Here is a 57,671-nt window from a genome sequence, read left to right on the forward strand (position 1 = left end):
GCAAGAGATGCTGTTGAAGAAGCCAGAGAGAAACTTGCCGGACTTCTGAATGCCGATGCAAAAGAAATGGTGTTTACCAGCGGCGCCACCGAATCGATCAATCTCGCATTAAAAGGTGTGATGGAACAATTCAGTGGAAAAGGAAGTCACCTGGTTATTTGTTCAACTGAACATAAGGCAGTTCTTGATACTGCAAAACACCTTGAAAGTTCAGGCAAAGCGGTTTCCATCGTTCCTGTAAATGAGCAAGGCATTATTGATCTTGTTAAACTGGAATCAGCGTTCCGGCCGGATACGGTGATGGCTGCTGTTATGCTGGCAAATAACGAGACAGGCGTTATACATCCTGTTAATGAAATTGCAAACATCACGAGAAAACATGGTGCATTGTTTTTTTGTGATGCAACACAGGCTGCAGGAAAAATCCCGATTGATGTAAACATTCTGGGAATAGATTTGCTCGCGTGCTCAGCTCATAAGATGTATGGACCAAAAGGAATCGGTGCATTGTATATCAACAAAAAATCTGCAGCCTCAAAACTCATTGCACAAATGGATGGCGGTGGTCATGAGCGCGGGTTCAGAAGTGGTACGCTGAATGTACCTGCAATCGCTGCTTTTGGCGAAGCCGCTGAAATCAGCAGAAAGGAGATGGATGTTGACCGGCAAAGAATATCTCAGTTGAGGGACGCACTCGAACAAAAACTAACGGGTTCCGGCAATGCCTACATCAACGGGCACCCGAAAATCCGTATGTACAATGTGACCAATATCTCGTTTCCCGGACTTGAACCTCAGCGGTTCATGATGGCGCTTTCAAAACATATTGCTGTTTCTTCAGGCTCTGCGTGTACATCGGTTGTACAGGAACCCAGCTACGTACTGAAAGCAATGGGATTGAACGATGAACGCGCGAGAAATGCCTTCCGTTTCAGCCTGGGGCGATTTACCACTGAGGAAGAAGTATATACGGCAGGTGATGTTGTACTGCAAACACTTTCTCGATTCAGAAGCTGATTGAGTTTTCAGGAATTTTTTAATCGTGCCTTGCGCCTCCCGCTACTTTAAACACATGAAGTAATTGCGGAAATAATGAATCCATCGTTTCTTCAACACCGCGAACCGAACCAGGAAGCGTGAGGACCAATGTATCTTTTATAAAGCCCGCAACTCCCCTTGATAACATTGCATAAGGTGTTCTTTGCTGCCCGTAATTACGCGCTGCTTCCATTACGCCGGGAATCTCCCGGTCAATTAAAGGTTGCAGGGATTCAGGTGTTACATCACGTGGTGAAAGACCCGTACCACCAGTGAATATTGCAAGCTGGAAACCTGTTTCACTTAAAAGCAATGCGTTGTTTTGAATGCTTTCTTTATTATCAGCTATGATGAAATATTTAGAAACTTCGATCCCGTGTTTTTTTAGTTTGGAAATAATCGCAAGACCTGACTTATCTTCCTTTTCTCCTGCAGCAATACTGTCTGAACATACGATTACGGCTGCTTTGAAGCCAGGTGGAACTTCTTTATTGAAATCCGACTTACCGCCTTTCTTCTGTTCGAGTTTTATGGTTCCGATCTGAACCTGTTTATCGATCGGTTTCAGCATGTCATACATGGTAAGCGCAGTGATCGATGCTCCATGCATTGCCTCCACTTCAACACCTGTTTTGTAAATGGTACTCACTTCCACGGTAACGATCACCTGCAATCCGGATATTTCATGTTTTATCGCTGCGAATTCAATAGGTAATGGATGGCAATCCGGAATCACCATATGCGTATTCTTGATGGCCAGCAAACCCGCGGCGCGAGAAAATTCAAAAATATTTCCCTTGGGTACACGGTTATTCCTGATGGCATCTATTGTTTCTTCTTTTGATACCTCCACTATCGCTGTGGCAATTGCATGCCTGAAAGTAGATTGTTTATGTGTAATGTCGACCATATCAGATATTCTCTTTCCATTGATGTGTTGCGTCGCCGAATAACTCTTTTCCCCAGATCGGTAATTCGGCTTTTATTCTCTCCACCACCTCCTCACAGGCTTCCATTGCGGCTTTTCGATGAGGTGCAGAAGTGAATACAAAAAGACAGATATCTCCTGCCTCGATCTTTCCCAGGCTATGATGTACATGCATACATGTTAAAGTGTATTTCGAAAAAATCTCTTCTCTTATTTCCTGCATTCTCTCCAGCGCCATCTCTTCATACGCCGTGTATTCAATCGCATGAACAGTTTGTTCATTGATTTTATCCGCTCGGATCTGCCCAAGAAATATACTGTGCCCACCGATGCCGGTTTTGGATTTATGTGAGGCAATACTTTCTGCGATAAATGCAGGGGCTACCGGCCCCTGTACAAAAATATTTTTGATTTTTTTCTCAGACATGAGCTGCTTTGTTTTGCGAATCCATCCATTTTACAACTCCGCCATTCACACTGAAAATACCTTCGCCCGAATGTCTCGCATCTGCAAGCATCTCTGCGGCTCTTCGGCTCCTGATTCCAGACTGACAAATAAAAGCCACTTTGCCCACTGGAATACCGGACATTTTTTCTTTGAAAATACTCATGGGTATGCGGAGTGTTTTCAAATCTTCCATTTCCGGAACTTCATCAACTTCGCGAACATCTACTATCAGAATACTTTCATCAGCAAGCATCTTTTTAAGTTCGTTGACAGAAATTCCGTAGCTGTTTCCATTGCAAAGATCTTCATAACGCATGCGCGCAAACGATTCTGCATCTTTAGGAATTAATGACCTGGTTTTTTCTGATGATACCAATTCCAGTTCAAGCCATTGGTTGGTCAGGATATTCAAGGTAAGCAACTTGCCGGTCAACATTTTTCCTACGCCAGATATGAATTTGATCACTTCTGCTGCCATCATAATGCCAATTATTCCAGGCAACACACCAATTACGCCAGCCTCTGCACAGTTCAGTATTTTTCCTGGTGCAGGTGGTTCAGGAAAAAGATCACGATAATGTATACCCTGCACTTCCTGTCCGCTGGTTACATTAAAAACTGCCAGCTGACCCTCATATTGAGTGACGGCGCCATATACAAATGGTTTGCCGGTGAGTACAGCAGCATCGTTAACAAGATAGCGCGTGGCAAAATTATCAGATCCGTCAACGATGATATCAAACCTTGCAAACAATGACAAAGCATTTGATTCATCGAGCCTGGAAGTAATAGCTTCGATATGTACAGACGGATTTAGATCCAGCAAATGTTCCCTTGCAGTAAGAGCTTTTAACTTGCCAACATCCTTCGTATCATATAAAGGCTGCCTGTGCAGGTTATGAATAGCGATGACGTCGTCATCAACAATACCAATGTTACCTACACCTGCAGCAACGAGATAGGAAAGGACCGGGCACCCTAATCCGCCGGCTCCTATCACCAGCACGCGACTTTCACTCAGCTTTTGCTGTGCAGCCATCCCGAACTTGTCCAGGATCAGTTGCCGCTGATATCGTTCTGGTGAAAAAGATTTTGACATAGTTATCCACCGGAAAAAGGAGGCATCAGTACAATCATCATACCCGGCGAAAGCTGCACATTTTCCCGAACCTGTTTTTTATCCACCGCAATGATAAATCCGGTCTCACCAATTGCCGGATAATCCTGCCTGAGTTTTTTCAGGAGGGAGTCCGTATCATTTACCGGATCAACAGTGATTTTATCCGCCCCAAAAACTTCAGTAAGTCTTCCAAATACCTGGATATCCATTACGAACAGGTAGGTTTTTTTTATAAAATGACTGACAAATGCCGTTAAAATTACGGTTTTTTATCCGGCATGTCCCTGCGCAGAAATATCCGGTCAATCATTTGCTGTTCGCAAAATTATCTCCCCCATTTTTCGTTTAGTATCGGAATAAAAGGTTTAAAATCAAGACTTTTAACGATTGATTTAAGATTGAAGAGCGGAAATACTTTTTTTAAAAATGGATATCATGAAGGTGTTGTACCGGATACTGATTTGTTTTTTGCTGTTTATGTCGGTTGGCGAATCCTATGCACAACAAAATCTCCGGGATTCCAGCCGGTCACGAAGAGACTCTGCCGGCTTCAGGAAAGACTCTACCCGTTTCAGAAGAGACAGTACCGGGTTCAGAAATGATTCCACCCGGAGAGGAAGAGGGGGCATTGCAGCACTTTTCGCCGACACAGCAAAACTGACCAGCGCAGATTACCAGTTGCAGATTGAAAAAACATTTGTAATTCTCGATGAGATTGAAAACGGGAGTGTGGCAACTCCGCGTGTACTCAATATCAAAAAACGATTGGAAGGGAGTGATTCCTTACTTGCTATCCTGAAAGATAATATCAACAACAACAAAACAACCCTTAGCCTCAGAAATCTGCAGGTATTCAGAACGATCCTGGATAATCTTCAGAACACGTTAAAGGATCAGCGTGAGGTACTGGATAGTGCTGAAGTTGCGCTGGAAAAATTACGCGATAAGATGAAACCGCTGGTTGGCGATACGATGCTTCAATCTTTGATGAAGGACTCTGTATTGAGGGAACAATTTGCGACACAGGTAAGGGAGATGCGCAGAGGGTTCCGCGGAGCATCGAGGCAGTTGCGTAAGAGTTTCGCAGATCTCAATCTCTTGCAGACACATAATTCTTCCAGCAGCATTACAACTTCACAATTACTGGAGAAAGTGGAAAATCAGCTTTCCAATTCTGCTTCAAGAATATTTGGAAAAGAGTATGGCTTTCTATGGCAGCCTCATAAAACGGGACCGGACACTATAGCTGAAACATCGATTAAAAAAGTGTATGGCGCAGAGCAAAAAGCTGTACGTTATTATTTCAGGGACAGCAGTAATCGTCGTTTGTTTTTGTTGCTGATCGGGTTACTGTTTTTTGTTTGGGTATTCCGGAATATAAGGGCATTAAAAAAACTGAATGCGATATCGGCATTAAATGATTTTCATTTTTCATATCTGCCCTCCGGCTATATTGTGTCGTCGCTGGTGGTGATGTTTTGTATTGCACCGTTTTTTGATCTGCATGCACCATCGACCTACATCGAGATGATGCAGTTTTTCCTTATCATCATTCTCACCATCGTCTGCTGGAAAAAATGGCCGCGGAACCTGTTTACCACCTGGATGGCCATGGTACTACTTTATATTTTGTTTTCACTTTCCCATCATGTCGTCGATCCGGAATTATGGGAGCGGTGGGCTCTCATTGTACTGAATATTTTATCCGTCATTTTCGGAATCCGTTTTTTGAAGAAAATGAAGGATCACCTGCATCTCCGCGGCTTTCTGCATTTCGTGATCGTGCTGCATAATGTGATGAATATTCTTTCGCTGCTGTTAAATGTTTTCGGAAGATATACCCTTGCACAATTACTGGGGACTACGGCGATTTTCGCGTTCATGCAGGCTATCGGGCTGGCTGTTTTCGGGAAGATCTGTATCGAAGCAATTTTGCTACAGGTAAGTACCAGCAGGATAAAACGCGGGCTCACCGTCAACTTTGATTATTCTGAAATGCTGACCAGTTTCCGTCGTGTGATACTGGTGGTGACAACGGTGTTATGGTTGATTGTATTTATTACCAACCTGAACCTGGCATCAGTTGTGTTTAACGGACTTTCGGATTTCCTGTTAACACCACGCCATATCGGAGATGCTTCGTTCACCCTTGGCGGAGTATTGCTGTTTTTTACCATTATCTGGCTGGCGCATATACTGCAGCGTTACGTAGGATATTTCTTTGGAGATGCACAGGGAGATGAAGTGGTTCAGAACAAAAGACAAAGATCACGGTTGCTCATTGCAAAACTGGTTTTGTTATCGATAGGCTATCTTCTCGCCGTTGCTGCGTCAGGTGTTCCGGTCGACAAAATTACGATTGTACTTGGCGCACTCGGTGTTGGTATCGGTCTGGGGTTACAGAACATCGTTCACAATTTTGTTTCAGGGATTATATTGATTTTTGACAGGCCTTTGCAGATCGGAGATATCGTTCAGGTCGGCGATCATGCAGGAAGGGTGAGGGAAATTGGTTTACGTTCGAGCATGCTCACCACCAAAGATGGAGCTGAAGTAATTATTCCCAATGGTGATATTCTTTCCGGACAGATCGTCAACTGGACTTTGCTGAACAATCAGAGAAGAATAACAACTGAAATAGAGGTCAGGGGAAGCGATGATATGGAACAGGTAGCAACAGTGATAAAAAATTCAATCGCTGATTCCCAATATATAGTGAGGGGTCGCGAGCCTCAGGTATTGTTTACAAAAGTGTACGATGATGGTTTCTCCCTTAATCTGGTTTACTGGTGTACGGATGTGGCAAAATCAGAAGAAGCACGCAATGAAATATTTACGCTTTTGAAAAAAGGCCTGGCATTAAACAATCTGAAACTGGAATAATCAGTTCGATGCAAAAATGAGTTTATACGCAGCGATCAGGAGTACTGCCGAAAGCAGGTACTGGATGATGTTGCTTTTGAATTTGAGTGCGCCAAAATACGCGCCGCATAATCCTCCGGCAAATGCTATCACTACATAAACGAAAATATCGTTGTTGAACTGAATCCCTTTCGTGATTTGTCCTGCCAGTCCTGAGAATGAATTGACAAAAATAAAGAGCGCACTGATGGCGGCCGTTTGTTTCTGATTGGTCCATTTAAGCAGGATCAGAATAGGTGAGAGAAGGATACCACCGCCGATACCAATCAATCCGGAAAGATATCCGATGGCTGCGCCGATGAGTATAGATATCCAAAGCACGGCTTGCTTTCTTTCGGCTTCGGAAATATCGCTCTTCACTACTAAAAATCGCAATGCTGGAATCAACAGCAGCACCCCCAGCATCTTTTTATAGATCGATGCATCAATGGATACCAATCCACCAAGAAATGCCATCGGAATTGATGCGAGAGCCAGCGGCAGAAAAATCTTAAACATAAAATGCCTGCCCCGGTAATATTGAATGAACGATGTTAGTGAAACAAAAAGATTGAGAAGAAGTGCCGCAGGCTTCATTGTTTCCGGCGCAACTCCATACAACGCCATCAGTGCAAGATAACCACTGGCGCCTCCGTGGCCCACTGCCGAATATAGAAATGCAACGATGAAAAGGAGTACATAAAAAACTATGTCCATAATGAATCAGCTCGGAATAATATGAACTTCAACCATTTCACCCGCTTCAAAATTTGTCCGCTCTTCCCCGGCAACCAAAAGGCAATTGGCTTTTGCATAGGAACTCATCCGGTATGACTCCTGGGCATCAAGTAATTTCACAATGCCATCTTTATACCTCGCTTTCAGAAAATGCGTGAGACCGGCTGGTTTGCTGAAAGCTGTTGCAAGCTTTGCTTCAACTGTTTTCAACGAAGGTTCTGCATTTTTCATGAACCCATCTATCGCCAGCGATACATATTCATAAAAACAGGTCAGTACTGAGGCCGGGTTTCCGGGTAGCCCAAAAACCAGGGTATCGTTCTCTCTTCCAAAATACAACGGTTTGCCCGGTCGCTGTTTTATTTTATGGAAAATTTTTTCAACCCCCAAAGTTTTTGTGGCTTCAGGTACAAAGTCGTAGTCACCAACGCTCACACCTCCGGTAAGAAGTATGATATCTGCATCGATCGACGCCTTGTTGATTTCATTGATAACAAAATCAAGCTGATCAGTAACATGAGCGATTCTGACGTCAGTAACACCCATTTGCAGCAATGCCGCTCTCAGGCTGAATGAATTTGATTCATACACATGCCCCGGCTGTAAAAGCTGCCCGGGTGCCTGTAATTCATTGCCGGTGACGATGATATGTATCCTGGGTGGAGGATAAACAACCAGCTGTTCTACGCCGATCCCAGCCAAAAATCCCAGCACTGCCGGTACTATCTTCTGTCCTTTTTCCATTGCCAGCATGCCGGCTTTGATCTCCGAACCTGCATTTCGCATATGCATACCTGCAACGAGGCGTTCGTCTTCAACAAAAAGAATTCCCTGCTCAAGCCTCACTTTTTCCTGCATGACAACGGTATCTGCGCCTTCAGGTAATGGCGCACCTGTAAATATCCTCACGGCTTCTCCTTTTCCGATCGATACTGTTTTTGTATTTCCTGCAGCAGACTCATCGACAATCGTCAATGCATCAAATTCTTGTAGATCATCAAAACGAAATGCATAGCCATCCATGGAAGATTGCGGGAAAGCAGGAATATCATACTGTGCATAAATGTCTTCGGCCAGCGTGAGGCCGATGGTGTCCTGTAAAAATCTTACTTGCTGTTTTCCAGTGATAGCATTACCTGCAATCAGTTTTTTTGCTTCTCGGACAGTTATCATAAATAAGCTGGCTTGATCCGGTTAACCTCCAATAGTGATCATACTCCTGTTGGCAATTTCCTCGGCATGAAGATGAGAGAAATCAGCAGTGAACTGACCACCAAGTTCTTTTTTCTTTGACAAAATATTTTGATGTATCAGCGGTAAGATCTGTTCACCGTTCCTGAAAGGGGTCAGTAAATCTGTTTCATCACTCGAGAAAAGACAGTTCTTGATTTTGCCGTCCGCAGTAAGCCTGATGCGGTTGCAGCCATTGCAAAACGGCGCGCTCATTGTACTGATAACGGCAAAGGTTCCCTTATGCCCGGGAATTTGGTACTTTTTCGCAGTATCATGAAGATCTCCTGTTAATGGTTCCGGAGCATATGACGAACTGATTTTTTCAAGTATCTCATGCCATGTGAAAACTTTATCACTCTTCCAGTGATTTCCACTGAACGGCATGAATTCTATAAAGCGGACATGTACAGGTTCATCTTTGGTCCAGGCAATAAAATCATTTATCTCAGTTTCATTGATGCCCTTCATCACGACCACATTCACTTTTACATTAAATCCACGTGACATCATCAGCCTGATATTGTTCATGATAAGGTCAAACTGGTTGCGGCGTGTAAGAAGGTGAAACTTGTCAGACTGTAATGTATCGAGGCTGATATTCAATGACCGGATATTTGCCGCTTCCAAAGTGTCAGCAAATTCATGCAGTCTTGTCCCGTTTGTGGTCATGGTAAGAGCGACAGGAAGCGTTGATAAACGTTCTATAATAGTACGCGCATCCTTTCGAACCAGCGGCTCACCGCCTGTTAACCGAATCTTTTTTATGCCTTCTGAAACAAAAATCCTGGCGATTGCCTCAATCTCATCCACCTGCATCAGTCTGGATGCGGGCGTGAAATGATAATCTTCTTCGGGCATACAATAAAAACACCGAAGATTGCAATTGTCGGTTAGTGATATACGTAAATAATCGTGAACGCGGTTAAAAGTATCTTTTATCATGAACTCTTTTTCTTACCCGCATTGACTAAGGCGACATAATCTGCGGGTGTATCAATATCTGTTTCTCCAGCCGTGAAAGGTACGATGCCTATTTGATCTTTATGGTTCTGTAATATCTTCCGAGCTCCATGATCGCCTGACAGGTGCTGAATTTCCTCAAATAATGACTGGTGAAATATTGCTGGAGTCCCCACCGTGCCACCATAACCGCTGCCTACTGCAGGCAGCCCGGAAGATGCCTGTGCATCTTTTATTTCTGCGAGCAATTGTCCTGTAACAAAAGGCTGATCTGCGACCATATAAAGCACTCCATCGGTTCCCGGCCATGTTGAAAGGGCATGGTTCAATCCTTTCCTGATAGAACTGCTGATGCCATTTTTCCAGTTTTCGTTTGTTACTGAAACTATTTCCTTTCTGGCCGCAATTTTTTCTATCGATTCATGCCATCGGCCGGACACCAGCAGGATGTTCGCCATACCGGAATCTTTCGCAGCATTGATGGCATTTTCGAGTAAACTGGATCCGCGGAAGGGCAGAAGTAATTTGGGTTCGCCCATCCTGCTGGCTCCGCCTGCTGCCAGGATGATAATACAACAGTTACTGATCACTGCATGATTCACTTTCACTCTAGTTTTCGTTCTTCAATCCTGGTGTCTTCCCGCGGGTGAATTTCGTTGTTGCGTTGCCGTAATGAACCACCTGTTCTTCCTGTCGTACGGGACTGGATCTCTGAAAGGATGGAAAGTGCAATTTCTTCCGGCGTTTCTGCGCCGATATCCAGGCCAACCGGGCTGTGTACGGTTTCCAGAAAACTTTCTGAAATCACTGACCCTTCCTCACTGAATTCTTCCAGCATCTTACCCAGTTTTTTTGAAGGCCCGAGCATCCCGACATATACTGGTGATCTGGTAGAAAGTATTTTCAGGATCGCTTTATCATACTGGTAATTGTGCGTCATTAAAGCGAAAACGGTGCGCTCATCGACATGAATATGTTCAAATGCAGATTCAGGTTTTGAAACCACAACCTGGCAACCGGAAACAAACCGTTCTTCGCGTGCATAGGAAGCCCGACCATCGATCACAGTGGTTGTCCACCCAAGTAATTCAGCCATATTCACCAGCGGAACAACATCGTTTCCTGCACCGAAAATTATCAGGGAAACCGCAGGATTGATCAATTCTACAAATGCGATTTCAGTTCCCTGGCTACTTACATATTTTTTAAATGAGGATTTTCCTTCTTCCAATGCAATCTTCGCAGCAGGTATTATTGACTCTTCCAGTAAGCCGGAGTAACTGGATTCATAATCGCCATTTTCATGCATCAGCAGGCAGGTACCCTTCTGATTTGCATGCCTGCTATCCAATGAAAAGAGTGTCACTAAAACAGACCGTTTTCTATCAGCGGTAATTTTTTTCAGATAGCTGACCTGGTTGAATGGATCGGACGGGTCAATAGGTTCGATCAGTATTCGTACAATGCCGTTACATCCCAGGCCTATTGCCAGGGCAGAATCATCATCAGTGGTATCATATGTAATCACCCGAGCCTGGTTTCTTGCCATCACATGTTGTGCTTTCAGCAAAGCGTCACCTTCCAGGCAGCCGCCACTTATTGCACCGGTCATTTCTCCTTCTTCTGTGATCAGCATTCGCGCGCCGGGCCTGCGGTAGGAAGAGCCTTCCAGGTGTACCACGGTCGCCAGGGCAATCTGTTTTCCCGCAGCTACTGCTTCATCGTATGCACGGATAATATCCCTGATCTCCTTCATTGTTACTCATGTGTTTGATCTTACAATCACTGCTTCCGCCTATGGTAAACAATGTCAATTTAACCCCATTCCATCAGTGACAGCTCCGATCAAATGTTAAAATCAACCGACATTGTTGATATCAAATGGAAGCCGCCTTATCCTCGTGCCTGTAGCTGCAAATACCGCATTACACAAAGCCGGAGCGAATGGTGGCAAACCAGGCTCTCCGGCACCTTTGATTACTTCACCGCCATCAGCAAGGATCGTCACTGATACATCCGGCATTTCGTTTATGCGAACCAGTGGATTATCGTGAAAGTTGGATTGTACAGTCTGCCCGTTTTCAAATGTGATACCCCCTTTGATGGCCGCGGTAAGCGCCATCACTGCTGCTCCTTCTACCTGAGCTTTTACAGTATCGGGGTTCACTACAGTTCCCATATCAATGACTGCAAATATTTTTTCCAGTTGAATGCCTTTGTCTTTTTTTGAAACCTCCACAACATATCCACAGTGGCCCGCGAAAAATTCATATTGCGCAACACCACGCCCATGGCCAGCCGGCAATGGCTCATCCCACGCAGATACTTCTTTCAATTTCGTTAGAATCTTTTCCAGGCTGGTTCCCTTTTTTGCAAGGCCCAGACGGAATTCCATCGGATCTTTTTTAGCAGTATACGCCATCTCGTCCAAGAAACATTCATGCGAGAAAGCGAGTGTTGTGCTTGTCACCGCGCGCCAGTAGAGTAGCGGAATTTCAAGAGGACTGTATACAAAGCTGGTATGCAGATTGGGTATCTCGTATTTTTGTTCGGCTGTGGCTTCCATCATCGTTTTATCCACTTTTTTAGGATCAAAGCCAGGGTATAAACCGGCATCAATAGATGGAGAAATGACCTTATGTTCCAGTGCGACAGGTTCACCTGCGGCATTGAAGCCAGCTTTCATTGCAGAATAGGTCATCGGCCTGAAAGGACCAAGCTTTGTGTCATCTTCACGTGTCCAGATGGCTTTAATTGGCTTGCCGGTTTTCTTCGCCAGTGCGACGACGTCATGTACATAATCTGTAATCAGCCTGCGTCCGAAACCACCACCATTAAACATCGTGTGCAGTTTCACGTTAGCTTCGGGTATATTATTTTCTTTGGCTACTGTTTTAACAAGATCACCTGGAATCTGTGTCGATGTCCAGATCTCCACTTCTTCAGGGGAGTTCCAGCGGGCAACACAATTCATCGGTTCTATCGGCGAATGCGAAACCAGCGGAGTTTCATAAAGAGCTTCCAGTTTTTGATGAGCATTATTGTATTCCTGTTCAAAACTCCCGCTGTTGTGATCCGTAATTCCTTTTTTTGAAGCCAGTTTCCGAAGACCTGCTTCGTAATCTTTCGAGTTGAGTTTCTCGCGACCCTGGTGGTCCCAATCGGCCTTCAGTTTTTTCCGGCCCTGGAGCGCTGCCCAATAGTTGTCAGCAATTACTGCAACTCCATCGTGCCTCCAGATACCAACAAGACGTTCACAGAGCAATACGTCAATAACACCTTTTGTTTTCCTGGCTTCTGCGTCATCAAACTTTTTGAGTTTACTGCCAATCACAGGGGACCGTTCAATCGATGCATACATCATCCCGGGCACCGTTACATCAATTCCGAATAAAGCTTTACCTGAACTTTTCAACGGGACATCGGGTCGGCCGCCGGATTTACCCAGGATTTTAAAGTCTTTCGGATCTTTCAGTTTGGGTTCTTTCGGAGGCGTAAGTTTTGATGCCGCATCTGCAAGTTCACCATAGCTTAGTTTCTTACCACTGGGTTTATGAATGATGAATGCATTTTCCGCATAGCATTCTTCTACGGGGACTTTCCATTGTACGGCGGCCGCTGTCGTCAGCATTTCTCTTGCCGTAGCACCTACTTTTCTTAACGTGAAATATTCACCGCGGACGGATGAACTTCCGCCTACACCCTGGCTTTCACCAAAACGGCTCTCTCCTCCGGTCTGCCGGATGTTTACATGGTCGAGAGATACTTCCAGTTCTTCTGCGATAAGTGCAGGCACCGACTGAAAGGTACCCTGGCCTACTTCCGGCTTGGTATTAAAAATGGTGATGACGCCATTTGATTCGATATTGATGTACGGTGTGATCTCAAATAGTTTCCCGGGGTCAGAAACTGCCGCTACTTCCGGACTTCCCTTACAACCTGTGTTCAGACCCAGAAAAAAACCTGTTCCTGTAAGTCCTGCCAGCTGCAGAAATTTTCTCCTGCCAAGGCCGCTGAGTTGTTGCATATGAATATTTTTCGGTTATAGGTTGGAGTAACTATATTAATTCTGAAGCGCGATGAATGGCCTTGCGGATGCGCTGATAAGTTCCGCAGCGGCAGAGATTTCCCTGCATTGCACCATCGATGTCGGCATCGGTGGGTTTGGGATTCTTTTCCAGCAGCGCTACTGCACTCATGATTTGTCCTGACTGACAATAGCCGCATTGTGGTACCTGTAGCTCAATCCAGGCTTTCTGAACCGCATGATCAACATTTTCTGATACTCCCTCGATAGTCCTGATCTTCCTGTCAGCCACGGCAGATACAGGAATGCTGCATGAACGCGTCGGTGTTCCGTCCAGGTGAATGGTGCATGCACCACATTGTGCAATGCCACAACCGAATTTGGTACCTGTAAGTCCGACAAAATCCCTGATTACCCAGAGCACCGGCATGGTTTCATCAACATCCACGGTGTAATCCTTGTCATTGATGTTCAGTTTGTACGAAGGCATGAAATATATTTTTAATTTGAAAAACAGCGGTATTAAAGTTACAAAAATTGATATAGAATCCTGGTCAAAAGGATACCTTTCAGCATATTCATAGGAGTTGAATGTGCAAGATGGAAAGTTGAAAGTCAATCGATGCTGATTGGAGGGAATTTTAATAACCCATAATTCTGATCGGGATTTCTGGCTGGGCTATTTCTATCACTATTTTTTTTATCAATCTCACCCTTACAGTACCGGCGATATTTTTTATTTCTTTTTACCCCTGGCTAAGTCCAGGGACAATTGAAAACAAATTCAACATTCGAAAGAGCTTACCTTCAACTTTCAACTTAGGCTTTCAACAGCTCCTGGCTAAAGCCTGGGACAATTGGAAACAAATTCAACATTCGCAAGAACTTACTTTCCACCTTCCACCTTAAACTTTACACCCCTGCGATCCTTATTTGTCTATCTACTAAAAGGTAGGTATCTTCGCGGAAATTTTTGAATTGCCGGATACCCGCACAGAAATTATCCGCTTGGGCGATAAGCTGATCCGTGAGCAGGGCTATAACGGCTTCAGCTTCACTGACATCAGCAAAGTGCTGGGCATCAGAAATGCTTCGATACATTATTATTTCCCGACGAAGACTGATCTGGGAATTGCGGTTGTAAAAAGACAACACGAAGAGTTGAACCAAATCGTAAGGAATTCGGCAAAATCTGATCCTGTGAAACAACTGAGCCGTTTCATGGATATGTATAATACACTCCATAACGATGGACAGGTATGTATCGTGGGTTCGCTCGCTACTGATCTTAACACGATTGAAAAGCCGGTTAGAAAAGAATTAAAATTTCTGGCAGATGATATTCTGCTATGGATGAAGACAATTCTCGAAGAAGGTAAAAAGCAAGGTATCTTTCATTATAAAATTTCCTCCCGGGCAAAAGCGCTTTTGATTATCTCCAATATAATGGCAGCTTTGCAGCTTTCGAGAATTACAGATCCGGGGGATTTTGATCTGATAAGGAATTCAATCATTAAAGAACTAAAAACAGGATCATGAAAAGAGTTGTTGTTACAGGCATTGGCGCATTAACACCGATAGGTAATACAGCGGAAACTTTCTGGAATAATCTACTCGCCGGTAAAAGCGGGGCAGCGAATATCACTAAGCTGAATGTTGAAAAATTCAAAACCCGCTTCGCGTGCGAACTGAAAAATTTCAATGCAGCTGATTATTTAGACAAAGCAGAGATCCGTCGTAATGATCTGTATACGCAATATGCTTTGATTGCAACAGCAGAGGCGATTGGCCATGCGGGAATCAATTTTGAAAACCTGAACAGGAACAGGATCGGTGTGATCTGGGGATCCGGAAATGGTGGTATACACACTTTCGAAGAACAGGTAACTGAATTCGCTAACGGCGACGGTACTCCGAGATTCAATCCTTTCTTCATTCCGAAAATGATTGTCGATATAGCATCAGGCGTGATTTCCATCCGTTACGGACTTCGCGGAATCAATTATACTACCGTATCTGCCTGTGCTACTTCCAATACAGCCATCATTGATTCTTTTAACTATATACGCTGGAACAAAGCAGATATGATCATTACCGGCGGTTCTGAAGCAGCGATTACTTACAGCGGTCTCGGCGGATTCAGTGCGGCAAAAGCATTGTCAACGAATAATGAATCACCCGAAACAGCTTCGCGTCCCTTTGATGTCAGCAGGGATGGTTTTGTGATGGGAGAAGGTGCGGGTGCAGTCATCCTGGAATCACTCGATCATGCGCTTGCCAGAAATGCACCCATTCTTGCTGAAGTTGTTGGCGGTGGAATGGCTGCCGATGCTTATCACCTTACGGGAACGCATCCGGAAGGCGAGGGGGCTTATCTCGGAATGATGGCAGCGCTGGAGGATGCCGGTCTTCGTCCGGACGATATTGACTACCTCAATGCGCATGCAACATCAACAAAGCTGGGCGATGAAAGTGAACTGATCGCAGCAGGCCGTGTATTCGGCGCTGCAAAAAACCTTCATGTCGGGGCTACAAAATCCATGACAGGTCATTTGCTTGGAGCGGCTGGAGCTATAGAAAGTATTGCCTGTATAAACGCAGTACAGCAGGATATCATTCCACCTACCATCAATACAAAAGAAATTGAACCTGAATTTAAAGATCGCTTCCAGTTTGTGTTGGGTGAGCCGGTAAAGAAGAAAGTGGATTATGCATTGAACAACACTTTTGGTTTCGGCGGACATATTGCCACATCCATCTTTAAAAAATACAAAGCCTGATATTTATTCACCTGTGTTGCAATCCTGTGTGTTAGTAATTATATTGGGCGATAATTGTTGATTACTTGCAGGAGGAAATCTTGTCCTTTCTCAGGTGTTCGGTGACGGGGTTGCCTCTCAGGCTGCAGGTCATTGAAGAGGTTGAACGCACCTATCAACAGGGCAGGATAACCGAAATAAAAACGGGCATCCTTTCAGTTGGGAATGGTTGGTTCTACCCGGTGATTGATGGTATTCCCCGCATGCTGCCGGAAGCTGTTTATGATTATGCCGGTTTTTTAAGAACACATATTCCTGATTTCGATCAGCAGGTTGAAACCCTGGAAGAAAGGTACAATCAGATTGCTTCAGGAAACCGGCAGAAAAACAGCAGGACCAAGGCAAGTTTTGCGATGGAGTGGAAATTTTTTCATCCTGAAAAAAAAGACAAGCTCTGGCATTTTGACCAGGCGTCGTTAGGATCACTTTTTTTATTGGAAACAGGTTTTGCAGGAAGCAGATATCGAAGGAAAGCTGGTATTTGATGCAGGCAGCGGGCATGGCATACTTACTTCCGCTGTAGCAGGAATGGGAGCCAAGGCAATTGGAATGGAGTTAAGTCTTGCTGTTGATAATGCCTGCCAGCGAAATACTAATGCCCGGGCCTGGTATGTGCAGGGAGATGTACAGTTACCACCTTTTGCACCAGGTATTTTTGATATCCTGTACTCCAATGGAGTTCTTCATCATACCAATAACACTAAATTGTCGCTTTCGTTAGTCGAACCAATGTTGAAAGCGGGAGCCCTGATTTGTTTATGGTTGTATCAGCCCTGTGAGAATAAATTGCACCAGCTGAGTACGAAAGCGAGAAGAGTCTTCTCAAAAATTCCTTTAAAGTTCGCTGTTGCAATTTTGATCATTTTTGTACTTCCCTTTACTTTTATCATCAGGAAGATCAACGGGCAGTTTGACTTGCATTATCGCGAGGAGATAATCGATCTGCTGGACGCCTTTACTCCTGAATTCAGGAATGAAATTCCTCAGGCGCAGGCAATGGCGTGGCTGCAGCAACTGGGATTGTCAACCTGCGGGATAACCAGTTCAGGTGTTTTCGGTTATCCGATCACAGGATGTAAAACGGATTAAATCAAATGGAATTTTTCACAATAACGAATGCTGATGCCGCGGAATATCCGCTGATCACGGAGATATGGGAAGCTTCCGTAAGATCAACGCATCATTTCCTGACAGAAGAGGACATCCGGTATTTCAAACCAATGGTGGGGGAACATCTGGCGCAGGTTGACTTGTATGTGATACGCGAATCTGGAAATATTCGCGGGTTTCTTGGGCTGTCAGGAGATAAAATCGAAATGCTATTTATTGATCCCGTTGCTTTCGGAAAAGGTCTTGGTAAGAAATTGTTGACCTATGCAATTTATGAAAAAGGATTTCGGAAAGTTGATGTGAATGAACAGAATCCATCTGCGGTTGGGTTTTACGAGCATATGGGCTTTGCAGTCACAAGTCGATCTCCTTTGGATCCGCAGGGAAAACCATTTCCAATCCTGCACATGGAATGGAAAGAAGATATTGCCGGATAGTTAAAACAAATTGCCGGCTCTATTGTTTGAATGATAAATTGTCCGGGTTTTTATAGAACAAAAAATGGAAGTTGCTGACATATGTTTAGAATTCTGATTATGCTGACTGGCCTTACGCTGATCAATTTTATTTATGGTTGTGTATATCCTTCGCGTGCGCAAAAAAATGCACTGAAGCGAGCGAAAGAGCGCACTTATGATGTTATCGTTGTACCTGGTGTACCGCTCGAAAACGGCAAATGGAGCCGTACTATGAAGGGCAGGATTTATTGGTCGAAATATCTTTTTGATATTGGTGTGGCAAGAAATGTCATGTTCTCGGGATCGGCCGTGTATACACCTTACCGCGAAGCAGAAGTGATGGCTTTATATGCCGAGGCCATTGGGATTCCCAAAGAAAATATTTATACGGAAACGCGGGCGGAACACAGTACTGAAAACATCTACTACAGTTATTATAAAGCAAAAGAGCTTGGCTTTGAAACGGTAGCGCTGGCATCCGATCCTTTTCAGTCAAAAATGCTGAGGGATTTTGCAAAGAACAAGATCAGCCAGGATATTGGCATCATCCCGATGGTGATGGATACCCTCAATACCATCGAGCCCACCATGATTGATCCTGTCATCAATTTTGAAAGTCTACTGGTGAAAGACTTCGTTCCGATCACTAAAAGAGAAAGTATCTGGAAGCGATTAAGAGGAACCCGCGGAAAGAATATCGACTATTCTGTTGCCGACGCGGCGAAGTAAAAGATTTTTGGTTCCTGTTCCGGATTTCTACAATTCATCCGCAAATTCCGCAATTCGAACCGGATTTGATTGATCAGGTGTTGCATTGATTGTTGTTTTACATCAAGAATTAACAATGATTAAAAGAACAATTATGCAAAAGACGAAAATGCTCAACCGAATCAGCCTGGTATTATTCAGCAGCCTGTTGTTAGTAGCCAGTTCATGTAAAAAAGATGATAAACCGAATCCGCAACCTGAGCCACAAAGCAAACTCACTGAGTACAAGGATGGTGAAGATTTTGTGCGCTTCCAGTACAATACTGACGGAACGATTAAGAAAGCTACCGTTAAAAATGAAATCAATACGGATAATGATATCGTTGATTTCACTCTCACCTATAATGATCAGAAAGTGATCACTGAAATGAACAGCAGCTCTGGTGAAAAAATTGTTCCGGTGTATGCCAATGGTGTTCTCGAGCGTGCCGATATTTTTATGGCAGGTGAGCGTACCGGTTATACAAACTATGTGTTTGAAAACGGGTACATGAAAAAAGCGACCATCTATGTTGGATCGGGCGTTGAATTCGAACCCATCCTTGAATTCGACTACAATTACAATGCAAACGGAAATGTAACACAGGGCGTGATTATGATTGGTACTGATGTTCCTGGTCAGATGTTGAGAGCAGGGCATGTTAACCTTCAGCATGATACCAAAACAAATCCACTGTTTGCCTTCCGCGATTTTTTTGCGTTGCTCTGGCAGGGTCCTTCAAAAAACAACGTGACCGTGGAAGATGTGTTTGATGAAAACCAGGTACAGACTGATAAAAATGTATACACCTATAACTACAATATCAAAGGATTTCCAAATGGTGCAACGGTGAAAAGTGGATTGCCCGGTCAGCCGCAGACGGAGAGTACTGTAGGATTTGTGTACCAGTAAGTAGTAGGAAGGAAGTAGGGGTTGAATGTAAAAAGAGGAAAGTTAGCTTTTGTGAAAGTACTTTTTTCAATAACAGCAAGTCTAAACCTGGGAAATATGAAAGATCGGCGATGTGGGAAGATGCATTTTTCAATTTACACTGGTCTCAGCTAAAAGGAAAAGTGAAAAGTTGACTGGTGAAGGATGAAAGTTAGATGATGTGGATAGTGAGTGTATGCTCAATCAGCCTACGCTTAAACCAGGGGAAAAATGAAAGGTCAGCGATGTGGACCGGTTTTAACCATGATCTTAAGTTGAGAACTGAACTGAATTGTGTGAGAAATGAAATTTGATCAAACACCAGGTCACTCAGGTTGTAAAATGTTAACCCTGATCTCAACACTTTAGACTTTTGGTTTTGAATGTTTGAAAAGCCCGGCCATTTTGGTCGGGTTTTTTTCGAATGAAAACTGAAAAAATCTTTAAAGAAACGAATTGCAATTCTTCAATTCAACAGGCCCTGTTAAGACAATATGCGTGCCGGCAGGCTGTTCCAAACGAACAAGATTTCCCGCAGATCCCGCGGATTAAATACACGCTGATTTACGCAGATATTATCGCAAGGTCTTCCAAACGAACAACGAAGAACGAACAACGAACAACGAACAACGAACAACTACCTCAACGCCTCATAAAGCACCTCCACCGGATGCTTCGCTTTTCTTCCTGTTCCATCTTTGATCTGGTGTCGACAACTGGTACCTGGTGCAGCGATAATGGTGTTTTCAGCTTGTTCACGTACGCGAGGGAAGAGTACAAGTTCGCCAATCTTCATGGAGAGATCGAAATGTTCTTTTTCATATCCAAAGGATCCGGCCATTCCGCAACAGCCTGTAGGCAAAATTTTTACTTTATAATTTTCGGGAAGGGATAACAGTTTCTCAGAGCTGGTGACAGTCGACAAAGATTTTTGCTGACAGTGACCATGAAGTACGATTTCTTTTGCATCATTGCTAAATGCTTCCGGACGAATATTTCCTGCATCGATTTCTCTTGAAATAAACTCATCGATGGTGAATACATTTTCAGCAAGCTTTTTTGTTGCTGCCAATGTCTCTTCGCTGCAAAGATCCGGATACTCATCACGGAACGTAAGTATCGCCGATGGCTCGATGCCAATTAAAGGTTTCTCGGTTGTTATGATCTTGCTGAACAGATCGATATTTTTCTGTGCGATTTTTTTTGCGTCCCGGAGAAGTCCTTTCGAAAGACTTGCGCGTCCACTTTCCGGGTGATCGATCACATGTACAAAATAGCCGAGCTTTTCCAGAAGCAAAATGGATTTTGTACCGATCTCTGTATCCTGGAAATTCGTGAACTCATCAACAAAAAGATATACTTCCCCTGACCTGTATTCTGTATTCTGTTTCTGTTTTTGTTTCCTGTATTTTTTGTACCAGCTGCGTAACGTGAACCTGTGAATCTCCGGCATTGAGCGGTCAACTGCAAAACCCACAAATCTTTTCACCAGTTTACTGACCACGGGGTTGGTCATGAAAAAATTATAAAACGATGGCCATATCGCTCCAAGCTTTGCTGAGTCCGCATATGTGGCGATCATTCTTGACCGGAACGGAACTCCGTTCGCATCATAATAATGTTGCAGGAACTCAGCTTTGAGTTTTGCTACATCAACGTTTGAGGGACATTCGCTTTTGCAGCCTTTGCAGCTCAGGCAAAGATCCATCACCTCATAAATCTCCTTATGATTGAACCGGTTGGGTGTTTCTGATCTTGTTAGAAATTCCCGGAGTATGTTTGCCCTGGCTCTTGTTGTGTCCTTTTCATTTCGGGTAGCCATGAACGACGGACACATCGTACCACCTGAAAGTTGGGTCTTCCTGCAGTCACCACTACCATTGCATTGCTCTGCATGCTGAAGAATATCCTGGTCGTGAAATCTAAAAACCGTTTCGAACTTCGGAGTGATCTGACCCGGTGTATACCTGAGCATGGTATCCATTTTTGGCGTATCGACGATCTTATTCGGATTGAAAATATTCTCCGGATCCCAGGTTCTTTTTATTTCACGAAGCAGCTGGTAATTTTTTTCTCCCACCATCTGGCGGATGAATTCCCCTCTCAGTCGTCCATCACCATGTTCACCACTGAGCGAGCCTTTGTATTTTTTTACAAGGGTTGCAATCTCTTCCGCGATTATGCGGAACATGCGGTTTCCTTCTTCTGTTTTTAAGTTGATGATCGGACGAAGATGTATCTCGCCTGATCCGGCGTGAGCATAATGAACAGAAAAAAGATTGTGTTTTTTCAGGATGATGTTGAAGTCGCGGATAAAATCAGGCAGGTCCTGTACATCAACAGCGGTATCCTCGATAACCGGAACTGCTTTTGCATCGCCGGGCAGGTTACTTAACAAACCGAGTCCGGCTTTTCGCAGTGTCCAGATCTTTTTTGTATCTGTACCGAAAAGTAACGGGAAATGATAGCCGAGCCCGGCAGCTTTCATTTCCTTTTCAACTTCAGCTGCAACTTTTTCAACTTCTTCTTTTGTATTTCTTGCATATTCGATTACCAGAATAGCACCGGGATCTCCCAGAACAAAAAAGCGATTTTTTCGTTGTTCGAGATTGTCTTTCGTGCATTCGAGAATATAATGATCAATCAGTTCACTGGCAGAAACGCCATATTTTAAAGCAATCAGGTTGGCGCGTAATGCTTCGTCTATACTATTGAAGTGCACACAAAGCAGTCCGCTGACGGGCGGGGGCAGGGGAACAACATTGAGCTTTATTTCAGTCAGCAGCGTAAGCGTACCTTCCGATCCGGCGATCAGTTTACAAAAATTAAAATCTCTTTCTCCGGCAGTGAATGGAGCCGTATCAAGCAATACATCAACTGCGTATCCTGTATTTCTTCTTTCAATTGACTTCTTGGGGAACTCATTGCGGATATCCTGCTGATTATTGTAATCACTCAGTAACCGCCTGGTGTTCCGATATATTTTCGATTCTAAAGAATTTCCCTCGCATTTTTCATGAAACTCTTCGATGCTGATCTGTCCGAAGGTTGCTTCTGATCCATCGCTGAGCAATGCCTTTACTTCCAGCAAATGTTCTCTTGTACTTCGATATACAACTGAATTGGAGCCGCAGGAATTGTTTCCCACCATTCCACCGATCATGGCGCGATTAGCTGTCGATGTTTCGGGCCCGAAAAATAAACCATAGGGTTTGAGAAACATATTCAGCTCGTCGCGGATAACGCCGGGTTGTACCCGGACCCATTTCTCTTCTTTATTGAGTTCAATGATTTTTGTGAAGTATTTGGACATATCCACGATAACCCCATCTCCAACCACCTGCCCGGCCAATGAAGTACCGGCTGTCCTGGGAATAAGAGAAGTATTATTTTTCCTGGCGTAGCGGATCAGTTTTTTAAGGTCATTTTCCGTTTTTGGTACCGCAACCGCCATCGGCATTTCCCGGTACGCCGAAGCATCCGTTGCATAAAGGGTCCGCGTTGTAAAATCATCATACCATTCGCCTTCCAGCTGAAGATCATTATCGGGTATCACTGCGTTCATGCACCAAAGGTTTTGCTTTGGGAGGTGCAAAAATACACGTTATACGTTAAACGTTCAACGTAAAACGACTATCTTCCACGCAAATGATATTGCCAATGAGACACATGGTCCGGTTTTTTATGTCCAGCATAATACTGATTTCATTAAACGTCAGTGCTCAAAAAAAGATGTCTGAAAAAGAAATTTTATATATCGGGACCTATACTCCAAAAGGAGAGGGCATTTATGTTTATAAGTTCGATCCTTCAAATTTTGAATTTGAACAGATCCAGGTTGCTGAAAATAAAAAAAGCCCAACATTTCTTGCATTTCATCCTTCAAAAAGAATTCTTTATGCTGCGGATGAAGGCGCTGGACTGATAGAATCATATCACATCGATCCTGTTTCAAAAAAGCTGACTGCTTTCGGCGAAAAGCCAGCGCAGGGTAATGGCCCTTGCCATATTTCTGTTGATCCCAAAGGGCGCTTTGTATATGTCTCCAATTATGGTAGTGGCGACCTGGCAGTATATCATTTACTCAAAGATGGTTCTTTCGGCGAACTCGCCGATTCAATACAAAATGTGGGAACAGGTGATCAGAAACCACATATGCATTCCATTATTCCTTCTTCCGATGGAAAATTCATTTATGCATCGGATCTGGGCGTGGATAAGGTATTTATTTATGAAGTCGATGGTAGTACAGGAAAGTTGAAACCCGCTTCAACTGCATCGGTCTCTTTTGCGCCTGGCGCAGGTCCCCGTCATTTCGATATCCATCCCAACGGCAGGTATGCTTATTCTGCAGCTGAGCTTAACAATACGGTTGTTGCATTTAAAAGAGATCCGAAAAGCGGTTCGCTCGCAGAAATTCAAACGATAAATATGTTGCCCGAAGGATTTTCAGGAAAAAGCTCGGCAGCAGATATTCATATTTCTCCTGACGGGAAATTCGTTTATGCGAGCAATCGCGGTGATGAAAGCATTGTTATGTACGCTATTGATCAATCCACCGGAAAACTTGCGCTTGCGGGTCATGAGAAAACAAATGGTAAGCATCCCCGCAATTTCCTGATGGACAGCAAAGGGAAATTCATTCTGGTAGCAAATAAGGACACAGATAATATTGTTGTATTTACCCGTGATGCTAAAACAGGTAAACTGACAAATACCAGCAAGCAACTTTCAGTTCCTAATCCGGTTTGTATACTGCAGTTGACAACCAATTAGTGTGGCTATCGGTTTGAATTTTCAGAAACATAGTACAGAATAATCTTTTAGTTCAACAGAAAAAAACATTGTCACAGAAGGTTTTTCACTTGTTTTTCCCGAATCCGCTGCTGAACTTCGTGAAAGCTCCCCGGTATCCGATACTTGCAAGTATCGGATACCGGGCGGATTTTTTTCCAGTCTTCTTTTTTTCCGCTTTCAACCCGGGCAACGTCCAATAAATGCGTGAGAAATACAATCAGGTTTTATTTGGATTATTTTCTCTTAAATCCGCAAAAAATAAAATGCTGAATCTTTCCCGCGGGCGTACGATGCTCTTCACTTTTGCATTCGGTGTTATTGAAGGAAGAATTGAAATTTGAAACAAGGCTATTAATGCTATACCTCGTCACCGGAAGCCCACTGCAGTTTTCCGGGCCATCGATAGCGAATGTGCCAATGATCATGAATCCTGAAACTGATTTTGCGGCCAGGCTGGTATATCGCTTGATTTGATCTGATTCGGTAAGAAAATGAAAAGCCGCCCGGTCGTGCCAGAGGTCAAATTTTTCATTTGTGTCGAAGTTGTTGATATCATTTACGATCCAGTTGACCATATCAGCTTTTCTGCCGAGTCTTTGTTTTGCTTTTTCCAGCGCCTTCGAAGAAATATCCAGCACGGTAATATTGCTGAACCCTTCCTCCAGTAAATGATCAACCAGTTTACTGTCACCACCACCGATGTCGATAATTTTTGCTGACAATGGCAGTTCAAACGAATGTATCAGCTCAAGCGAAATCAAGGGTTTCTCCTGTGTCCAGCTTACCTGGTCAGAGGTCTTTGTACGGTACACTTCTTCCCAATGTGCCTGTTTTGATTCCATTCCTTAAATTTCTAATTTTTATATCGATCTGTAAACAAAAAAACAGGCCAGCTTTTTTGAGCTGCCTGTTTTATGCTGAGTTGTCAGTTGTCAGATCAGGTTCGGGCAGTGGTTTAATTCCGTTATCTGCCTACTATTTCTGTTTTTGTATTCCATATCCTGTATTCTGCCTCAGCTCCATGTTCTATCCCATGAATCTACCGCATCCCATTCTGTTGTCGGAGCAAAATACAGCTCACCTTTTTTCAGGTGTTCTTTTACTATTTTTTCATTGATGGTAACGCCGAGCCCTGGAGTTTCGGGAACTTTTACAAAACCATCTTTGAAAATAGGTTTTTCAATGCCTGTAACCATATCTTCCCACCATGGTACATCGAAAGAGTGATGTTCGAGCGCAACGAAATTTTCAGTAGCAGCAGCGCAATGGATGTTTGCCATGAATGAGATTGGAGTACCTGCAAAATGCATCGCCATCGGGATTCCGCGTTCTTCTGCGTAGTCACCGATCTTTTTTGTTTCGAGTAAACCGCCGGAACTGGCCAGGTCCGGCTGAATCATATCAACAGCGCGTGCATCGATCAGTTTTACAAATTCTTCTTTGAGGAAAATATCTTCACCGGTGAGTGTTGGCGTGTTGATCGCGTCCGAGATCTGTTTCCATTTATCGGTGTAATACCAGGGCACCATATCTTCCAGCCAGGCCAGCTGGTATTTTTCAAGTGCGTGACCAAGACGGATAGCAGTGTTGGTATCAAAATGCCCGAAGTGGTCAGCTGCTAACGGTATATCGTAACCGACAGCGTCCCGTGTTGCGGCAACATGATTGCAAATCACTTCAAGTCCTTTATCGGTCAGCTGTAAACCAGTGAAAGGATGCTGTGTCATACTATAACTTCTTGCATTGCCTTTCATCGGCTCGCGTGTTCCCCATTGACGCTGGAAGTCCCAGTTTTGTGAGCCGACAAGTGCACCGGGTGTTTTCGAAAGCAGCTCAACACCAAAATCCATTTTCAGGAAAGTCAATCCAAGATCTTTCCTGGCTTTCATTTTTCTTGCGAACTCCTGTGCATCGGGTACCTCGGGAGTATCGCCATAAATTCGGACGTAGTCGCGGTATTTACCACCGAGCATCTGGTAGGCAGGAACATTATAGGCTTTCCCTGCAATATCCCATAGTGCCATTTCAACACCACAAACACCCCCGGCAGCCCGACCCTGTCCGCCGAATTGTTTTATTGTTTTGAAAATCGATTCAACACTGCATGGGTTTTTTCCGAGCAACCTGCTTTTCAGGAACAAACCATAGTTCTTACTGGCTCCATCCCGAACTTCGCCATAACCGGAAATGCCCTGGTTGGTATCTATGCGTATCAGCGGACAAGTCATCGGGGCGCCTGTAACTACTGCGATGCGCAGGTCAGTAATTTTAAGATCCGAAGGAGCAGAACTGCGCCTGACCTTCTGCGTTATATAATCGATTTCTTTTGCGGGATCAGAATCGAATAACATTCCGAGGCCAAGGCCGCCCAGGGAAGCTTTCTTAATAAAATCCCTGCGGTTGTCGCCATGTTTCTGCTCTTCACCCTCATTCTGCGCCACATTTGCCGGCGCCTCAGGAACAGCACCATTGAATTTAAAACGATCGAAGATTTTTTTCATATGCGTTGAGTTGTTAGTTGGTAGATGTTAGTTGTTAGTTAGTTCATAGTTCATAGTTCATAGTTCATAGTTGGAACAGCCGGTTGTTCGTTGATCGTTGTTTGTATGAGCAGCGGGTTTTCTGTTTTTGACTTTTCTTCCAGTTTTCAGCCTGCCTGTCCGGTAGGCAGGGCAGGCAGTTTTCCGTTTTTAGTTTTCGCGGTCTTTGTTTCTGTCTCTGGTCACTGGTTCTCTTCCGGTATTTTGTATTCTGTATCCTGTCCCCTTTACCAGTTTCTTGATTTCAAATACTCGTCCAGCTCTTTCTTCGACATGGGAACTTTATCGGGATTGTCGTTGATCCACTGTAGAAAATCTTTTTTGATATCTTCTGTCCACTGCATATCGATCTGTCCCGGCGTATATTTTCCTTCGCGTAGCCGTTGGTGACCAAACTGATCACGCAGGGAAATAAATTCCGATTGGATAATTACTTTTTCTGCAAGATGTGCGGGGATAAACACAACACCTTCTTTTTTACCAAGTACGAGATCGCCGGGTAGCACTGTGGCCCGGCCAATGCGAATGGCGCAATTGATGCAGGTCATCATCATATCTTTGATATACGACGGGTCGAAGCCACGAACAAATCCAACAAAGCCTTCGATCTCTTCAAGTCCTTCCAGGTCACGGATCCCCCCATCGAATACAACACCGGTTTTTGATTTTGCATAAATGGAGTTGCCAAGGTTATCGCCGATTAATGTGCCGTCGATTATTTTTCCATAACCATCAGCAACATAAACATCATTGGTTTGCAGCATATCGATCGGCCAGGAGTTGGGTGAACCTTTTCTGTTTTCCGTTTTTCCTTTTGCCTTGATCATGCTGTCAATATCAGGTCTGGAGGGCATGTACTGCGTAGTGAGTACGCGACCAGCCAACGGCTTTGATGGATTGATGATCTGCCATCCTGCTTCAAACTGGTTATTGTACCCCGAGTTCCTCAGTACACCCCATGCTTCTTCCAGTGAAATATTTGCAAGACGTTTTACAAGATCATCCGAAACTTTAGGCCGGCCATCCGGATATCTTTCGCCTTTCCAGAGTGGCGTCAATGCAATTACGGCTTCCTTTGAATTCTGCACCTGTTGCGCGTGAATAACAGAAGGAACCAGTAAAACAATCAAAAAAATAAAGCCGGAAATCAAAACAGTTGGGACTTGAAAATTCCGACGGAATTTTCCAATGGCAGTAGTTTTGGCAATCATCTTGAATACAGTTTTAATGAACAGGAAAATCGTTTTAGTTTACGGGAAACAGTTTTCCTGATATTATTTCAAAGTATTGCCTAAATTAAATGAATCGAAATTAAATCCACAATAAAAATTGAATTAAAATCTATGATTCTTACCATTCCCAATTTCAGTAGTGAGGTTAAAGATGAATTGATGAGAATTATGGATTACTGGATAAAATACACCCCGGATGAAATTAAAGGTGGTTTCTACGGACATGTGGATGCGAACAACAAACCCGATCCGGATTCTCCCAAAGGCATTGTTGTAAACGCACGCATTCTGTGGACATACGCTGCGGTGCAGCAGACATTTCCAGATTCTCAGTACCTGGTCATGGCAGATCGTGCTTATGGTTATATCAGGGATCAATTTATTGATAAAACATATGGTGGTGTTTACTGGCAGCTCAATTCCGACGGAACGCCACAGGTAAAAAAGAAGCAATTATACGGGCACTCATTCGCACTGTACGCGTTGAGTGAATATTGCAAGATCAAAAAAGAAAAAAAGGTGCTGGATCTGACCAATGATCTGGCACATACGATGATCGGTTTTGCCTGGGACAAATGGGAGGGCGGTTATATAGAAGCGTTCGAAGAAGACTGGGACGAGACGGATGATTATATTCTTAGCAAGGGAGAGAATGTAAAATCGATGAATACGCATCTTCATTTGCTGGAATGTTTCACCAATTACTATCATGCTACAGGAAATGACCTTGCGAAATATCATCTGAAGCACAGTATTGAGATGATGCTGGACAGGATAATTAATCCTGCAACCAACCGTATGTGGATGTTTTTCAAGGACGATTGGACACCGACGACAGATACCATTTCTTATGGTCATGATATTGAGGCATCATGGTTGTTGTTCGAAGCGGCGGAAGTGCTGGGAGATGAAAAATTAATCGCAAGGTGTAAGGAGATGTCACTGAAGATGGCAGCCGCTGCTGTTGATGGTCTTGCGAATGATGGAGCGATTAACTATGAATATGAACCATCGACAAAGCATTTGCTGACACGCAAAGACTGGTGGCCGCAGGCGGAAGCGATGGTTGGATTTTATAATGCGTACCAGCTTTCCGGTAAAGTTCATTACAGGGAAAAAGCAGAGAAAGTCTGGATGTTTATAAAGAAACACCTGATCGATTATGAAAAAGGCGAATGGTATGGAAGTGTAAGTGCTGATTATAAAACAAAATCAAAAGATAAAGTGACATTGTGGAAATGTCCTTATCATAATGGAAGGGCGTGTTTGGAAATGTATAAGAGGCTTAAAAGTAAGTAGTGAGTAGTAAGTGGTAAGCAGGGAACAGCCGGTTTAACGTATAAGGTTAAACGTAAAACGCATGAGCCTGCGGATTTGAAGCTTATCTGAAATGGCTGCTAATGGTGGAAGAAAGCACGCAACAGCATACAGACAGGCAGGAAACAACAGGCAATAGAAAAAGTAGATTTCCCTTAAGTCCTGCACAGTTTCAGTTTTCAGTTTCTGATTCAGGCAAAAAGCGCAGCATATTCTGGCGACGCAGGATATTGTAAAATCGTAGAGACGCGATGCATCGCCTCTCTACGATTTTACTGCCGTTGGCTTCCCATATTTTTGAAATACAGCCGAAATGGGTTAGCTTACCCAACAAGTTCTTCCTGATTCTGTTTCTGTTTCTGTTTTCAGTCTTCCATTACCTGTATCCCGTATCCTGTATTCTCCTTACATCTTCACTGCCTGCCTCGCCAGCAACTTCCAGTCTTTTTTATCTTTCTTCCATACAAGAATTACGCTCAGTTTCAAATCACGGGGATTACCATTGTCCATTAATTTGGCGGTCCACAGGTGGCGAACGATGGCCACATCGCCTTCAATCTTTACAGTCTGACCGCTGATATCGATTGCTGCAAAGGAAACCGGTCCGGTGATTAAGGCATTAATAAAAGTTGCTTTGTCTTCAATAAGTCCGCTGGAATGGCCGTAGCTCAAGGATGGATGAGTAATGTGATCAAGGAGAGTTTTATTTTTCTCCATCAATCCTTTTCGTAAAGATTCCGTTGCTGCATTTACCGCTGCAAGATCTGCCTGTGCGCTTACCTGCATAGTAAGCATAACCGAAAATAAAAATATCAGAACCTTTTTCATATTTGTAGAATTTAAAGACGTTTTATGTAGCAGGAACCGGCTCTGCATCTTTTGGTGGCCGTTTGTGCCAGTAAGATGCAAGTATAGATCCGGTGGTGTTCATCAATGGTCCGAAGACGGCCGGTGCAAGGCCCACTGTCGCAGTCTTACCCATCGCGTTCGCAAGTCCTGACGCCATGCCCGCATTCTGCATTCCTACTTCGATAGCTATAGTCCTGCAATCCCTTTCTTTCATCTTGAATAGTCTTGCCGTCCAATACCCCAACGTGTATCCGAACAGGTTATGGATCAGAACAAGCAGTAATAATTTAAAACCGATACTTATTAAATGATCTCTTCCGCCGGCGGTGATAATCGTTATTATAAATGCAATTCCAAACATCGACAATAGTGGCATGGCTTTATCCAGCCAGCCTGCTTTTCCACTCAGGAATTTATTAAACAATAATCCTGCAGCAATGGGAATGATTACCATCTTCACAATCTCCCACATCATTGCTTCAACTTTTATTTCGATCAGCGCTCCGGCGAGAAATTTCATTAATAACGGTGTGATCAGCGGGGCCAGCATAGTGGAGATAGCCGTGATCGTTATCGAAAGAGCAAGATTTGCCTTAGCAAGGTAGGAGATAACATTGGAAGCCATGCCATTGGGTGAGCAACCAATCAGGATAATTCCTGCGGCAATTTCCGTAGGCAATCCGCTGAGATTGGCTATCGTATAACCAAGTAATGGCATAATTATAAAATGACTGACAACGCCAATCATAACCCCTTTAGGCATTTTCACTACTCCTACAAAATCCTTCACACTCATTGATGTCCCCATACCGAACATGATCAGCTGGATCAAAGGGGTGATCAGTTTTTTAAGTTCATAGCCGTTCCATGATACAAATGCAGCGGGATAATACATTGCAGCAGTTGCTGACGCAAGTATGGTAACCGTGTAGCTGTATCCTTTCAGATGTTCGTAGCCACGGAAACCAAAAGCCAGTAATACAAAAAACAATACCAGGAAAGGACCTGAAATATTTGAATAGGGAGTAAACACAAGAATAATCGCTAGTACAAATGATAGGAGAGCGGCAAACAATAACCCTTTATAAATGTTCATAGCCTTTTTAAGATTTTCATATGGAAGCTGGCCTGGCGTTACATCTGCACAAAATAAGGAAAAATAGTAAGTGGTGAGTAGTAAGTCGTAAGCAGGAGTTTAAAGTTAAAAGTCAAAAGTTGAAGGTTTAAAAGTTGAAGGTTGTAGGTATTAAGTTATAAGTTCACACTTGTGAAGGCCAAATTCATCTCTGATTATATCCGCGGGTTCGTTAGACTGCGGAAGGAGTATCCTGTTTGTAGCCGCTCAAAGACGGAAATGATGTAAGAAATTCTATGTGATTGATTTTTCAAATTTAAAATTTATGTACAGATAACGCATGCGTTATCCCGGTGAAAAAAGCCAATTCATCTTTGATTGATAGGAATACAAATGTTCATATTAACCTCTTGTTCGTAGCCGCCCAAAGAGCGGTTATGATGGAAGAAATTAGAATGGGTTGATTTTTCATGTTGTAGAGGCTACGCATGCATTGTCTAAGTAAAAAAGCTAAATATGTTCCGGCAGGAACTTATTGTTTGCGGCGCCTCCAAAATCTTCTTATTATCGGACCTGTATCGGATATACGGGTGTTGCGATACCATTGAGATCATACACAATTCTGCCGGCACGTAAAGTCATTTCACATTCGAGTTTTTTTTCACCCACTGTTTTTACTCCTGTGTAATCATAAAAACCAAATCTCCCGCTGTGCATACTGAATACAGCAATATCAGCTTCGCTGCCGGGCGACAAATTCCCAAGTTCAGGCTTTTGTATAATCTGCGCCGGACTCCAGGTGCTTGCTTTAATCACTTCAGGCAGTGGCATACCCATATTCAGGAATTTCGACATCACACTCAGTATATCCTTCATGGCATTATTCATACTGCCGGTATGAATGTCCGTGCTGATGGAATTAGGATAAAATCCGTCGCGAAGTGCTGGTAACGCCTGGGAATAGGCGAAGCTGATTCCACCATACCCGACATCAAAAATCACTCCCTTTTGACGGGCATCTTTCACATATTGTTTTACTTTTCCGGTAGCTGTATCCACAATCGTTTCCCGGCCGCGCACCTGTCCAAAACAATGAGTGAAAATATCGCCCGGCCTCAGGTGTTTCATCAGCAGTTCTTCCAGTGAAAGGGGTGGATTACTGCTTCCGAAATCAATCATTACAGGAATTTTTGCCAGCGTCCCGGCTTCTACCGCCCGGTCAACAGGTGTCCATTCAGAACCTTCGAAGTGGGCAACTTTTACGCCAACGACATAGGCCGGATTGGCTTTTGCTACCAGTGAAGTCATCTTTCCATCCATACCGCGGGTATCCTGCTCATAAGGCGAGCCCCGCATACCTTCACCGACGATATTCAGCATGGACAACACACGTGTCTGCGAATGATCGATGATATTTTTTTTAAACAATGAAAAACTTTTCCACCCGGCACCACCGGCATCAACCACAGTGGTGACTCCAACCCTGAACGTAAATCCATCGGGTGCCAGTGCAGAAAAACCATTGCTGAGGTAATGGTTTTCTTCTGTACCGGTGAAATTATGCGAATGTATATCGATAAGTCCCGGTGTTACAATCATGCCACGCGCATTCACTACCTGGAGTGCGCCAATAGTGTCGACATTTTTATTTACGATAGCAATTTTACCATCACGGATACCAATGTCCATTACTGCATCAATGGAATTTTTCGGATCAATGACATGCCCGCCTTTTATAACAATGTTGTATGGCTGCGCAATAATGGATTGAGTCAGAAACGCAGCGAGCAGGCAGGTAAAGATATTTTTCATATTATCTGGTTTTGAAACTCCTTTATTCTGAAAAATGAGTTGTTATTTTTTTTGATGATTCTTTATCAGATTATTTTTTTCCCTGGCTTTTTAAGCATTGTTTCATTCCCGGTAAAGTGAATCTTCCATATCGAACCTTTTTGTCCGCCGAATTCCAGTACGTACAGATCATTTCCAACGAGCAGGGCATCGGCAGGTTCGAGAAAACCATCAGCCAGTCTTTCCGTTCGTACTACATAATTTTTTGTCGTTGAATCAAATCGCATGTTCAGTTGTAACAGATCGGCGCCCTGTCGGGTAAAGGGACGCATCATGCCCGATCTGCCCCCATAATTATTCCGGATTACAAATCCATCGCCTTTAAATTCTCCCGGTAACTGTTTTTCTGAATCAAACAGCAATCCCAGCGGTGAACAATGTGGTGTGAATGTACTAACGGCAACGCCTGTATGATCTCCGTCAAGTACCCGCCCGGAATGTCCACGGTATTCGTTAGCATCAGGCCCGATATTTTGTACGCCGGGTGTGAATCGGACACCCTCGGGAGGTTTTGGAAAGCTGCTGTCGTTCCGGAAATATTTCATCTGCCAGGAGTGGGCAGTTTTGCTGATGAATTTGTCCGTGGCCGGATCAGGATTCCAGCCAGGAAACTGCTGCGGATTTTCTATACCGCCCATAATCCACGGAAAGCCATAGTGATGACCTTCTCTTATCCAGAACATGTCTTCAGGATGATCATAGTCTGAGGAATTCACCACAGCAAAAAGCTCATCTTTTCTGAATGCCATGTCATACGCATTGCGGATTCCTTCAGCAAAAATAAATCCCTGCAACCGCAACCATTCAGCGTCATCCGGCAACAACAGATTTTTTGCACCAGCAGGAAAGCGGAATATTTTTGCCGTCAGTGCATTTTCCCTCGCATTCGGGTAGGCTCCATCGTTATCCTGCACTTCGCCATGATCAGTACGGGCGCCGCTGTTTACATACAAATACTTTCCGTCCGGGCTAACTTCAATAGCATTCCAGCCATGATCATAAATAGTTTTATTGGAGCCATACACCACGGTTTTCATGACAAGTTCCAGCCTGGTACTGTCGAAAATAAAATCCCTGAAATTTTCAGGCAGGATATATTTTACCATTCTTCCGCTGGTTCCCTTTTTGTTTTCCAGGTCCACATTTCCGGCCAGGAATAAATTATTTCCTGCAATGGCAGCACCCTGCAGGCGATTGATGTGATGTTTTTCCTTATCCAGAATTTTTAGGGCATTTGGCCGGCCAGCACTATCAGCGATCACAAAAACATCTCCTCCGAAAGTAGTATAGATAACAGATCCTGAATTTTTATGAAATACAAGCCGGTTCGTTTCTGGCCCGGTGGTCAGGAATTGCTCAATATTCAGATTACCACGGAGAATTTTTGGTGTTGATCTTGCATATTCAGCAGAGCGAAGTTGCCGGATAAATGCAATGATCTGCCATCGCTGTTCATCAGAGAGCGACTCCCTGAAACCCGGCATCATTCCACGTCCGGAACTCAGTTTCCAGAATAACGCTCCATCAGATTGTTGTATAACTTTTCCGGAATGCAGGTTGGCTGGCGGGATCTCATCTGTGCCGCCGGCCGGGCCGTCACCAAATCCATTTTCCCCATGGCATGAACTGCAATGAAGCTGGTACAGTTCTTTCCCTTTGAGCGCATGCATCGAAAGGTCTTCGAAAGGGATTTTTTTTTCTGCTTCTGTTGCCGGAGCTATCCAGGTCTGTGATTCTGTTTTACCTGTATCGTGGCAGGCCAGCCACACCAGCACTAACGCTGCCGCAACCACGAAAATAAGTATTCGCCTGCCGGGATGACAAAACATAACAGAAATTGGAATGGTGATAGCAACGGTAAACTCAGGTCCGGAAAACTTCGCCGACTCGTTTTGCTACTATTTTCTCTTCACCGGCCTTCATCACCCAGGCGGTTATATTCACTGCATAATCACCCGTACCCATCACCTCAATGGAAGGATTACCAGCCCTGAGCTTTTCCCGGAATTCTTCCGTAGTCATTTTAATTACCGAGGGGTCCCAGGTGATCCGCAGGGTTGGAGTTACATTTCCCAGAGAAGGGACCCTGACTTCGGTTTTTATTCCAGGTATTGTTTTTACCCCCTGCTCGATCACCGCTATACGTTGTTCCCATTCTTTCCATATCCGGTTATGATCCATCTTCACATAATTGTCCAGCGCGACATACATTCCTATGATTTCTTCCTTGTTAACTTTCATTCCTCTGCCAATGGTAGAACCGCGGGGTGCCATACTTAACCTGGCTGCTGCAATCAGATTCTTTTTCCCCATTAACAATCCTGCACTCTGCGGTCCTTTCATGGCTTTTCCACCTGAGATACAAACGAGATCAAAACCCATGTCGTTAAACTTCCAGAGATTGCTCACCGGCGGCACATCCGCAGCAATATCGATCATGGTAGGTATCTGATGTTTCTGTCCGAGGCTCACCCATTCTTCGTGGTTTATCACTCCCTTATCTGATTGCACATGCAGAAACCAGAGTAATGCTGTTTTTTCATTGATAGCCTTTTCCAGTTCTTCCCGTGTTTCCACCTGTATGATTTTGCAGCCCGTATTAGATAACGCCTGGGCATAACCGACAAAATGCCCTTTCTGCATAATCACTTCTGATTTCATACCCGTGCCTTCCAGGTGGGGCAACATTTCAGCTTTTTTAGGATCCGACCCTGTAAGTACACCAGCGAGGCCGAGAGTCATGGCGGAAAAACATCCGGAAGTAACAACGGCAGATTCCGCATGGGTGATCACGGCAATTCTTTCTCCGACTTTGTCCTGCAATTCATCAAGGAGACAAAATGCTGTGGAACTTTCGCGGATGGCTTCTACTACTTCAGGCTGCATCAGCGATCCGGTCATAAACGTATAGGTCCCTGCTGCATTGATAAACGTGCGAACTCCAAGTTCTTTGAAAATATCTTTGTTCTTTGGTGTTTGATCACTGGAAGGCATGTTTTCCGACATGGCCGATTGACTCAGTCCAAACGGCAGGGGCAGTAACCCCAGCGTCTTTAGTATGGATCTTCTGTTCATAAGCAGGAAGTGAAATCGTGAATGAATCTGATCAGTGAAGATCAGCATGTTTTAGTTCCTATGGCTGTTATTCTCAGGCTATCGTTGGCTGGTGTCGTTCCTGGAATTTATTGGATTGCAATGCAGTCCATTTCTACCAGGGAGTCACCTGGTACACCACCTTTCGCAACAGCCACTGTTGTACGAACAGGTGGATTTTTCCCGAACCGGCCGCGAAACACATCATTCATTTCCTTATAATCTTTAATATCATCGAGGTATACGTTCACTTTCACTACTTTGTCCATAGAGCTGCCGGCTTTGATCAGTTCCTTTTCGAGTTCTTTCAATACGTGGTCGGTGTGTGATTTAATATCACCTTTAAAATGCGCGCCTTTACCGGCTATAAACACCATACCGCCAAATTTTGTATGACCTGAAAACAGCGGTATTTCCTGGTTGTCTGCCTCTCCGTTTTCAAGCAGTTCCGTCGGGGTGTTAATAATACCATGCGCATTTGACTTTGCAGCATGTACCACCGCCGGTGCAGCGGCAATACCGGCAACGGCAGTGATAATTTTCCGAAGTAATGATCTTCTTTTGTTTTGCATGTGCAGTTCCGTTTTGGGGATTTGTTAATGTTGGTTTAATCAGCAGTACAGGAAACCAGCTGTTGGCTTCCTGAATTAAGATAAAACATTTTGGGAAAGTTGAATGTTTTAAGTGGTAGGTTATAAGTAAAGGTTTGCGGAGGTTGATAGTTCTGAATTTGCGACCAGGGTAATCGTTCATACTTTGTCAGGGGTATTCTGATAGTAGCAGTCTGACACGACGTTAAATGGGAAACGGCGATACGAACTATAGGAATTCAGAGTATTAGATTTAATCTTTCATTAGCAGAAATGCTATTTCTGCGTAAATCAAACAACAAAAAAGTCCGAAAGCCTTTTTAAAATTTAACGAGTTAACTTATAGCTTATCACCTAACACATATCACCTGGACCACTCCGGGCATTAATATTCATTATCCAAACAAACTATATGAATTCGGGCTTTTGAATTTTATCTTTCGGCAGCGAAATTCTATTTCTGTGGAATTCTAAAAACAAAAAAAAAGACCCGAAGGTCTTTTCAAAATATCAAGAGCATACGTTTTACGTTCAACGTTTCACGTTCAACCTAACCCAGTTTCTTCTTCAGATTCTCATCGATCGCATCCAGGAACTCCTCTGTGTACAGATAGTGTTCACCGTGGTTTACTTTGTTACCGTGAATACACACGGCGAGATCCTTGGTCATCTTTCCGCTTTCAACAGTTTCGATACAAACTTCTTCAAGTGCGTTTGCGAAATCGATCAAAGGCTGGTTGTTATCCAGTTTACCACGAAACGCAAGGCCTCTCGTCCATGCGAAAATAGAAGCGATCGGATTGGTGCTTGTCGGGCGACCTTTCTGATGCTCGCGGTAGTGCCTCGTCACAGTACCATGTGCAGCCTCAGCCTCCATTGTTTTTCCATCAGGAGTAACGAGTACTGAGGTCATCAATCCGAGTGAGCCATAACCCTGGGCGACAGAATCACTCTGTACATCACCATCATAGTTTTTGCAGGCCCAGATAAATCCACCGTTCCACTTCATCGCGCTGGCAACCATATCATCGATCAAACGATGTTCGTAGGTAATGCCTTTCGCGTCGAACTGTGTTTTGAATTCATTATCAAAAATCTCCTGGAAAATATCTTTGAAACGACCATCATATTTTTTGAGGATGGTATTTTTTGTACTCAGGTACAAAGGCCAGCCTTTTTGCAGAGCCATATTCATACAGCTTCTTGCAAAACCTTTGATACTTTCTTCTGTGTTGTACATGGCGAGTGCAACACCACCACCTTTGAATTTGAACACTTCATGTTCAATCACTTTTCCATCTTCGCCTTCAAATCTGATCGTGAGTTTTCCTTTGCCGGGAATTACAAAATCAGTTGCGCGGTACTGATCGCCAAAGGCATGACGACCAACGATGATTGGCCTGTCCCATGTAGTTACGAGACGAGGAATATTTTTGATTACGATCGGCTCGCGGAAAACGGTACCGTCAAGAATATTGCGGATAGTCCCGTTCGGGCTCTTCCACATTTGTTTCAGGCTGAATTCTTTTACACGATCTTCATCAGGTGTTATAGTAGCGCATTTGATACCAACGCCGTATTGTTTAATTGCGTTAGCTGCATCAACAGTTACCTGGTCATCAGTCTGGTCGCGGTATTCCACTCCAAGATCATAATATTTTATATCAACTTCCACATAGGGCAGGATGAGTTTGTCTTTGATAAATTTCCAGATGATCCTGGTCATCTCATCCCCGTCCAGTTCAACTACGGGATTGGCAACTTTTATTTTTTGGGCCATCGCTGTTGGTTTGGTTTTATTTTAATGATAAGGGTCACAAAAGTAAGGGTCATGCGCTTAAACGCAAAAGGAAAAGCTGCCGGAAAAGGTCTGAAATCAAATATTCACCACCAGTATGGGGATTTTCAATTCGTGACGCACCGAGTTGATCGTTTCTCCATATAGGAAATCCTTCAGGCCCGAGTGGCCGTGAGCTCCGATCACGAGAAGGTCCGCACCTCCATCATTGACCAGTCGCGCTATTTCCCTCGCCCGGTCATGAAAACCAAGTTTTGTTTCAACGTCAAACCCTTCCGCCTCCATCAGTTGTTTGTAATTGTTGATTTGTTCGTTGTCCCGGCGTGTTTCATAATCATCGCTTTCTTTTCCCAGGATCACCGTGGATGGACTTTCAACAATATGAATTAAAAGAAAACGGGTTTCTGAATGCCCCTGGGACACAGCATGCGAAATGAGCTTGTGATCAAATTCGCTGAACTCAAGAGCAACAGCAATCTTTTTATATATTGGTTTCTGCAATCTGAGCGTTGATGCTGCTTCCCGGTGCATGTTAATCGAATGATCTGATTTGGTTTTTTTGATGAAAGGAATGAAAGTGATGTATCCAAGGAGTACAAGAAATCCCAAACCGACCACGATTACCAGTATTTTCCACAACAACCGGCCTTCTTCACCAAACAGATTGCCAATTTCGGCAGTCAGCATTTTAAGGTTGAGATAGACTAATATCACTGCGATGATCCATGCAAAAATCCGGGTCACCGGTTTAATCGCAAAGGCACCCATTTTATTTTTATCGCTGACGAAATGAATCAGTGGAATAATGGCGAAACCCAATTGCAGACTGAGGATTACCTGGCTCAGAATCAAGAGTGAATCCACTTCATTATCTCCGAACACAGTGATAACAATAAATGCCGGTACAATTGCCACAAGACGCGTAAGTAACCTTCTCACCCACGGATTTATTCGTAAACGCAGATAACCTTCCATGACGATCTGTCCTGATAATGTTCCCGTGATCGTAGAACTCTGCCCTGCAGCAATCAATGCGATGGCAAAAAGCTTTGGCGCCAGTTCAGTGCCCAGTAAGGGACTTAATAATTCGTGCGCTTCTTCAATTCTTGCCACATCTGTCCTGCCTGTTTTGAAGAAGACCGTTGCTGCGAGTACAAGAATCGCTGCGTTTACAAAAAATGCCAGGTTCAATGCAATCGCGCTGTCGATTACACTCATCTTTAAAGCCTTTCGAATACTGGTTTCATCTTTCCTGATCTTCCGCGTTTGTACGAGTGCTGAGTGAAGATAAAGGTTGTGAGGCATCACCGTGGCACCTATAATTCCTATAGCAATAAATAACGCTTCGTTGTTTTCGATGCGCGGAACAAAACCTGTAGCAACTTCTGCGAGATTGGGTTTCGCAAGTATGATTTCAGTGAGAAAGGAAAAACCGACAATGGCGACAAGACTGATGATGAATATTTCCATCTTCCTCATACCGAGTCGTTGAAGAAAGAGCAGGAGCAGGGTATCCAGCACCGTTACTGCCACACCCCAGGTGAGTGGAATTCCGGTAAGCAGATGAAGACCAATCGCCATACCGAGAACTTCAGCCAGATCTGTTGCGGCAATCGCTACTTCAGCAAGTATGTAAAGAATAAAATTGATGGGTTTCGGGTAGGTTTCACGGTTAGCCTGTGCAAGATCTCTGCCCCGGACGATTCCCAGTCTTGCAGACAAACTCTGCAGCAGCAGGGCCATCAGATTACTCATCAGCAAAACCCAGATAAGAGAATAACCGAACTTGCTCCCCCCTGCGAGGTCAGTCGCCCAGTTTCCGGGATCCATATATCCCACACTTACAAGATATGCTGGTCCGAAGTAGGCAAAAATCCTTTTCCACCAGGGTTTGCCTTCTACCTTGCTGGTATCAATCGAGCCGTGTACTTCGCTCAATGATTCATCCGGAAAATCTTTACTTCTTAACATACTTCACGTAAATATTTTGTGCCAGCCTTTCGCTGATGGTAAATGCAGGCAGGTTTCTGATTTTTATTTCAAGAGAGTGATCAAAAGGAAATTTTTTCTTTACTTCTATGCGGGTGCCAATACCAATATTGTTGTGCTTCAGCATATCCAGCATTGCTGCAGATTGGTTGGCAACGCTGCTCACTTCGGCAATCTGGTTTGCGGTTAATTCAGTAAGGAGGATATGATCTGTCGTCGCGATTTTTCCGAGTTGGTCGGGGATCGGATCTCCATGCGGATCAAATTTTGGAAAGCCCAGGTATTCATCGAGTTTGTCGATGAGTTTTTTGCTCGAAACATGCTCTAATTCTTCCGCCACTTCATGAATTTCATCCCAGGCAAACTGCAGTTTTACGGATAAAAAATATTCCCATAAACGATGACGCCTGATGATGCTCAATGCAACTTTCTTACCTTCTGTACTCAGGCGGAAACCCTGGTATTTTTCATAGTGAAGGAGTTTTTTTGCTTTCAGCTTTTTCAACATATCCGTCACCGAAGCTGGCCGGGTGTGTAATTCTTCCGCAAGTTCATTTGTAGAAACATTCTTACTGTCCCCCTGCAAATGATAAATGCTCTTGATATAGTTTTCTTCGCTTTGTGAATAGTTCATGTGACCTGAAAAAAATATTTAGACAAATCTAAAAAATTAATTGTGAATTAACCAAGCTTTTCATGGCCTCAGAATAAAAACCTATAAATTAGCTGAAAGAATTGTTGATGTACAGGCTGTTTTTATTGTTACTTCCATTGATTTTGCTTTCCGGATGTAAGAGAAAAAAGCCTGTGATTTCCGGAGATGAACCTGTGGAAATTACGGACTTTATCGAGGCATTTCCAGCCGTGAAACTTTCATTCATGATGAGCGATACGGGTATTGTGAAGAAATCGGCAGATTCGATGCTGATCAGCAAAACTATTCTCAAACAGTTTGTACCGGATTCTATTTATGCAAAGGAATTTCCAAAGGGGACAACGCCAAAATTTTACATGCTGGGCCGCGAGGCTGTGAAAGGAGGGGAGACCTATCTTTTCATGAAAGCTGCTACACCGGCCAAATCGGTGGGATACGTATTGTGCTATGACAAAGATGATGTTTTTAAAGCGGCGATGCCTTTTGTTTTCAGCAGCACCGACAGGCGGGTTGTTTACGAAGGTGGTATGGACCATCGCCATACGATAACGCGTAACCGAATCCGGAAACTTCCTGACGGTCAGACCTATAATAAGAATGTTTACGTATACAATTCCGCCGGAACGTTCACCCTTATCCTGAATGAAAGCAATGAAGCAGTAGAAGAAACAGAAATTTATAACCCGATCGATACACTGGCAAGGAAATTCCCGCGTAGCGGAGATTATGCAAAGAATAAGAAGAACTTTATTTCCTTCCGGGATGGTGGTAAATCAAGCCAGCTCCTGTTCTTCATACATTTCGAGCAGAATGAAGGTGCCTGTAAAGGGGAGCTGCGGGGAGTCGCTGATCTGGTAAAACCCAATGTAGCTTTGTATCGGAGATCCGATGATCACTGCGAACTTGAATTTACTTTTACCAAAAACGAAGTCAAGGTCAGGGAACTTGAAGGTTGTGGAAATCATCGGGGTGTCAAGTGCAGTTTCGATGCTGCTTACAACAAGAAAAAAGAGGCTAAAAAGACCAAGCCCAAATCCTGATCGCGGTGATAATCACCGTAATACAATCATTTAACAGAAAATGCGTTAATATTGCGGCCTGAATTTTACGGACCAGAAACCACTATTATGGCTAAATTTCAGCAATATCACGTTCCTTATACTATCGATCCTCGCTACGCGAAAAAGGTATGTTACTTCTCCATGGAGTTTGCTATACATCAGCCTTTGAAGATCTACAGCGGTGGTCTTGGCTTTTTATCAGGTTCACATTTACGCAGTGCGTATGAGTTGAGGCAGAACCTGATAGGCATCGGTATACTCTGGAAATACGGGTATTATGACCAGGCAAGAAACCAGGACCAGACCCTGCAGGTACAATGGAACGAGAAGATCTACAACTATCTTGAAGATACGGGCATCAAGTACCAGATTAATATACATGATGCTCCCGTTTGGGTGAAAGTGTTTTACCTCAATCCTGAAACATTCAAAAGCGCTCCGTTGTTTCTGCTGAGTACTGATGTACCGGAGAATGATTACGTTTCACAGACCATTACTCATCGTTTGTATGATGCAAACGTTGCTACGAAAGTGGCGCAGTTTATTCTGTTGGGAATTGGAGGAGCGAGACTCGTTGAAGAGCTGAAGTTCAAACCTGAAGTTTATCATCTGAATGAGGCACATGCGATTTCCCTGGTATTTCATTTGTACAAGAAACTGGGTAGTGTTGAACAGATCAGGAAACAACTCGTATTCACCACGCATACGCCTGAAGAAGCAGGTAATGAAAAGCACGATATTCATCTTTGCCTGAAGATGTCCTATTTCAACGGCTTAACGCTGGATGAAGTACGCAAACTCACAGGCATAACCGATGATCAGTTCAATCACTCTCTTGTTGCACTTCGCTTTGCACGGTTGGCCAATGCAGTATCTGAATTGCATGGTCATGTGAGCAGGAAGATATGGGCGAGGTATGATGGCATTTGTCCCATCATCCACATTACGAATTCACAGAACTGGAAATACTGGGCCGATAAGCAGCTGTATTTTTCGATGGATGAGGCAAATGAAGAGCGTTTCGAAGACAGAAAGAAATACCTGAAACGCCGTGCTTTCGATATCGTGGCAGATCAGACAGGAAAACTGCTTGATCCGAATGTGTTCACCGTGGTTTGGGCCCGTCGTTTTGCAGGTTACAAACGTGCAGATCTGATCACGCGTAACAAACAACGTTTTGAAGCACTGCTGAATAACAAAAAATATCCGATTCAATTTATCTGGGCCGGTAAGCCATACCCGGTGGATTATCCTGCAATCAGCGATTTCAATCATCTCGTACATATCAGCAAACAGTATCGCAATATGGCCGTTTGCGTAGGATATGAACTGACACTCAGTAAGAGATTGAAACAATCTGCAGATCTCTGGTTGAACAATCCCCGCGTGCCACGTGAGGCCTCAGGAACCAGCGGTATGACTGCAGCAATGAACGGAGCTGTGAACTTCTCCACCAATGATGGCTGGATTGTTGAGTTCATCAACCATGGCAATAATGGTTTTGTGGTTCCTCCTACGGACTATGAAAAAATGCAGGTGCATGAGCAGGATGAATACGATCTCAATTTCATGTATGATATCCTGGAGCGTCAGATCCTTCCGGCATATTACGACACTCCAAGCACATGGCGCCAGATTGTACAGAACGGAATGCGTGATGTTCGCTTCCGCTTTGATTCCAACCGAATGGCCAACGAGTATTATGAACTGCTGTACAACGCACAGTGATTGTGCACCGTAATATCTTTTAAGAATGATCAAACCATTCCGGATAGCGATTGAGGTTCGCTGGGCTGACCTGGATCCCAATTTCCACATGCTTCATTCGAAGTATTATGACTTTGCAGCGCATATCCGTACGCGTTATCTTGTGGAACATGGTTTTACACCCGAGGCTATGCGGAAATTAGGTGTTGGACCCATTCTTTTCAGGGAAGAATGTGTATTCAGGCGTGAGCTCCTTTTCCAGGATAAGGTTGAAATAGATTTCTGTCTTACTGCGGCACGAAGGGATATGTCGCGTTTCAGTTTCAGGCATCATATCTATAAAAACGCCGACACTGTTGCTGCAGTGATTAATGTTGATGGGGCGTGGATCGATCTTGTAAAAAGAAAACTGACGGGTCTGCCATCAGAAGTATCTCAAAAATTTCTTGATGTTGTTCCCAAAAGTGAAGATTTTATATGGCAGGAACCTGAGAGTTAGTGTTTGCTGCTTTGTTTTCTCGCTATCTGTCCGATAGTCCTGTTGGAATCAATTTGTTTTTCATCTGATGCTTTTACAGCAACCCAGTCAGCGAGATCCGCTGTTGTAAGTACACCTTGCTTCCGCGAGAATTCAGTTCCCTGACGATAAAGTATATATGTTGGCAGCGCCTCAACATTTAAATTCAACATCAGTTTGGATTCAGTACTGCCATCCATTGAAATTACTTTCACCTGGCCTGTCTGTGTATTTTCAAAATCGCTTAGTATGGATTCCATCTTTTTGCAGGGCGGAGACCATGCTGCATTGAAACCTACAATCACCTGTGGTGCGCTATTAATAAGCTTTGCATATTCTTCTGTTGGCGTTTCCTTGCCGTGAGGTTTGCATTCAACGAGCTTTTTTCCAGAAGTCTTCCAGGCAATCAAACCGCCATCGAGGTTTTTGACGTTGGTGAAACCTTCTCCCCGCAAAAATTCAGCAGCTTCAAGACCTCGTTTACCACTCATGCAATACACCACCAGGGGTTTGTCTTTATCGAGATAGTTGATTCTTTCTGCAAATTGATTCTGATCCAGCCAATCCGCCTGCAAGGCTCCCTTAAGATGGCCACTACGGAATTCACCAATCGTTCTTACATCCAGCACCTGTGCGCCTGAATCATAAGCGAGTTTTGCAAACTCAGATGGTTTTATGTTCGCTTCTTCGTGAGAGAGATGCGAACAGGAAAATACAGCCGTAAGAGTTAGTGACAGTAAAATTATTTTTGCGCTACTCATGCAGGTTTTAATTCCTGATCAAAATTAATAAGGTTATAAGATAATCAGCCTTCACCATTTGTTAAACCGCTATTGTTTAACACTTACAAAGTACAGTAATGCAATTAACGGAAAAATCAATCCTAAACACCAGATCAATGTAAAGAAAAATTTTGTTCGTAGCGTCGCCTCGGCTGTGTTGGCTTTGAACAATGTCTTTGTCAGGTTCCGGATAGCCTGATTGTCGGCCTCTGTAAGACTCTCTTCGTCCTCCTCTTCATAAAATTTTAACATTTTCTTTCGAATTGATTCCAGCTGATCGTGGCTCAGATCTTCGTATGCACGATTGAGGTTAATGCCTTCCCTGGTCATAAACCTCCGGAGTTTTTGAAGGCTGTACAATGTCCTTAACCGGAGAATGGGAATCAATACAATAACAAGAAGTAGGTAATTATGAAGAAACCACGACAACAGTACTACAACCAGCGCAGAAATTAAAAGAAATGAAATCTGGACAATTACATTATTTTCAAAATAAAGCGTTTGTAATAATTGCCCGCCGTCTAATGGAATTACGGGCAGCAGGTTGAAGCCATTCAGCAGAAGAAAAAGAACAGTTCCTTCAAACAGCAATGGATTCGGTTTGGCGAGATAGATGAAAAAAAGTATCACGCCGACAATGATGCCAGGGATTGGCCCCGCGAGAATCATGATTGATTTCTGTGCGGGAGAAATTCCTTCTGATTTGCCGGAAACAAATGCACCAAGAAAAGGTATAAAAAGCATACGCACATCTTTATATCCATAAGCTTTCATCACAAGGAAATGCCCGCATTCATGGAAGACGATCACCGCAATAAGCAATATTACATGGCGGAATTCCCTGAAGATGGCATAGTATACGAGGACATAAAGCAATAATCCCGTTAACGTTTTTAACCAGGGACGGGCAATACTATCGGCCGATATTTTATCTGCATCCATCGTAAGCAACTAAAATAAGTCATCAGCAATTGAAATCGATGATATAAATAAAAAAAACGGTCCGGAAAACTCCGGACCGTCAAATCAAAACAAACAAACTATTTATGCATCAATTCTATCGAGCTGAATAGTACAATGAATTTTGATATCATTACTTACCAGCGCACCACCAGCTTCGGTCAGAACATCCCATGTCAGACCAAAATCTTTACGTGCGATCACACCATTCACTTCAAAACCTGCTTTTGTTTTACCATAGAAAGGATCCTTATTGATACCTTCAAACACAACATCAAGAGATATTGGTTTGGTTACATCTTTCACCGTCAGGTTTCCGGTAAGAATATATTTGTCATCACCTTTTTTCACCAGGTCAGTTCCCACAAATTTTATTTCGGGGTATTTTTCTGCATCAAAAAACTCAGGTGATTTCAGGTGACCATCGCGTTGTTCATTTCCCGTGGAAACGCTTCCTGTTTTAGCAGTGAATTCAATTTCTGCTCCACGGAAATCGTTATTATCAGTCGTTACTGTTCCTTCGTAGTCGGCAAATCTCCCTGTCACTGTCGTTATCACCAGGTGCTTTGCTTTAAAACTGATTTCAGAGTGTGCGGCATCTATTGCCCAGGTAGTTTTAGTTGCTGTTGTCGTATTCATAATTTTTGTTTTAATGTTTGTACAGCAAAGGTACCGCTACCTGGTAAGGCATTGTTGTACAAACGAGGGGCATAATTGTACTTTTTACGGCCGACCGCTATACTGGAGGAAAGTGGTAGGTAGTCGATAGCAGGGAGTCTGGAACCTGTCGGTCGGCAGGTCGGCAGGCAAGAGCCAAAATCAGAAGACTAAAGCTCAAAGTCTGTAAAATTTTTGTAGAGACTACGCGATGCATTTCGTATTTGTGGAGAGTATAAAGAATTCTCTACCATTTTAACTTCGTATTTCAATCTATTACAAGCTCAGCTATCACTTGGTAAAAAGTCGGTACTCAAATATCTGCTACCAATTGCCTATTTACGGGTTTTTTATAATGCGTACATTATCATGCAGAGATGCAAAAAATAATCAGACCCAACTTTTAATAAAAAGCCACCGGTAACAGTTATGTGAGCGGTGGCACTTTTAAAAAAAATTTCTACAGTGACTTATTTTCTATTGCTGTTCTCATATCATCTAATTCCCTGAGCCTCTCTTGTTTTTTCTCTAACTGGGAGGTGAGTTTGGTTATTTTTTTTCCTGCTCTGTTACACTGTCATCTGCATTGCTAGCATGCTGCGCATTCCTGTAGGCTTTCTTTGCTTTCTTTTTTGCGCTTTTAGCCTCGCTTAAGTCACCTTTAGTCGCCTTCGCTGCCTGTTGGCTACTTGCATTGGCACTGCTTTGAGCATCCGTAGTTGCTTCTCCCGCTTTTGCCTGAAAACCCGGCAGGTTATTTTGAGCTATAGTGAGTTTAGATGTAAGTTCGGCAATGTCATTACTTACCTGTACATATTCCTTATTCAGCTTAACGGTATCTGCAGTCGTTTTATATTTTTGCGAATAAAGAGCCGAAGCGGAAAATAGCAGCAGGCTTGTAATTAGAAAAAGTTTTGTTTGTTTCATTAATTAAATTTTTCGTGATAAAATAGGTATAAGTCTTCAATAAAGGGTAAGTTCCTTGCAATCTTGCACCTACCTTTATTTCATTTCCTTTTTATAGTATTGGTACTTTGAAAACCAGTATTGAGTGAATCACCAATATATCGTGCTCCTATCTCTGGTAAAAGAATGAGCAGAACCTTTCCATTTAAAATAATGTTTACACTGCTTAAAGATTAAGAAAGTCGTCAGTAAGATTTGCAACCAATGTTTGTGAAGAAGTCGAAACGGGTGCTATTGCTGTGGTATACTTACAAGGTAAGCTATTAAACTGGATATAAATTAATTTGTTTTGATTTTTAAGCCTACCTTTTCAATCGCACTTCGTAATAAATCTTTCCTTTTACATCTGCTTCTATTGTAATTCTTCAAATCATTGCGGCTGCAGCTTTAAAGAACGTTTTTATTAAATAATGATTTATGATACCTAAAATTGAATTAAGACTTGGCAACTGGGTGATAAATAAGGAAGGTAACTTTTGCAAAATAATGAATGGAGCTTCTATCGATGATGCCGATAGTTTCTCAGCTATAGAGTTGAATCAGGCAATCTTAAAGAAATGTGGCTTTAGTTTTCACGATTATTTTAAAACATGGCAAAAGAAGCAGGTGTTGCCTAAAATGGGATACTTGCTTGAGATGGACCAGGATTATAACGTAAAAGATTTTGGCCAAAGATATATAGGTGTCCGCCTAACTGCATTACACCAGCTACAAAATTTATTGTTTCAGTTAAAAGGAGTTGAAATAGATTTTGAAGTTGCAGAAAAAAATGGTTGAGTGAAAATATTTGTCTTACTATGAACAAACGCGGCCCGATTATTATAATTGAAGATGACATTGATGACCAGGATTTATTGAATGACATTTTTAAAGAGCTCGATTATAAGAACGAACTTATTTTCTTTGGCGATAGTGTACAAGCTTTGGAATACCTGACCAAAACGGAGATTGAGCCCTTTCTCGTCCTTTCGGATATAAATATGCCAAAATTAAGCGGCATGGAATTGAGAGAAAAAATTCACAATAATGAAGATTTAAGGTTAAAATCCATCCCTTACCTTTTCTTTTCCACAAGTGGCGAACAGAGACATGTAATCGATGCCTATTCAAGGTCTATTCAAGGATTCTTTGTTAAACCAGTCAGTTATGATAAACTAAAAAAGGTTATCATAAAGATTGTGGAATACTGGCAGGAATGTGAGTCGCCTAATTATATTAAAAATGCTCAATAAAAAGAATCTTTACTCAAAAGCGGAAATTTCTGCTGCATATCAAGATGCTTGAATTTTTAGTCGACAAAATGTGCGAAAACCAAAACCGGATTTTTTGTAAATGCCCTGGACGAATTCAAATATCTGCTACCAACTGCTCCATAGAAGGGTATCATAATCAATAGACCGTTTTGTTTAACACACTGTTTGCTGCTCTGTCACCTTCTGGCCATTGCCTCTGCTGTCTACCGTCTACACTTGCTGCAGCTCTGTCCTGAACGACGTAAAACTCTTTCCCTGGTGCTGCCGGAAAAGTTTGCTGAAATGTGCCGGATCATCAAAGCCAAGTTCAAAAGCAACTTCTTTCGCGCTGGTATTGGAGTAGGTTGCAAATCGTTTTGCTTCCAGCATGATGCGATTGAGAATAAAATCTTTCGCTGACATCCCTGTTTCAGTAGAGAGTACTTCATTCAGGTAATTAGCTGTGATATGCATTTCTGCAGCATATTCCGCCACTTTGTGCCATTGCGCAAACTTATTATCCAGGAGATCCTTGAATTGTTTTACAAGCTGAGCTTTTGCATGTGAGCGTTCCTGGAATATCAATCCGTACTCTTCACGGATACGCATACACTCGAGTACAAAAAGTTTTAACAGCGAAACGATGGCCTCGTTGAAAAACTTCTGACGGTCCTGATATTCCTTTTCAATCATATGCATGATCTGCCTGAGTGTATTGGCTTCTTCCGCCCCGGGAATTTTCAGGGGAGCCACATCATCGCAACGGAAAAAGAAGCCGCTTTCTTTCAGCCAGTCGACCTGGAATCCGTTCTTCTCAACAAAATCCGCTGTAAAGAGCATCACATACCCTTCATGGCCAGGCTCCATCTGCAGGTTGTGTACCTGTTCCGGACTGATAAAAAACAACGTATTATCTGTGACTTCATAGGATCTGAAGTCAATATCATGTCTCCCTTTTCCCTCCCTTACCCAGATGATCGTATAATAGTTATGCCTGTGCGGTGTATGCAGTTCCGGCTGCTGTGCAGCTTCCACTTCCTGCATCGTCTTTAAAACAAACTGGACGGGACGACCATTGTTTGTCAGTTCAAGAGAGGCGATCACCGGCCTGCCAATTCCAGATTTATTCATTTCACTTGTGATTATCGCAAAGCTAAAAATAAGCAAATAGTCAGAAGCGCTGAAATCGGGCTGTGGGTAAAGACCGCATCTGGTTTGAAGCAATTCAATTAAATTACCGGCTTAATTTTTTTTCCTGAATGGCAAAAATCCTGGTCTTATTTGCGCATCCCTTGCTCGAGAAATCGCGTGTGCATAGCAAACTTGCTGCTGCGGCAAAAAAAGTAAAAGGGGTGACTTTTCACGATTTATACGAAGAATATCCGGATTTTGATATTGATGTAAATGAAGAGAAAGAATTATTGCTTGCCCATGACATCATCGTTTTGCAACATCCATTCTACTGGTACAGCGCGCCACCCATAATTAAACAATGGCTGGACCTGGTGCTGGAGTACGGCTGGGCATATGGCAGGGGTGGTGTTGCATTAACAGGTAAATTTGTTCTCCAGGTGGTATCCGCCGGAGGAAAGCAAGAACTCTACTCACCCGAAGGAAGAAACCGGTTTACCTTCCGGCAATTTCTTACTCCTTTCGAACAGAGTTTCCGGCTATGCCATATGGAATATCTTTCGCCATATGTTATACATGGTACGCATCGTTTAAGTATAACCGAAATTGCCGAAGTTGCTGCAGGATATGCACAATTGCTTACTGCACTTCAAACGGGCCAGATACAACCCGAACAACTGGCCGGTGAAAATTATATTGATGGTGTTAAAGGATTGATCGCATTAAACAACTCATTACATGAACAGTGATTTTTTAATACAGGCACTAGGCTATCTCGCGGCAGCCGTGGTTTTTGTACCGATCGCAAAAAAACTAGGCATGGGATCCGTGCTGGGCTATCTCATAGCCGGAATTATTATTGGTCCGTATGTTACTGGTTTTATCGGGCAGCAAGGTGATGATATCATGCATTTCGCTGAGTTTGGTGTCGTGATGATGCTCTTCCTGGTAGGATTGGAACTTGAACCTGAGTTGCTCTGGCGCATGCGTTCCAGTATACTTGGAATGGGCGGGCTGCAGGTGCTGATCACCGCAGCTGTGGTAGCATTATTGTCGTTGCCTTTCCATATGCATTGGAAAGAGGGACTTGCTCTCGGGCTCATCATTGCGATGTCATCCACAGCAATTGTTCTGCAGACGCTTAATGAAAAAGGATTGATGCGTGCGTCAGCCGGACAAAGTGCATTTGCTGTATTATTATTCCAGGATATTGCCGTGATCCCGATACTCGCAGTGTTGCCGTTACTGGCTGTTCATTCCGTTGCCGCTACCGGGGCGGATGCAGAAAAACATACCTGGATCAGCGGCCTTCCGGGATGGCTTCGTACTATATCTGTCATTGGTGCAGTTGTGGGCGTTGTACTTGCAGGACGATATATCATTAATCCATTACTGCGCATTGTGGCACGCACAAGGCTACGCGAAATATTTACTGCGACGGCATTATTGCTGGTGGTTGCTATCACTGTATTTATGGAGAAAGTAGGCCTGAGTCCTGCATTGGGAACATTTGTGGCCGGTGTCGTTCTTGCCAACAGTGAATACAAACATGAACTTGAAAGTGATATTGATCCTTTCAAGGGTTTGTTGCTGGGTCTGTTTTTTATGGCTGTGGGGGCCTCTGTGAATTTTAATATGGTGGCTTCAAAGCCGATTCTCATTGTAAGTCTCGTGATGTCGATCATCCTGATCAAAGCACTGATTCTTTTTATGCTTGGCAGAGTTTACAAATTGGGCATGGATCAGAACCTGTTATTCGCGACCGCGCTTTCCCAGGTGGGTGAATTTGCATTTGTGTTGTTGTCTTTTTCTTCCGAAGGAAATATCCTGAGTAAAGAGGTTATCGAGATCATGATGGCGGTGGTGGCCATTTCCATGGCGCTCACACCATTCCTGCTTTTATTCAATGAAAAATGGCTCACACCAAAGCTGGGTTGTAAAATCGAAGAGAAGGTTGAAGAGGAAGTCACCGTCATCAACGAAAAAAACAAAGTCATCATTGCGGGCTTTGGCCATTTCGGAAGCACGATCGGTCGGTTTCTTCGCGCGAACGGAGTTACACCTACATTGCTTGAGATTGATTCCGATCAGGTGGAGCTGCTCCGGAAAATGGGTTTCAATGTTTATTACGGTGATGCCACACGCGCTGATCTCCTGAAATCTGCAGGAGCAGATGAAGCATCAATTTTAATCGTTGCAATAGGAAATCCTGAGAAAGTGTTGGAAGTAGTGGAAACTGCAAAGAAACATTTTCCTCACCTGCAACTGCTCGTACGTGCAAAAAACAGGATGGATGCATATGAGTTGATGGATGCGGGAATGATGCATATCTACCGTGAAACGATTGATACTTCTCTTCGTCTTGGTCAGGATGCTTTAAAAATGCTTGGCTTCCGCGCTTATCGTACAAAAAGAGCAGCATCCATATTTTTAAAACATGACGAAAAATCATTGAAAACGCTGGCTGCCACTCGCGATGATCTTGGTCAGTACATTACTACTGCAAGGGAAAGAATGGAAGAACAGGAAAAAATTATCCAGACCGATTTGGAAGATATGGGTCTCAACCGCGATGAAGCCTGGGATTCAGAATCGTTGAGGGAAGAAGCGGCGAACGTTGAACGTTAAACGTTAAAAGTAGAACGTTAAACGTAGAACGTTAAACGTACGCCTAAGCGGGTGCTTTGCTTATTCTTGTTTGCAGGCACCAATCAATATGATAATACAACTAACAATTATTACTTACCATTTCAATAAAGGATCAGATTACCAGTCAGCTGCAATATTTAACATTAAACCTGTAAGACTTAGTAAATGCTTTGTTTTCCCCATATTGTAAACAGGAGAACATTTCAATCAATCTTGTAAAGTAATGTATAGACTGAAACCGGCAAATACGAATAAGCTTTGCCTTCGCATGAGCTAACGTTCAACGTTCTACGTTCAACGTTCTACGTTCAACGTCGTAGGCTTTCCGAAGCAGCATCAGATAAGGCTCAATCATGTGATGCTGAAAGGTCTTTGCAGGATCTTCTGGGTATTTCTGATTGTATTCTGCATCGGGAAGTAAAACGATCGGAATTCCTGCGCGCATGAACATGCTGTTGTGTGCATAAGCAGGTTCTTCAAATTGCGGCAATACTTTCTTCACCAGTTTGCACATTTTTTTTCCGAGATATTTTTCTGTCCTTTTTTGTGCTTTTCTTGTTGACCGTTCCAGTTTGTTGAACATGCCATTGACATACCAGCGTACATAAAACTTCTGCTGACCAAGGATAGGAGTGAGGTCGCGAAAAGGGCTCCCGGCATTAAAATCTTTTGCTGTCTGTATAGTAATAGGCGTTTCGGGTACCCAGTCCAGCGCATTGACTATCGTGTAGGCCATGCCGTTACGGGTGATAAAATCGAAATCGTACGCATAATATAGATTGCCCACTTTCGGAGCCGCACTGCAATAGGATTTGAACACAATATCAGGCGGAATAATTCCCCCGGTTTGAGCATGACGTAAATAACTTGTAGCTAGTGTTGCGAGTGCTCCGCCCTGGCTGTGTCCGATGATCAGTACATTCCGGATATTTTTTTCTTTATAAACCGTGTTTAGTTCTCTTACTACTTCGGGCACGAGATATCCCAGGCCGATCATCCAGCCGATATGAACAGTGGCTTTCGGACTTTCAGCGAGTTTGTATTTAAAATCAGTACTGTCGTTTAAATGGATGGAACCTGTTGCCGGAACCATTGCTGCATAAAAATTGGCCAGCCAGCTGATCGGATTAGCAACTGTCCCGCGAAAACTGACTACGGCCACATGATCATCCCGAAGCCAGAGTTCCCAAAGATTTTTTAATCCCATTTCAGCGGACCTGTATTTTAAAATGTATTTATGTACGACGCCAGATTCTTTTCCCAGGGGAATATCTGCGGTGTGGGTGATTGCATTGATGTTGAGAAGGTCTTCATATTCTGCCGGATTAAAACCCGGACTGAACTCATCCTGTGAAAAACTGATTATGGAAATAATTGCGCATACGAGCAGTAATATGCTGGACTTCATTCAGTTTTGATTTAGGAATAAAAGTAATTAATAGTTGTCAGTTGTCGGTTGTCGATGTCAGAAACAGCCAGTTCATCGTTGTTCGTTGTTCGTTTTTCGTTGAAACAGCCAGGTTTCTGTTTTCATTTGTAGTACACTGTCTCTGATTTCAGTTTCTCCGCTGGGTTGTCGGTTGTCTGAAGCAGCCAGTTCATCGTTGTTCGTTTTTCGTTGAAACAGCCAGGTTTCTGTTTTCATTTGTAGTACACTGTCTCTGATTTCTGTTTCTCCGCTGGGTTGTCGGTTTTCAGAAACAGCCAGTTCATCGTTGTTCGTTGTTCGTTTTTCGTTGAAACAGCCAGGTTTCTGATGCCTGTTTTCAGTTTCGGTTCACTGTTTCTGTTTCCGTTTTCTGCTTTTCTAACTGTATTCTCAGACACATTGCTTCCAAAAGAGCTAACGTTCTACGTTTAACGTTCTACGTTATACCTTCCTGAATCCTCGCAGGAAATCTTCCACCTGCATCCTTTTCTTTCCTTCCAGTTGCAATTCTTTTACATCGACATATCCATCTGCACAGGCGAAGGATAATCTTTGTTTTCCATCGGTTTCAAATTCGCCGGGAGGAATTGACGGACCGGTGATTCTCTTTTCTGTTTTGAAGATTTTGCAGTTTTTATTTTGCAGTGTAGTGAAAGCTCCGGGAAAAGGAGAGAGGCCGCGGACCTGGTTGTGTACTTCAGCAGTTGTTTTGCTGAAATCAATTTTGCAATCTTCTGTAAATATTTTCGGTGCGTGTTTGAGTTGGTCGGGATTCAGCTGGTCCTGGGTGATGGTACTGATATCACCATTGACTATTTTCTGAATGGTTTCCACTAAAAGATCTGCTCCCACCACTTTCATACGGTCATGTAATTCACCAGCAGTTTCATTTTCGCCGATGGAAATCCTCCTTTGAAGAAGAATATCTCCGGTGTCGATCTGGTGTTTCAGTTTGAAGGTAGTGACGCCTGTTTCCGTTTCTCCATTCATAATGGCGCGATTGATTGGTGCAGCTCCGCGATATTGAGGAAGTAATGAACCATGCACATTGATGGTTCCCATCGGCGGCATATCCCATACCATTTCCGGAAGCATCCGGAATGCAACAACGATCTGCAGGTCGGCTTTTAATTCCTGCAACTCAGATAGGAAAGATGGGTCTTTTAATTTCAGCGGTTGAAGTACTTTAATACCATTAGCAACAGCAAATTTTTTGACTGCACTCTCATTGACCTGCAAACCACGGCCCGCGGGTTTGTCTGGCGCGGTAACCACAGCAATCACTTCAAAACCAGCATTCAGTACGGCTTCCAGCGAAGCGACTGCAAAATCCGGGGTTCCCATAAAAATAATCCGGGGATTTTTCATGGGTGCAAGATTACGCTAACGTGCTGAAATACCAGTCTTAAAGTGAATAATGATCTTGAAAGAAGCAGGAAGACAAGAATGTTCAGCCAGAAGCTTATTTTTTGATGATTTTCACCCCTTCATGTGGATTCCTTTGGGGTAAATTTAATAGTCCCAATTGTGACGGATGAGGTAAATTTGCTGTTCGTTCATACAACGGCTGCAGGTTTTTATCTTCGGTGCAGCAAGGACTGGTTCATTGGCCCGTCTTAAAAAAGATAATATTCAAAAACAAAAAATAGAAAAATTATGCAAGCAAAAGTGGGTGATGTGGTACGGGTACACTACACCGGCAAATTACTTGATGGCACTACTTTCGATTCGTCCGTCGGTCGCAGTCCGCTGGAATTTACCGTCGGTGGTGGAATGATGATCGCCGGTTTCGATGAAGGCGTAAAAGGAATGCAAGTGGGTGATAAAAAAACAATCCAGATCGCGCCCGGAGATGCTTATGGTGAAAGGGATGAATCGGCTGTGATCGATTTTCCGAAATCAAATATCCCGGAAAATATGCCGATCGAAGCAGGTATGCAGTTAACGCTGAGAGATCAGAGAGGGAATCCTATTCCTGTTGTTGTTCTTGAGGTGAAAGATGACATTATCGTTCTCGATGCAAATCACGCGCTTGCTGGCAAGGACCTCGTTTTTGATGTTGAGCTGGTGGAAATCGTTGGCGGAAAACCGTTGATTATTACGCCGGATCAATTTTAAAAGGAGACGGTAGACGGTAGGAACAGCCAGGCAATAGTAAAAAGGCAATAGGCAACAGGAACAGCCAGTGAGTAGTAGTAGGTGAGTAGTATCAGGCGTGATAATGGCATTGCTGTTGAAGTGGATAGTTTATTATACTTTAACTGATATTTGACTTAAATAAAAGGCCGGATTTCCCGGCCTTTTTTGTTGTATGCCATACAGGTCGTTTGTCCATAATATGCCTATCGAAAGTTCATCCTTAATAATAGCTCCGCCGCTTTGCCAAAAAAACATCAGGATACAGATCGGATTTATAGATTTTAGCGCCTAAGTGATAAATTACTGGAAGTATAAACAGGCTCAGGAAAGAATAAACAATTTTGTTTTGATCATGCTCCGAAAATTCAATATCAATTACTGTGTAATTTAATTTCGAGCTCAGCCCATATTTCATTGAATCAATGGCTTGCTGTTGAGTTATTTCGAAAACCTCAAAAGTCTTCGGCTCTCTGAGGATAATACAAGCTGCAAAGAATGCTGATACGATTTGTTTTATATGGGCTTGTGTCTGTAGAATTTTAAATTCAAGAATAGTTTCCCGATCTCAAGCCGTGTGACGCTATCTCGTTCTTATGTGATTCAAAAATGAATCGGTTTTTTTCATCCTGCATAATTGAACTCCCTTTTATGAGGGGTATATTCATGCATTGGCGAACGCTGGGAAAGGCAAGGCGTGCCTTGCCTCAATAACATCCTGATCGTACAATTCGTCCTTCGCAACTCGGCCTTCGTACCTTTTTACTTCTTACCTCTCACCTTTTGCCTTTTACCTCTCACTTTCTCCTCAGCCACCATCCCAGCCAGGCTCCGCAAAGTCCCCACATCATTATTCCATCCGCAAAACTTGCACCGATATCTCTTGAATCATACCAGATATGTGTAGATAACGCAAAAGTGGAAAACCCGATGAGCCCGATAAAAATGGATGACAGCACTATCGTTCCGAAGGAAGGATTCTGCATTTTTGAAAAGATCCAGATCAGTAATGCTGCGCAAACAATGCAGGAAAGCAAACCTTTAATGATGTTCGCTCCCATGTTCATATCATACGATTTATGATAGGAGACTTTTGCCCAGGGCTTTCCTTTGCTTTCGTCCATCAGTGCCTGGAACTGTTCCTGTGAAGATTCCCTTGGTAAGCTGGGCATGTAGAAATCACCATCTTCTGAAAATTGC

51 protein-coding genes (2 of these 51 cut by a window edge) are annotated in these 57,671 nt (G+C 43.4%); 19 read left to right on the forward strand and 32 right to left on the reverse strand.

Annotation, left to right across the window (positions count from 1 at the left end):
- A protein-coding gene (locus P2W82_RS20615) for a cysteine desulfurase family protein (RefSeq protein ID WP_336517831.1) crosses the window boundary here: on the forward strand, positions 1 to 1,017 show its 3' portion. Its footprint begins 126 nt before the window's first position; 1,017 of the gene's 1,143 nt are visible here — the last part of the coding sequence; its start codon lies off the left edge, out of view; its stop codon occupies positions 1,015 to 1,017.
- Positions 1,018 to 1,036: 19 nt separating this feature from the next.
- Here P2W82_RS20615 and moaCB read toward each other — a convergent pair whose 3' ends face one another.
- From moaCB to P2W82_RS20635, 4 genes are read right to left on the reverse strand one after another with little or no spacing between them, the layout of a single operon-like run.
- Positions 1,037 to 1,948 carry a bifunctional molybdenum cofactor biosynthesis protein MoaC/MoaB gene (gene moaCB, locus P2W82_RS20620; protein WP_336517832.1) on the reverse strand — a complete coding sequence of 304 codons (912 nt, stop codon included), beginning with the start codon at positions 1,946 to 1,948 and terminating at the stop codon, positions 1,037 to 1,039.
- A gap of 1 nt (position 1,949) precedes the next feature.
- Positions 1,950 to 2,393, reverse strand: coding sequence for a molybdenum cofactor biosynthesis protein MoaE (locus P2W82_RS20625; protein WP_336517833.1), 444 nt, complete (start codon positions 2,391 to 2,393; stop codon positions 1,950 to 1,952).
- A complete protein-coding gene (locus P2W82_RS20630) occupies positions 2,386 to 3,513 on the reverse strand; it encodes a HesA/MoeB/ThiF family protein (RefSeq protein ID WP_336517834.1) in 1,128 nt (375 codons plus the stop codon). Before P2W82_RS20630 ends, P2W82_RS20625 begins: the two co-directional genes overlap by 8 nt.
- 2 nt (positions 3,514 to 3,515) lie before the next feature.
- A complete protein-coding gene (locus P2W82_RS20635) occupies positions 3,516 to 3,743 on the reverse strand; it encodes a MoaD/ThiS family protein (protein WP_336517835.1) in 228 nt (75 codons plus the stop codon).
- 226 nt (positions 3,744 to 3,969) lie between these two features.
- On the opposite strand from P2W82_RS20635, the gene P2W82_RS20640 reads away from it, so the two are divergent.
- The gene (locus P2W82_RS20640) at positions 3,970 to 6,417 is read left to right on the forward strand and encodes a mechanosensitive ion channel family protein (RefSeq protein WP_336517836.1); all 2,448 of its coding nucleotides are present in this window, start codon (positions 3,970 to 3,972) and stop codon (positions 6,415 to 6,417) included.
- Here P2W82_RS20640 and P2W82_RS20645 read toward each other — a convergent pair whose 3' ends face one another.
- The 7 genes from P2W82_RS20645 to P2W82_RS20675 form a co-directional block, all read right to left on the reverse strand.
- The gene (locus P2W82_RS20645) at positions 6,418 to 7,152 is read right to left on the reverse strand and encodes a sulfite exporter TauE/SafE family protein (protein WP_336517837.1); all 735 of its coding nucleotides are present in this window, start codon (positions 7,150 to 7,152) and stop codon (positions 6,418 to 6,420) included.
- A gap of 6 nt (positions 7,153 to 7,158) precedes the next feature.
- On the reverse strand, positions 7,159 to 8,346 hold the full coding sequence (locus P2W82_RS20650; RefSeq protein ID WP_336517838.1) for a molybdopterin molybdotransferase MoeA: 1,188 nt from the start codon (positions 8,344 to 8,346) through the stop codon (positions 7,159 to 7,161).
- 21 nt (positions 8,347 to 8,367) lie between these two features.
- On the reverse strand, positions 8,368 to 9,348 hold the full coding sequence (moaA, locus tag P2W82_RS20655) for a GTP 3',8-cyclase MoaA (RefSeq protein ID WP_336517839.1): 981 nt from the start codon (positions 9,346 to 9,348) through the stop codon (positions 8,368 to 8,370).
- Complete coding sequence (locus P2W82_RS20660; RefSeq protein ID WP_336517840.1) at positions 9,345 to 9,968, reverse strand: nucleotidyltransferase family protein; 624 nt, start codon at positions 9,966 to 9,968, stop codon at positions 9,345 to 9,347. The genes moaA and P2W82_RS20660 overlap by 4 nt, the downstream gene beginning before the upstream one ends.
- 2 nt (positions 9,969 to 9,970) lie before the next feature.
- Positions 9,971 to 11,122, reverse strand: a complete 1,152-nt coding sequence (locus tag P2W82_RS20665; protein ID WP_336517841.1) for an XdhC family protein — start codon at positions 11,120 to 11,122, stop codon at positions 9,971 to 9,973.
- 102 nt (positions 11,123 to 11,224) lie between these two features.
- Positions 11,225 to 13,393, reverse strand: coding sequence for a xanthine dehydrogenase family protein molybdopterin-binding subunit (locus P2W82_RS20670; RefSeq protein ID WP_336517842.1), 2,169 nt, complete (start codon positions 13,391 to 13,393; stop codon positions 11,225 to 11,227).
- Between the two features lie 31 nt (positions 13,394 to 13,424).
- On the reverse strand, positions 13,425 to 13,883 hold the full coding sequence (locus tag P2W82_RS20675) for a (2Fe-2S)-binding protein (RefSeq protein ID WP_336517843.1): 459 nt from the start codon (positions 13,881 to 13,883) through the stop codon (positions 13,425 to 13,427).
- Between the two features lie 518 nt (positions 13,884 to 14,401).
- On the opposite strand from P2W82_RS20675, the gene P2W82_RS20680 reads away from it, so the two are divergent.
- The 7 genes from P2W82_RS20680 (at position 14,402) to P2W82_RS20710 (ending at position 19,440) form a co-directional block, all read left to right on the forward strand.
- Positions 14,402 to 14,932 (forward strand): TetR/AcrR family transcriptional regulator, encoded by a 531-nt coding sequence (locus P2W82_RS20680; RefSeq protein WP_336517844.1) that lies wholly within the window; start codon positions 14,402 to 14,404, stop codon positions 14,930 to 14,932.
- Positions 14,929 to 16,173: a beta-ketoacyl-ACP synthase II gene (fabF, locus tag P2W82_RS20685; RefSeq protein ID WP_336517845.1), complete on the forward strand. Its 1,245-nt coding sequence runs from the start codon at positions 14,929 to 14,931 to the stop codon at positions 16,171 to 16,173. The genes P2W82_RS20680 and fabF overlap by 4 nt, the downstream gene beginning before the upstream one ends.
- A 65-nt stretch (positions 16,174 to 16,238) precedes the next feature.
- A complete protein-coding gene (locus P2W82_RS20690; protein WP_336517846.1) occupies positions 16,239 to 16,697 on the forward strand; it encodes a Trm112 family protein in 459 nt (152 codons plus the stop codon).
- Positions 16,660 to 17,301, forward strand: coding sequence for a class I SAM-dependent methyltransferase (locus P2W82_RS20695; protein ID WP_336517847.1), 642 nt, complete (start codon positions 16,660 to 16,662; stop codon positions 17,299 to 17,301). Before P2W82_RS20690 ends, P2W82_RS20695 begins: the two co-directional genes overlap by 38 nt.
- 5 nt (positions 17,302 to 17,306) lie before the next feature.
- A complete protein-coding gene (locus tag P2W82_RS20700) occupies positions 17,307 to 17,759 on the forward strand; it encodes a GNAT family N-acetyltransferase (RefSeq protein WP_336517848.1) in 453 nt (150 codons plus the stop codon).
- Between the two features lie 81 nt (positions 17,760 to 17,840).
- On the forward strand, positions 17,841 to 18,509 hold the full coding sequence (locus tag P2W82_RS20705) for a YdcF family protein (RefSeq protein WP_336517849.1): 669 nt from the start codon (positions 17,841 to 17,843) through the stop codon (positions 18,507 to 18,509).
- A gap of 133 nt (positions 18,510 to 18,642) precedes the next feature.
- Positions 18,643 to 19,440, forward strand: a complete 798-nt coding sequence (locus P2W82_RS20710; RefSeq protein ID WP_336517850.1) for a hypothetical protein — start codon at positions 18,643 to 18,645, stop codon at positions 19,438 to 19,440.
- Positions 19,441 to 20,095: 655 nt separating this feature from the next.
- Here the strand turns inward: P2W82_RS20710 and P2W82_RS20715 are convergent.
- The gene (locus tag P2W82_RS20715) at positions 20,096 to 23,023 is read right to left on the reverse strand and encodes an FAD-binding and (Fe-S)-binding domain-containing protein (protein ID WP_336517851.1); all 2,928 of its coding nucleotides are present in this window, start codon (positions 23,021 to 23,023) and stop codon (positions 20,096 to 20,098) included.
- Between the two features lie 167 nt (positions 23,024 to 23,190).
- Here P2W82_RS20715 and P2W82_RS20720 point away from each other — a divergent pair, with 167 nt between their 5' ends.
- Entirely contained in the window at positions 23,191 to 24,234 is a 1,044-nt protein-coding gene (locus P2W82_RS20720) for a lactonase family protein (RefSeq protein WP_336517852.1), read from the forward strand.
- Positions 24,235 to 24,488: 254 nt separating this feature from the next.
- On the opposite strand, the gene P2W82_RS20725 is transcribed toward P2W82_RS20720, so the two are convergent.
- From P2W82_RS20725 to P2W82_RS20735, 3 genes are all read right to left on the reverse strand, one after another.
- Positions 24,489 to 25,097: a class I SAM-dependent methyltransferase gene (locus P2W82_RS20725; RefSeq protein WP_336517853.1), complete on the reverse strand. Its 609-nt coding sequence runs from the start codon at positions 25,095 to 25,097 to the stop codon at positions 24,489 to 24,491.
- 171 nt (positions 25,098 to 25,268) lie between these two features.
- Positions 25,269 to 26,756 carry a mandelate racemase/muconate lactonizing enzyme family protein gene (locus P2W82_RS20730; RefSeq protein WP_336517854.1) on the reverse strand — a complete coding sequence of 496 codons (1,488 nt, stop codon included), beginning with the start codon at positions 26,754 to 26,756 and terminating at the stop codon, positions 25,269 to 25,271.
- 266 nt (positions 26,757 to 27,022) lie between these two features.
- Entirely contained in the window at positions 27,023 to 28,006 is a 984-nt protein-coding gene (locus P2W82_RS20735) for an RraA family protein (RefSeq protein ID WP_336517855.1), read from the reverse strand.
- Between the two features lie 132 nt (positions 28,007 to 28,138).
- Between P2W82_RS20735 and P2W82_RS20740 the strand changes: the two genes are divergently transcribed.
- Entirely contained in the window at positions 28,139 to 29,326 is a 1,188-nt protein-coding gene (locus P2W82_RS20740) for an AGE family epimerase/isomerase (RefSeq protein WP_336517856.1), read from the forward strand.
- A 423-nt stretch (positions 29,327 to 29,749) separates the two neighbouring features.
- Here the strand turns inward: P2W82_RS20740 and P2W82_RS20745 are convergent, their stop codons facing one another.
- From P2W82_RS20745 to P2W82_RS20785, 9 genes are all read right to left on the reverse strand, one after another.
- Complete coding sequence (locus P2W82_RS20745) at positions 29,750 to 30,172, reverse strand: nuclear transport factor 2 family protein (RefSeq protein WP_336517857.1); 423 nt, start codon at positions 30,170 to 30,172, stop codon at positions 29,750 to 29,752.
- A 22-nt stretch (positions 30,173 to 30,194) separates the two neighbouring features.
- Positions 30,195 to 31,289 (reverse strand): bile acid:sodium symporter family protein, encoded by a 1,095-nt coding sequence (locus tag P2W82_RS20750; RefSeq protein ID WP_336517858.1) that lies wholly within the window; start codon positions 31,287 to 31,289, stop codon positions 30,195 to 30,197.
- 543 nt (positions 31,290 to 31,832) lie between these two features.
- A complete protein-coding gene (locus P2W82_RS20755) occupies positions 31,833 to 33,080 on the reverse strand; it encodes an amidohydrolase/deacetylase family metallohydrolase (RefSeq protein WP_336517859.1) in 1,248 nt (415 codons plus the stop codon).
- A 65-nt stretch (positions 33,081 to 33,145) separates the two neighbouring features.
- Positions 33,146 to 34,948, reverse strand: coding sequence for a c-type cytochrome (locus P2W82_RS20760; RefSeq protein WP_336517860.1), 1,803 nt, complete (start codon positions 34,946 to 34,948; stop codon positions 33,146 to 33,148).
- A 34-nt stretch (positions 34,949 to 34,982) separates the two neighbouring features.
- On the reverse strand, positions 34,983 to 36,194 hold the full coding sequence (locus P2W82_RS20765) for an aminotransferase class V-fold PLP-dependent enzyme (RefSeq protein WP_336517861.1): 1,212 nt from the start codon (positions 36,192 to 36,194) through the stop codon (positions 34,983 to 34,985).
- A 107-nt stretch (positions 36,195 to 36,301) separates the two neighbouring features.
- Complete coding sequence (locus P2W82_RS20770; protein WP_336517862.1) at positions 36,302 to 36,784, reverse strand: RidA family protein; 483 nt, start codon at positions 36,782 to 36,784, stop codon at positions 36,302 to 36,304.
- A 568-nt stretch (positions 36,785 to 37,352) separates the two neighbouring features.
- On the reverse strand, positions 37,353 to 38,582 hold the full coding sequence (locus P2W82_RS20775) for an NADP-dependent isocitrate dehydrogenase (RefSeq protein ID WP_336517863.1): 1,230 nt from the start codon (positions 38,580 to 38,582) through the stop codon (positions 37,353 to 37,355).
- A gap of 96 nt (positions 38,583 to 38,678) precedes the next feature.
- The gene (locus P2W82_RS20780) at positions 38,679 to 40,571 is read right to left on the reverse strand and encodes an Nramp family divalent metal transporter (RefSeq protein ID WP_336517864.1); all 1,893 of its coding nucleotides are present in this window, start codon (positions 40,569 to 40,571) and stop codon (positions 38,679 to 38,681) included.
- Positions 40,558 to 41,223 (reverse strand): metal-dependent transcriptional regulator, encoded by a 666-nt coding sequence (locus P2W82_RS20785; protein ID WP_336517865.1) that lies wholly within the window; start codon positions 41,221 to 41,223, stop codon positions 40,558 to 40,560. The genes P2W82_RS20780 and P2W82_RS20785 overlap by 14 nt, the downstream gene beginning before the upstream one ends.
- 107 nt (positions 41,224 to 41,330) lie before the next feature.
- On the opposite strand from P2W82_RS20785, the gene P2W82_RS20790 reads away from it, so the two are divergent.
- From P2W82_RS20790 to P2W82_RS20800, 3 genes are all read left to right on the forward strand, one after another.
- Entirely contained in the window at positions 41,331 to 42,284 is a 954-nt protein-coding gene (locus P2W82_RS20790) for a hypothetical protein (RefSeq protein WP_336517866.1), read from the forward strand.
- Positions 42,285 to 42,371: 87 nt separating this feature from the next.
- Entirely contained in the window at positions 42,372 to 44,033 is a 1,662-nt protein-coding gene (gene glgP, locus P2W82_RS20795) for an alpha-glucan family phosphorylase (RefSeq protein ID WP_336517867.1), read from the forward strand.
- 25 nt (positions 44,034 to 44,058) lie between these two features.
- Entirely contained in the window at positions 44,059 to 44,511 is a 453-nt protein-coding gene (locus P2W82_RS20800; protein ID WP_336517868.1) for an acyl-CoA thioesterase, read from the forward strand.
- Here P2W82_RS20800 and P2W82_RS20805 read toward each other — a convergent pair.
- From P2W82_RS20805 to P2W82_RS20820, 4 genes are all read right to left on the reverse strand, one after another.
- Positions 44,508 to 45,290 carry a rhodanese-like domain-containing protein gene (locus P2W82_RS20805; protein ID WP_336517869.1) on the reverse strand — a complete coding sequence of 261 codons (783 nt, stop codon included), beginning with the start codon at positions 45,288 to 45,290 and terminating at the stop codon, positions 44,508 to 44,510. The two genes, P2W82_RS20800 and P2W82_RS20805, sit on opposite strands and share 4 nt — an antisense overlap.
- A 69-nt stretch (positions 45,291 to 45,359) precedes the next feature.
- Positions 45,360 to 46,253, reverse strand: a complete 894-nt coding sequence (locus P2W82_RS20810; protein ID WP_336517870.1) for a site-2 protease family protein — start codon at positions 46,251 to 46,253, stop codon at positions 45,360 to 45,362.
- A 102-nt stretch (positions 46,254 to 46,355) separates the two neighbouring features.
- Complete coding sequence (locus P2W82_RS20815; RefSeq protein ID WP_336517871.1) at positions 46,356 to 46,910, reverse strand: YceI family protein; 555 nt, start codon at positions 46,908 to 46,910, stop codon at positions 46,356 to 46,358.
- Between the two features lie 567 nt (positions 46,911 to 47,477).
- Entirely contained in the window at positions 47,478 to 47,855 is a 378-nt protein-coding gene (locus tag P2W82_RS20820; RefSeq protein WP_336517872.1) for a hypothetical protein, read from the reverse strand.
- 456 nt (positions 47,856 to 48,311) lie between these two features.
- Here P2W82_RS20820 and P2W82_RS20825 point away from each other — a divergent pair, with 456 nt between their 5' ends.
- Together P2W82_RS20825 and P2W82_RS20830 are read left to right on the forward strand one after the other, a co-directional pair.
- The gene (locus tag P2W82_RS20825; protein WP_336517873.1) at positions 48,312 to 48,671 is read left to right on the forward strand and encodes a hypothetical protein; all 360 of its coding nucleotides are present in this window, start codon (positions 48,312 to 48,314) and stop codon (positions 48,669 to 48,671) included.
- A gap of 20 nt (positions 48,672 to 48,691) precedes the next feature.
- The gene (locus tag P2W82_RS20830; RefSeq protein WP_336517874.1) at positions 48,692 to 49,126 is read left to right on the forward strand and encodes a response regulator; all 435 of its coding nucleotides are present in this window, start codon (positions 48,692 to 48,694) and stop codon (positions 49,124 to 49,126) included.
- 231 nt (positions 49,127 to 49,357) lie between these two features.
- Here P2W82_RS20830 and P2W82_RS20835 read toward each other — a convergent pair whose 3' ends face one another.
- On the reverse strand, positions 49,358 to 50,257 hold the full coding sequence (locus tag P2W82_RS20835) for a helix-turn-helix domain-containing protein (RefSeq protein WP_336517875.1): 900 nt from the start codon (positions 50,255 to 50,257) through the stop codon (positions 49,358 to 49,360).
- Between the two features lie 128 nt (positions 50,258 to 50,385).
- Between P2W82_RS20835 and P2W82_RS20840 the strand changes: the two genes are divergently transcribed.
- Both P2W82_RS20840 and P2W82_RS20845 read left to right on the forward strand, forming a co-directional pair.
- A complete protein-coding gene (locus tag P2W82_RS20840) occupies positions 50,386 to 51,006 on the forward strand; it encodes an NAD(P)H-dependent oxidoreductase (protein WP_336517876.1) in 621 nt (206 codons plus the stop codon).
- Positions 50,996 to 52,885, forward strand: a complete 1,890-nt coding sequence (locus tag P2W82_RS20845) for a monovalent cation:proton antiporter-2 (CPA2) family protein (RefSeq protein WP_336517877.1) — start codon at positions 50,996 to 50,998, stop codon at positions 52,883 to 52,885. The genes P2W82_RS20840 and P2W82_RS20845 overlap by 11 nt, the downstream gene beginning before the upstream one ends.
- A 301-nt stretch (positions 52,886 to 53,186) precedes the next feature.
- Here P2W82_RS20845 and P2W82_RS20850 read toward each other — a convergent pair whose 3' ends face one another.
- Complete coding sequence (locus tag P2W82_RS20850) at positions 53,187 to 54,314, reverse strand: lipase family protein (RefSeq protein WP_336517878.1); 1,128 nt, start codon at positions 54,312 to 54,314, stop codon at positions 53,187 to 53,189.
- Positions 54,315 to 54,776: 462 nt separating this feature from the next.
- On the reverse strand, positions 54,777 to 55,703 hold the full coding sequence (gene fmt / locus P2W82_RS20855) for a methionyl-tRNA formyltransferase (protein WP_336517879.1): 927 nt from the start codon (positions 55,701 to 55,703) through the stop codon (positions 54,777 to 54,779).
- A gap of 288 nt (positions 55,704 to 55,991) precedes the next feature.
- Between fmt and P2W82_RS20860 the strand changes: the two genes are divergently transcribed.
- On the forward strand, positions 55,992 to 56,453 hold the full coding sequence (locus tag P2W82_RS20860; protein WP_336517880.1) for an FKBP-type peptidyl-prolyl cis-trans isomerase: 462 nt from the start codon (positions 55,992 to 55,994) through the stop codon (positions 56,451 to 56,453).
- Between the two features lie 815 nt (positions 56,454 to 57,268).
- On the opposite strand, the gene P2W82_RS20865 is transcribed toward P2W82_RS20860, so the two are convergent.
- Positions 57,269 to 57,671: the 3' portion of a hypothetical protein gene (locus P2W82_RS20865; RefSeq protein WP_336517881.1), read on the reverse strand. Its footprint extends 143 nt past the window's final position; only the last 403 of its 546 coding nucleotides appear in the window; its start codon lies beyond the right edge, outside the window; it ends in the stop codon at positions 57,269 to 57,271.

Source organism: Pollutibacter soli, assembly GCA_029269725.1.
Lineage (GTDB): Bacteria > Bacteroidota > Bacteroidia > Chitinophagales > Chitinophagaceae > Pollutibacter > Pollutibacter soli.

Excerpts from the sequence above, each read along its gene's own strand:
- moaCB (WP_336517832.1), bottom strand. The coding sequence starts at position 1,948 with ATGGTCGACATTACACATAAACAATCTACTTTCAGGCATGCAATTGCC.
- P2W82_RS20625 (WP_336517833.1), bottom strand. The coding sequence starts at position 2,393 with ATGTCTGAGAAAAAAATCAAAAATATTTTTGTACAGGGGCCGGTAGCC.
- P2W82_RS20630 (WP_336517834.1), bottom strand. The coding sequence starts at position 3,513 with ATGTCAAAATCTTTTTCACCAGAACGATATCAGCGGCAACTGATCCTG.
- P2W82_RS20635 (WP_336517835.1), bottom strand. The coding sequence starts at position 3,743 with ATGGATATCCAGGTATTTGGAAGACTTACTGAAGTTTTTGGGGCGGAT.
- P2W82_RS20640 (WP_336517836.1), top strand. The coding sequence starts at position 3,970 with ATGAAGGTGTTGTACCGGATACTGATTTGTTTTTTGCTGTTTATGTCG.
- P2W82_RS20645 (WP_336517837.1), bottom strand. The coding sequence starts at position 7,152 with ATGGACATAGTTTTTTATGTACTCCTTTTCATCGTTGCATTTCTATAT.
- P2W82_RS20650 (WP_336517838.1), bottom strand. The coding sequence starts at position 8,346 with ATGATAACTGTCCGAGAAGCAAAAAAACTGATTGCAGGTAATGCTATC.
- moaA (WP_336517839.1), bottom strand. The coding sequence starts at position 9,348 with ATGATAAAAGATACTTTTAACCGCGTTCACGATTATTTACGTATATCA.
- P2W82_RS20665 (WP_336517841.1), bottom strand. The coding sequence starts at position 11,122 with ATGAAGGAGATCAGGGATATTATCCGTGCATACGATGAAGCAGTAGCT.
- P2W82_RS20670 (WP_336517842.1), bottom strand. The coding sequence starts at position 13,393 with ATGCAACAACTCAGCGGCCTTGGCAGGAGAAAATTTCTGCAGCTGGCA.
- P2W82_RS20675 (WP_336517843.1), bottom strand. The coding sequence starts at position 13,883 with ATGCCTTCGTACAAACTGAACATCAATGACAAGGATTACACCGTGGAT.
- fabF (WP_336517845.1), top strand. The coding sequence starts at position 14,929 with ATGAAAAGAGTTGTTGTTACAGGCATTGGCGCATTAACACCGATAGGT.
- P2W82_RS20700 (WP_336517848.1), top strand. The coding sequence starts at position 17,307 with ATGGAATTTTTCACAATAACGAATGCTGATGCCGCGGAATATCCGCTG.
- P2W82_RS20705 (WP_336517849.1), top strand. The coding sequence starts at position 17,841 with ATGTTTAGAATTCTGATTATGCTGACTGGCCTTACGCTGATCAATTTT.
- P2W82_RS20710 (WP_336517850.1), top strand. The coding sequence starts at position 18,643 with ATGCAAAAGACGAAAATGCTCAACCGAATCAGCCTGGTATTATTCAGC.
- P2W82_RS20715 (WP_336517851.1), bottom strand. The coding sequence starts at position 23,023 with ATGAACGCAGTGATACCCGATAATGATCTTCAGCTGGAAGGCGAATGG.
- P2W82_RS20720 (WP_336517852.1), top strand. The coding sequence starts at position 23,191 with ATGTCTGAAAAAGAAATTTTATATATCGGGACCTATACTCCAAAAGGA.
- P2W82_RS20725 (WP_336517853.1), bottom strand. The coding sequence starts at position 25,097 with ATGGAATCAAAACAGGCACATTGGGAAGAAGTGTACCGTACAAAGACC.
- P2W82_RS20730 (WP_336517854.1), bottom strand. The coding sequence starts at position 26,756 with ATGAAAAAAATCTTCGATCGTTTTAAATTCAATGGTGCTGTTCCTGAG.
- P2W82_RS20735 (WP_336517855.1), bottom strand. The coding sequence starts at position 28,006 with ATGATTGCCAAAACTACTGCCATTGGAAAATTCCGTCGGAATTTTCAA.
- P2W82_RS20740 (WP_336517856.1), top strand. The coding sequence starts at position 28,139 with ATGATTCTTACCATTCCCAATTTCAGTAGTGAGGTTAAAGATGAATTG.
- P2W82_RS20745 (WP_336517857.1), bottom strand. The coding sequence starts at position 30,172 with ATGAAAAAGGTTCTGATATTTTTATTTTCGGTTATGCTTACTATGCAG.
- P2W82_RS20750 (WP_336517858.1), bottom strand. The coding sequence starts at position 31,289 with ATGAACATTTATAAAGGGTTATTGTTTGCCGCTCTCCTATCATTTGTA.
- P2W82_RS20755 (WP_336517859.1), bottom strand. The coding sequence starts at position 33,080 with ATGAAAAATATCTTTACCTGCCTGCTCGCTGCGTTTCTGACTCAATCC.
- P2W82_RS20760 (WP_336517860.1), bottom strand. The coding sequence starts at position 34,948 with ATGTTTTGTCATCCCGGCAGGCGAATACTTATTTTCGTGGTTGCGGCA.
- P2W82_RS20765 (WP_336517861.1), bottom strand. The coding sequence starts at position 36,194 with ATGAACAGAAGATCCATACTAAAGACGCTGGGGTTACTGCCCCTGCCG.
- P2W82_RS20770 (WP_336517862.1), bottom strand. The coding sequence starts at position 36,784 with ATGCAAAACAAAAGAAGATCATTACTTCGGAAAATTATCACTGCCGTT.
- P2W82_RS20775 (WP_336517863.1), bottom strand. The coding sequence starts at position 38,582 with ATGGCCCAAAAAATAAAAGTTGCCAATCCCGTAGTTGAACTGGACGGG.
- P2W82_RS20780 (WP_336517864.1), bottom strand. The coding sequence starts at position 40,571 with ATGTTAAGAAGTAAAGATTTTCCGGATGAATCATTGAGCGAAGTACAC.
- P2W82_RS20785 (WP_336517865.1), bottom strand. The coding sequence starts at position 41,223 with ATGAACTATTCACAAAGCGAAGAAAACTATATCAAGAGCATTTATCAT.
- P2W82_RS20790 (WP_336517866.1), top strand. The coding sequence starts at position 41,331 with ATGTACAGGCTGTTTTTATTGTTACTTCCATTGATTTTGCTTTCCGGA.
- glgP (WP_336517867.1), top strand. The coding sequence starts at position 42,372 with ATGGCTAAATTTCAGCAATATCACGTTCCTTATACTATCGATCCTCGC.
- P2W82_RS20800 (WP_336517868.1), top strand. The coding sequence starts at position 44,059 with ATGATCAAACCATTCCGGATAGCGATTGAGGTTCGCTGGGCTGACCTG.
- P2W82_RS20805 (WP_336517869.1), bottom strand. The coding sequence starts at position 45,290 with ATGAGTAGCGCAAAAATAATTTTACTGTCACTAACTCTTACGGCTGTA.
- P2W82_RS20810 (WP_336517870.1), bottom strand. The coding sequence starts at position 46,253 with ATGGATGCAGATAAAATATCGGCCGATAGTATTGCCCGTCCCTGGTTA.
- P2W82_RS20815 (WP_336517871.1), bottom strand. The coding sequence starts at position 46,910 with ATGAATACGACAACAGCAACTAAAACTACCTGGGCAATAGATGCCGCA.
- P2W82_RS20820 (WP_336517872.1), bottom strand. The coding sequence starts at position 47,855 with ATGAAACAAACAAAACTTTTTCTAATTACAAGCCTGCTGCTATTTTCC.
- P2W82_RS20825 (WP_336517873.1), top strand. The coding sequence starts at position 48,312 with ATGATACCTAAAATTGAATTAAGACTTGGCAACTGGGTGATAAATAAG.
- P2W82_RS20830 (WP_336517874.1), top strand. The coding sequence starts at position 48,692 with ATGAACAAACGCGGCCCGATTATTATAATTGAAGATGACATTGATGAC.
- P2W82_RS20835 (WP_336517875.1), bottom strand. The coding sequence starts at position 50,257 with ATGAATAAATCTGGAATTGGCAGGCCGGTGATCGCCTCTCTTGAACTG.
- P2W82_RS20840 (WP_336517876.1), top strand. The coding sequence starts at position 50,386 with ATGGCAAAAATCCTGGTCTTATTTGCGCATCCCTTGCTCGAGAAATCG.
- P2W82_RS20845 (WP_336517877.1), top strand. The coding sequence starts at position 50,996 with ATGAACAGTGATTTTTTAATACAGGCACTAGGCTATCTCGCGGCAGCC.
- P2W82_RS20850 (WP_336517878.1), bottom strand. The coding sequence starts at position 54,314 with ATGAAGTCCAGCATATTACTGCTCGTATGCGCAATTATTTCCATAATC.
- fmt (WP_336517879.1), bottom strand. The coding sequence starts at position 55,703 with ATGAAAAATCCCCGGATTATTTTTATGGGAACCCCGGATTTTGCAGTC.
- P2W82_RS20860 (WP_336517880.1), top strand. The coding sequence starts at position 55,992 with ATGCAAGCAAAAGTGGGTGATGTGGTACGGGTACACTACACCGGCAAA.